Annotated in this window: 42 protein-coding genes (1 of these 42 running past the window's edge); 18 read left to right on the top strand and 24 right to left on the bottom strand. The window is 37.3% G+C overall.

Annotation, left to right across the window (positions count from 1 at the left end; translation table 11 throughout):
- The 3 genes from ELS83_RS14010 to ELS83_RS14000 all read right to left on the bottom strand — a co-directional run.
- A protein-coding gene (locus tag ELS83_RS14010) for a PepSY-associated TM helix domain-containing protein (protein ID WP_171596185.1) crosses the window boundary here: on the bottom strand, window positions 1–1,457 show its 5' portion. Its footprint begins 55 nt before the window's first position; 1,457 of the gene's 1,512 nt are visible here — the first part of the coding sequence; it begins with the start codon at window positions 1,455–1,457; its stop codon lies beyond the left edge, outside the window.
- A 183-nt stretch (window positions 1,458–1,640) separates the two neighbouring features.
- Entirely contained in the window at window positions 1,641–3,287 is a 1,647-nt protein-coding gene (gene hcp, locus ELS83_RS14005; protein WP_171596184.1) for a hydroxylamine reductase, read from the bottom strand.
- Window positions 3,288–3,520: 233 nt separating this feature from the next.
- Window positions 3,521–3,883 carry a hypothetical protein gene (locus ELS83_RS14000; protein WP_171596183.1) on the bottom strand — a complete coding sequence of 121 codons (363 nt, stop codon included), beginning with the start codon at window positions 3,881–3,883 and terminating at the stop codon, window positions 3,521–3,523.
- A gap of 319 nt (window positions 3,884–4,202) precedes the next feature.
- Between ELS83_RS14000 and ELS83_RS13995 the strand changes: the two genes are divergently transcribed.
- The 3 genes from ELS83_RS13995 to uvrB all read left to right on the top strand — a co-directional run bounded on the left by ELS83_RS13995 (window position 4,203) and on the right by uvrB (window position 7,996).
- Window positions 4,203–4,787 carry an HAD family hydrolase gene (locus ELS83_RS13995; RefSeq protein WP_171596182.1) on the top strand — a complete coding sequence of 195 codons (585 nt, stop codon included), beginning with the start codon at window positions 4,203–4,205 and terminating at the stop codon, window positions 4,785–4,787.
- Window positions 4,788–4,804: 17 nt separating this feature from the next.
- Entirely contained in the window at window positions 4,805–5,821 is a 1,017-nt protein-coding gene (locus ELS83_RS13990) for an endonuclease/exonuclease/phosphatase family protein (protein ID WP_171596181.1), read from the top strand.
- Window positions 5,822–5,980: 159 nt separating this feature from the next.
- Complete coding sequence (gene uvrB / locus ELS83_RS13985) at window positions 5,981–7,996, top strand: excinuclease ABC subunit UvrB (RefSeq protein ID WP_171596180.1); 2,016 nt, start codon at window positions 5,981–5,983, stop codon at window positions 7,994–7,996.
- A gap of 54 nt (window positions 7,997–8,050) precedes the next feature.
- On the opposite strand, the gene ELS83_RS13980 is transcribed toward uvrB, so the two are convergent.
- Complete coding sequence (locus tag ELS83_RS13980) at window positions 8,051–8,911, bottom strand: sigma-70 family RNA polymerase sigma factor (RefSeq protein ID WP_054719691.1); 861 nt, start codon at window positions 8,909–8,911, stop codon at window positions 8,051–8,053.
- Window positions 8,912–9,016: 105 nt separating this feature from the next.
- Window positions 9,017–10,465 (bottom strand): S1C family serine protease, encoded by a 1,449-nt coding sequence (locus tag ELS83_RS13975; RefSeq protein ID WP_171596179.1) that lies wholly within the window; start codon window positions 10,463–10,465, stop codon window positions 9,017–9,019.
- 275 nt (window positions 10,466–10,740) lie between these two features.
- Between ELS83_RS13975 and dapF the strand changes: the two genes are divergently transcribed.
- Together dapF and ELS83_RS13965 are read left to right on the top strand one after the other, a co-directional pair.
- The gene (gene dapF, locus ELS83_RS13970) at window positions 10,741–11,526 is read left to right on the top strand and encodes a diaminopimelate epimerase (protein ID WP_171596178.1); all 786 of its coding nucleotides are present in this window, start codon (window positions 10,741–10,743) and stop codon (window positions 11,524–11,526) included.
- Between the two features lie 18 nt (window positions 11,527–11,544).
- Window positions 11,545–14,358: a cache domain-containing protein gene (locus tag ELS83_RS13965; RefSeq protein WP_171596177.1), complete on the top strand. Its 2,814-nt coding sequence runs from the start codon at window positions 11,545–11,547 to the stop codon at window positions 14,356–14,358.
- On the opposite strand, the gene ELS83_RS13960 is transcribed toward ELS83_RS13965, so the two are convergent.
- From ELS83_RS13960 to ELS83_RS13940, 5 genes are all read right to left on the bottom strand, one after another.
- Window positions 14,355–14,921 carry an LOG family protein gene (locus tag ELS83_RS13960; RefSeq protein ID WP_171596176.1) on the bottom strand — a complete coding sequence of 189 codons (567 nt, stop codon included), beginning with the start codon at window positions 14,919–14,921 and terminating at the stop codon, window positions 14,355–14,357. The two genes, ELS83_RS13965 and ELS83_RS13960, sit on opposite strands and share 4 nt — an antisense overlap.
- Window positions 14,922–15,003: 82 nt before the next feature.
- On the bottom strand, window positions 15,004–16,965 hold the full coding sequence (gene gyrB, locus ELS83_RS13955; RefSeq protein WP_171596175.1) for a DNA topoisomerase (ATP-hydrolyzing) subunit B: 1,962 nt from the start codon (window positions 16,963–16,965) through the stop codon (window positions 15,004–15,006).
- A 362-nt stretch (window positions 16,966–17,327) separates the two neighbouring features.
- The gene (locus tag ELS83_RS13950) at window positions 17,328–17,738 is read right to left on the bottom strand and encodes a hypothetical protein (RefSeq protein ID WP_171596174.1); all 411 of its coding nucleotides are present in this window, start codon (window positions 17,736–17,738) and stop codon (window positions 17,328–17,330) included.
- 212 nt (window positions 17,739–17,950) lie between these two features.
- On the bottom strand, window positions 17,951–19,702 hold the full coding sequence (locus ELS83_RS13945; RefSeq protein ID WP_171596173.1) for a TonB-dependent receptor: 1,752 nt from the start codon (window positions 19,700–19,702) through the stop codon (window positions 17,951–17,953).
- A gap of 19 nt (window positions 19,703–19,721) precedes the next feature.
- Entirely contained in the window at window positions 19,722–22,910 is a 3,189-nt protein-coding gene (locus ELS83_RS13940; RefSeq protein WP_171596172.1) for a tetratricopeptide repeat protein, read from the bottom strand.
- 251 nt (window positions 22,911–23,161) lie between these two features.
- On the opposite strand from ELS83_RS13940, the gene ELS83_RS13935 reads away from it, so the two are divergent.
- Together ELS83_RS13935 and ELS83_RS13930 are read left to right on the top strand one after the other, a co-directional pair.
- Window positions 23,162–23,887 carry a cell division ATP-binding protein FtsE gene (locus ELS83_RS13935; RefSeq protein ID WP_171596171.1) on the top strand — a complete coding sequence of 242 codons (726 nt, stop codon included), beginning with the start codon at window positions 23,162–23,164 and terminating at the stop codon, window positions 23,885–23,887.
- Between the two features lie 5 nt (window positions 23,888–23,892).
- Window positions 23,893–24,573 (top strand): rhomboid family intramembrane serine protease, encoded by a 681-nt coding sequence (locus ELS83_RS13930; RefSeq protein WP_171596170.1) that lies wholly within the window; start codon window positions 23,893–23,895, stop codon window positions 24,571–24,573.
- 99 nt (window positions 24,574–24,672) lie between these two features.
- On the opposite strand, the gene ELS83_RS13925 is transcribed toward ELS83_RS13930, so the two are convergent.
- From ELS83_RS13925 to hypD, 4 genes are all read right to left on the bottom strand, one after another.
- Complete coding sequence (locus ELS83_RS13925) at window positions 24,673–25,479, bottom strand: M48 family metallopeptidase (protein WP_171596169.1); 807 nt, start codon at window positions 25,477–25,479, stop codon at window positions 24,673–24,675.
- 32 nt (window positions 25,480–25,511) lie between these two features.
- A complete protein-coding gene (locus ELS83_RS13920; protein WP_171596168.1) occupies window positions 25,512–27,539 on the bottom strand; it encodes a thioredoxin domain-containing protein in 2,028 nt (675 codons plus the stop codon).
- Window positions 27,540–27,747: 208 nt separating this feature from the next.
- Window positions 27,748–28,656, bottom strand: coding sequence for a glycyl-radical enzyme activating protein (locus ELS83_RS13915; RefSeq protein WP_171596167.1), 909 nt, complete (start codon window positions 28,654–28,656; stop codon window positions 27,748–27,750).
- Window positions 28,656–31,097 (bottom strand): trans-4-hydroxy-L-proline dehydratase, encoded by a 2,442-nt coding sequence (gene hypD, locus ELS83_RS13910; protein WP_249414455.1) that lies wholly within the window; start codon window positions 31,095–31,097, stop codon window positions 28,656–28,658. Before hypD ends, ELS83_RS13915 begins: the two co-directional genes overlap by 1 nt.
- 375 nt (window positions 31,098–31,472) lie before the next feature.
- On the opposite strand from hypD, the gene ELS83_RS13905 reads away from it, so the two are divergent.
- The 3 genes from ELS83_RS13905 (at window position 31,473) to ELS83_RS13895 (ending at window position 33,228) form a co-directional block, all read left to right on the top strand.
- Window positions 31,473–31,745 carry a hypothetical protein gene (locus ELS83_RS13905; protein ID WP_171596166.1) on the top strand — a complete coding sequence of 91 codons (273 nt, stop codon included), beginning with the start codon at window positions 31,473–31,475 and terminating at the stop codon, window positions 31,743–31,745.
- A gap of 214 nt (window positions 31,746–31,959) precedes the next feature.
- Window positions 31,960–32,640 (top strand): hypothetical protein, encoded by a 681-nt coding sequence (locus ELS83_RS13900; RefSeq protein WP_171596165.1) that lies wholly within the window; start codon window positions 31,960–31,962, stop codon window positions 32,638–32,640.
- Between the two features lie 84 nt (window positions 32,641–32,724).
- The gene (locus ELS83_RS13895) at window positions 32,725–33,228 is read left to right on the top strand and encodes a CIA30 family protein (RefSeq protein WP_171596164.1); all 504 of its coding nucleotides are present in this window, start codon (window positions 32,725–32,727) and stop codon (window positions 33,226–33,228) included.
- 4 nt (window positions 33,229–33,232) lie between these two features.
- On the opposite strand, the gene ELS83_RS13890 is transcribed toward ELS83_RS13895, so the two are convergent.
- Window positions 33,233–33,658 (bottom strand): BLUF domain-containing protein, encoded by a 426-nt coding sequence (locus tag ELS83_RS13890; protein WP_171596163.1) that lies wholly within the window; start codon window positions 33,656–33,658, stop codon window positions 33,233–33,235.
- Window positions 33,659–33,855: 197 nt separating this feature from the next.
- Between ELS83_RS13890 and ELS83_RS13885 the strand changes: the two genes are divergently transcribed.
- Together ELS83_RS13885 and ELS83_RS13880 are read left to right on the top strand one after the other, a co-directional pair.
- Window positions 33,856–34,542: a cupin domain-containing protein gene (locus ELS83_RS13885; protein ID WP_171596162.1), complete on the top strand. Its 687-nt coding sequence runs from the start codon at window positions 33,856–33,858 to the stop codon at window positions 34,540–34,542.
- A 70-nt stretch (window positions 34,543–34,612) separates the two neighbouring features.
- Window positions 34,613–35,497, top strand: coding sequence for a DMT family transporter (locus tag ELS83_RS13880; protein ID WP_171596161.1), 885 nt, complete (start codon window positions 34,613–34,615; stop codon window positions 35,495–35,497).
- A 25-nt stretch (window positions 35,498–35,522) separates the two neighbouring features.
- Here the strand turns inward: ELS83_RS13880 and ELS83_RS13875 are convergent, their stop codons facing one another.
- The 5 genes from ELS83_RS13875 to argS all read right to left on the bottom strand — a co-directional run bounded on the left by ELS83_RS13875 (window position 35,523) and on the right by argS (window position 41,248).
- Window positions 35,523–36,143, bottom strand: a complete 621-nt coding sequence (locus ELS83_RS13875) for a CPBP family intramembrane glutamic endopeptidase (protein ID WP_171596160.1) — start codon at window positions 36,141–36,143, stop codon at window positions 35,523–35,525.
- A gap of 259 nt (window positions 36,144–36,402) precedes the next feature.
- Window positions 36,403–36,765, bottom strand: coding sequence for a hypothetical protein (locus tag ELS83_RS13870; protein ID WP_171596159.1), 363 nt, complete (start codon window positions 36,763–36,765; stop codon window positions 36,403–36,405).
- A 116-nt stretch (window positions 36,766–36,881) separates the two neighbouring features.
- Window positions 36,882–37,763, bottom strand: a complete 882-nt coding sequence (locus tag ELS83_RS13865) for a bifunctional 5,10-methylenetetrahydrofolate dehydrogenase/5,10-methenyltetrahydrofolate cyclohydrolase (RefSeq protein WP_171596158.1) — start codon at window positions 37,761–37,763, stop codon at window positions 36,882–36,884.
- A gap of 65 nt (window positions 37,764–37,828) precedes the next feature.
- Window positions 37,829–39,160: a signal recognition particle protein gene (ffh, locus tag ELS83_RS13860; RefSeq protein WP_171596157.1), complete on the bottom strand. Its 1,332-nt coding sequence runs from the start codon at window positions 39,158–39,160 to the stop codon at window positions 37,829–37,831.
- Window positions 39,161–39,454: 294 nt separating this feature from the next.
- A complete protein-coding gene (gene argS / locus ELS83_RS13855) occupies window positions 39,455–41,248 on the bottom strand; it encodes an arginine--tRNA ligase (RefSeq protein ID WP_171596156.1) in 1,794 nt (597 codons plus the stop codon).
- Between the two features lie 362 nt (window positions 41,249–41,610).
- On the opposite strand from argS, the gene ELS83_RS13850 reads away from it, so the two are divergent.
- From ELS83_RS13850 to ELS83_RS13840, 3 genes are all read left to right on the top strand, one after another.
- Complete coding sequence (locus tag ELS83_RS13850; protein ID WP_171596155.1) at window positions 41,611–44,598, top strand: tetratricopeptide repeat-containing hybrid sensor histidine kinase/response regulator; 2,988 nt, start codon at window positions 41,611–41,613, stop codon at window positions 44,596–44,598.
- A gap of 82 nt (window positions 44,599–44,680) precedes the next feature.
- Complete coding sequence (locus ELS83_RS13845; protein WP_171596154.1) at window positions 44,681–45,673, top strand: isoaspartyl peptidase/L-asparaginase family protein; 993 nt, start codon at window positions 44,681–44,683, stop codon at window positions 45,671–45,673.
- A gap of 75 nt (window positions 45,674–45,748) precedes the next feature.
- Window positions 45,749–46,090: an avidin/streptavidin family protein gene (locus ELS83_RS13840; RefSeq protein WP_171596153.1), complete on the top strand. Its 342-nt coding sequence runs from the start codon at window positions 45,749–45,751 to the stop codon at window positions 46,088–46,090.
- Window positions 46,091–46,130: 40 nt separating this feature from the next.
- Here ELS83_RS13840 and ELS83_RS13835 read toward each other — a convergent pair whose 3' ends face one another.
- The gene (locus tag ELS83_RS13835; RefSeq protein ID WP_171596152.1) at window positions 46,131–46,424 is read right to left on the bottom strand and encodes a hypothetical protein; all 294 of its coding nucleotides are present in this window, start codon (window positions 46,422–46,424) and stop codon (window positions 46,131–46,133) included.
- Window positions 46,425–46,579: 155 nt separating this feature from the next.
- Here ELS83_RS13835 and ELS83_RS13830 point away from each other — a divergent pair, with 155 nt between their 5' ends.
- Window positions 46,580–47,401, top strand: a complete 822-nt coding sequence (locus ELS83_RS13830) for an aminotransferase class IV (protein WP_171596151.1) — start codon at window positions 46,580–46,582, stop codon at window positions 47,399–47,401.
- A 10-nt stretch (window positions 47,402–47,411) separates the two neighbouring features.
- On the opposite strand, the gene ELS83_RS13825 is transcribed toward ELS83_RS13830, so the two are convergent.
- Window positions 47,412–50,402: a sensor histidine kinase gene (locus tag ELS83_RS13825; RefSeq protein ID WP_171596150.1), complete on the bottom strand. Its 2,991-nt coding sequence runs from the start codon at window positions 50,400–50,402 to the stop codon at window positions 47,412–47,414.
- 240 nt (window positions 50,403–50,642) lie between these two features.
- Between ELS83_RS13825 and ELS83_RS13820 the strand changes: the two genes are divergently transcribed.
- Together ELS83_RS13820 and ELS83_RS13815 are read left to right on the top strand one after the other, a co-directional pair.
- Window positions 50,643–51,203 carry a hypothetical protein gene (locus ELS83_RS13820; RefSeq protein ID WP_171596149.1) on the top strand — a complete coding sequence of 187 codons (561 nt, stop codon included), beginning with the start codon at window positions 50,643–50,645 and terminating at the stop codon, window positions 51,201–51,203.
- A gap of 50 nt (window positions 51,204–51,253) precedes the next feature.
- Window positions 51,254–53,653: a cache domain-containing protein gene (locus ELS83_RS13815; protein ID WP_171596148.1), complete on the top strand. Its 2,400-nt coding sequence runs from the start codon at window positions 51,254–51,256 to the stop codon at window positions 53,651–53,653.
- On the opposite strand, the gene ELS83_RS13810 is transcribed toward ELS83_RS13815, so the two are convergent.
- Window positions 53,650–54,684, bottom strand: coding sequence for a PorP/SprF family type IX secretion system membrane protein (locus ELS83_RS13810; RefSeq protein WP_283242732.1), 1,035 nt, complete (start codon window positions 54,682–54,684; stop codon window positions 53,650–53,652). The two genes, ELS83_RS13815 and ELS83_RS13810, sit on opposite strands and share 4 nt — an antisense overlap.
- The coding region (locus ELS83_RS13805; RefSeq protein ID WP_171596146.1) for a T9SS type B sorting domain-containing protein at window positions 54,684–57,671 on the bottom strand (2,988 nt) is incomplete at its 5' end. The genes ELS83_RS13805 and ELS83_RS13810, both read right to left, overlap by 1 nt.

Genomic DNA, 57,671 nt, shown 5'->3' with positions numbered 1-57,671 from the left:
ATTGTTAATCCAGCAATGGGAATAAATAAAATGTACATTTTACCAAAAATGTATTGGTAAATGCGCCCGGTATGAACTTCCAGACAAAGATTCCATAGCGACATGCGACTTTCCTGAATATTCAAAGGCATTGGTGTAAAACCTGTATCGTCACTTAAATTTCCCGCACCCAAATTGTAATCGAAAAGTATCTCTCTCCCATCCTTGTCTTTTAAATAACCAGCAATTGGATGAGTTGCAATGGGTGGTCCCATTCTTCGAACCGGAACATGAGGGCGTTTGGTGATATAATCGAATAAGAGATTTCTCTCGGGCATCCAATAGAATATTCCGCTAAAGGATCCAACCAGGAATTGATCTTCTCCAACCTTCTCCAGCACATTCACACCCATCACCGAAACTGGTGGCTGATTATCGAAGCTTTCAGGTGCCGTTTCAAAGAAGTTATCGCTGTAATAAATGCCTTCGTTGGTTGCTAGAATTACCCGATTCGAGTGCTCGTCATACAAAACCCTTCTCAATTGATCGTACCATGGATTGGGGTTATCGAGATGGGTGAAAGGAATTTTATCGACTCTGCTGCTGGCTATGGCAATGAGCAAAGGCGGACGAAGAAACATCCCGGTAAGGGTGGTTAAAATCAGAAAAATGATTAACCAATTCCCGAAATGATTGTGCCATTTCAAATTGAATTTTAGGAAGTTGATTTTTCTTTTGGCATCTCCTCCTTTTTTCTTGATTCTCTTAATCCAGTTGGGAAAAAAGAAGTAAACCAAACCACTAAAACAAAGAAACAGGAATATCAGACCAATAAAATCAACAAAGAGCTTTCCAAACAGCCCAAAGGCTTCACCACTGTGAATTTCCCACAAGGTTTTAAACAGGCTTGTTTTTCCATCATAGTCTGTACTTGCCGGAATGGGAACAACTTCGAAAGTATTGCCACTTTTTTTTAGTAGATTGCTTCGGGTTAACAAATACAAGTCGTTATCAATCTCCATAAAATCAACCACTCGCTCTTCATCTACAGGCAATTCAAGTTTATTCCATTTCCGATTTTGGTATTGATATAGGCCAAATAAAGTTCCGGCAAACACCTCTCCTCTTTTCGTCTGAATTATTTTCTCAACCTTTCTATTGTCAATTCCTTTGGGAAATCCTGTATTGAATTCGACAAAAGATTTCAAATTATCTGAACTTTCCCAAACTCCAATATTCCCGTAGATCAATGAAGTACCATCCTGGAGGTGAATTGCCGATTTTACAGCAGCTTTGTTCCAGTTTTGATACTGGTATTCAGAACCCAGGTATTTTCGATTTACTTCGCAGGAAGAAAACAAGGAACGGTGGTTCATGATAATCCCGGAAAGGGAAAATAAAATGATAAAAAGTGTAAGCAGCAAGGATGGCCACTTGTGGTATTTTTTCAGAAACTGAATTGTCTTGCTTTTCGCCATATCGTAAAGATAACAACATAAAAAAACTGCCTGAAAGAACGGCAAGTGTTTCTATCAGACAGTTTTTTTCTTTAACCCTAAAATTAAACTAAACCATTACAGGTAAGTGAAAATTGCGCCCGGTACAAACCCACTCTCATCAAACTTCACCCTGGGCGCAATTCTATCAATTCAAACTAAATACTAGTTCAGGAACATTTTCATGTCTTCGTCTACAGTACCAATTCCACCAATTCCGAAAGTATCAACCAATACTTTTGCTACGTTTGGTGACAAGAATGCTGGCAATGTAGGTCCTAAGTGAATGTTCTTAACACCCAGGTGTAGAAGAGCTAATAATACGATTACTGCTTTTTGCTCGTACCATGCAATGTTGTATGCTATTGGAAGTTCGTTGATATCGTTCAACTCAAATACTTCTTTCAATTTCAATGCGATAACTGCCAATGAGTATGAGTCGTTACACTGACCTGCATCCAATACTCTTGGAATACCTCCGATATCACCTAATTCAAGTTTGTTGTAACGATATTTAGCACAACCTGCAGTCAAAATCACTGTATCTTGTGGTAATTTAGCAGCGAATTCTGTATAGTAATCACGACCTTTCATTCTACCGTCGCAACCAGCCATTACAAAGAACTTACGAATCGCTCCTGATTTTACAGCATCAACAACTTTATCAGCAACTTGCATTACCTGGTTGTGAGCAAATCCACCAACGATTTTACCCTTTTCGATCTCTGTTGGAGCCTGGCAAGTTTTCGCCAATTCAATAATTTCTGAGAAATCTTTCTTTCCGTTTTCATCAGCAGCAATGTGCTTGAATCCTGGGAAACCAGATGCACCAGTTGTAAATACTTTATCCTGGTAAGTTGAACTTGATTTTGGAGGAACAATACAGTTGGTAGTGAACAAGATTGGTCCGTTGAAAGTTTCGAACTCTTCGTTTTGTTTCCACCATGCATTACCATAGTTTCCTACAAAGTGTTCGTACTTTTTAAATGCTGGGTAATAGTTAGCTGGCAACATTTCAGAGTGAGTGTAAACATCAACACCAGTTCCTTCAGTTTGCTTTAACAATTCTTCCATGTCTTTCAAATCGTGACCCGAAATCAAGATACCTGGTTTGTTGCTAACGCCAATATTTACTTCTGTTACTTCAGGATTTCCGTATGCAGATGTATTTGCTTCATCCAAAGTAGCCATTGCAGTTACACCATTAGCTCCACACTTCATAACCAATCCTACTAAATCGTCAGCAGAAAGTGTATCGTCGATAGTTGCTACCAAAGCTTCTTGCATGAAAGCATACATTTCTGCTTTTTCGAAACCTAGGTTATAAGCGTGCTCAGCATAGGCTGCCAAACCTTTCAAACCGTAAGTTAACAATTCACGTAATGAACGAACATCTTCGTTTTCTGTAGCCAAAATACCAACTACGCGAGCTTTTGCATCAAAATCATTTTCTGAATCAGCAAACCATGTTGCAGAATGATGAAGATCACCGAAAGAAACACCAGCTTCTTCAGCTTGTTTTTTAATTTCTTCTTTTAGTTTTAATCCTTCGCGAATTGCTTCAACGAATTTTACTTTATCGAAGTTTGCGTTTGTGATAGTCATAAACAATCCGTTCATAATGAAATTGTTTACCTTATCATTCTCAACACCAGCTTCGCGAGCTTTTACACTGTACTGTGAAATTCCTTTCATTACGTACATAAGAAGATCCTGGATGTTTGCAACCTCATCGGTTTTACCACAAACCCCTTGAATAGTACAACCAGTTCCCTTGGCTGCTTCCTGACATTGATAACAAAACATGCTCATAATAGTATTTTTTAGTGTTATTTATTTAGTTTATTCAGTTTCAAATTCGTGTCGAATGGGAAGTTATTTCCTTTTGACATTACAAATATCCGACATTCACCACCTAAAAAGTGTAACGGATGTTACAAACACTAAAAAAATCAGATTTTTTTATCTTTTTTTCCTCTAAGCATGTTTTGGAGACAAAAAATCCCAACCGAATTTCGATTGGGATGGCTTATATATTTTATTCGTTAAAGTCTTTTAAACATTCTTTTGAGTTTTTCTTTTAACTCACATTTCGATTTTTTATAACTGGCCAATTGCGTTTCTGTTAACACCTCACTAAAATCATTCTCCTTTTGTAATAAGCTATCGCGAACTGCTTGCATACAAGGAAAACCAGCTTTCTCGGTTGTTAATCGATCTATTTCTTTTTCACATTCAAGATTCAGTTCTTTTACTTTTAGGATTTGGTCGGTGCTCAAATCTAACTTTTCAGTCATCCATTTAGTAATGACATCTGCTCTTTTCTCAGCCTCCGAAATTTTCTTAGCGCTCAAATTAACACTTAGAAACACAAATAATAGAATCAAACTTCCTTGTACCAACTTCATAAACTTCACTTTTAATTCTAAAATATACACACTTCTACAAACGTATGCTTTCGAGAAATGTTTTACAATTCGATAGAAAAATATAAAAAAAACGAGAATTCAACAAACAGATTCTCAATATTATGCACTTGCAAAATACATACCAAAGATATCGATAAAACTCTTATAAATAATAAAGTTAAGTATGCTATTTATTAAGAAATAATTAATAATTTGCGCTTTCTTTTATATCGGATCTGTACTATTATTGTTCTTAAATACAACAGTTGATATAATACATCGAAGCAATTGTGAAGTTGAATGAATTAACAGAATGAATATGAAATCGATAAATATATATGCCGATACAAAAGCTCTAATTTTTGATTTGGATGGAACCCTGGCCGATACAATGCCCTTGCATTTTGAAGCCTGGAAAAAAGCTGCTGAAATCTTGAATGTTGAATATTCATTTGAATTTTTATCAGCTTGTGCAGGAATGCCATCAGCCAAGATTATTGAGAAGCTAAATAGAGAATACAACCATTCTATTGATCCGCAGGAATTCTCCGTGATTAAAGAAGAATTTTTTGCTAAGGAGATGCATAAAATAACCGAAATTAAACCTGTAACTGACTTGGTTTACAAATACCACAAGCAACTTCCAATGGCAGTGGGCACAGGAGGTAAAAGGAATATCGCCCAGGAAACCATGGAGATTCTTGGTTTGGACAAGTACATTCCGATATTGGTGAGTGCTGACGATGTTAGCCTACACAAACCAGAACCAGAAACCTTTTTAAAGTGCGCCGATTTAATGGGAATTGATCCTAAAAATTGCCAGGTTTTTGAAGATGGATTGTTGGGTATACAGGCAGCTGAAAAAGCAGGAATGATGGTTACCGATGTCACTCCATATTACTAAATCAATAACTCTACATCATGTTTAAAAAATTACTCTTACTGATTTCTGTTGCACTTGTTCTTTTCTCGTGTAGCGAACAAAAAAAGGAGTACACACTTGCTTTTTACAATGTCGAAAATTTATTCGATACCATTAATCATCCGGTAAAATGGGACGATGATTTTACACCTGAAGGAAAGCTAAAGTACAGCACCCAACGTTATGGGGATAAACTTGAAAAACTTTCAAAAGTATTGTCGTCTATAGATACATTAAGTTTACCAACAGTAATTGGTCTATGTGAAATTGAAAATCGTTTGGTGATTGAAGATTTGTGCAAAGAAGATGCCTTAATTGCTGGAAATTATAAAATTGCACACACCGAAAGTCCTGATAAAAGAGGGATTGATTGTGCTTTAATCTATAAAAGTGACGACTTTAAATACCTAAATCACGAAGCCATTGGCATACAATTTCCCTGGGAACCAGATTATACAACAAGAGACATTCTGCATGTAGAAGGTATTTTAGGCAAGAAAGATACGGTTCATATTTTTGTAAACCACTGGCCTTCGAGAAGAGGTGGGCAAGAAAAATCGGAGAAGAACAGAGTTTTTGTTGCTGAACAGCTGAGAAAATCAGTAGATAAAATTCAGGATAAAAATCCAATGGCAAAAATCATTATTATGGGTGATTTTAATGATGAGCCTAACAACATTTCGGTAACAAAATCGCTTCAGGCAAACAATGCCAAAACAGCTGAAAATACCGAAGAATTGCACAATCTGATGTACGATTTATTCGAAGCAGGCCAAGGTTCGTACAACTACAGGGGCGACTGGAACATGCTGGATCACTTAATTGTTTCAAAATCACTAATCGGGAATAAAAATGGTTTAAGTACAACTTATGGTTCGGGTAATCTGTTTACCGAAGAGTGGATTTGCTACAAAAACAAAAATGGTGTTTTAGTGCCAAGTAGAACTTATGGCGGACCTAATTATTACGGAGGATACAGCGATCATTTTCCTGTTTACTTCAAAATTACCGAGTAAACTTCAATAAAAAATACAGGTGCCGGCCAAATCAAATGGTCGGCATTTTTTGTGCAAAAAATATTTCAGCTTCATCTGTTAATAATTATTTAAATCATGTTTGTTTCATAATGTTTCTCTATTTTTAGCATTGCTTTGTAGTAAAGAAAGAAGGGATTCATGGATTTTAAAATAGTATCGAAATTTAAGCCAACAGGCGATCAGCCGGAAGCCATAGAAGAGTTGAGTAATGGATTGAATGATGGTTCTCCGTTTCAGACCCTTTTAGGGGTAACTGGTTCGGGTAAAACCTTTACGGTGGCCAATGTAATTCAGGAAGTTCAAAGACCTACCCTGGTATTGAGCCATAATAAAACCCTGGCTGCCCAATTGTATGGCGAGTTCAAGAATTTTTTTCCAAACAATGCAGTAGAATACTTTGTTTCCTACTACGATTACTATCAGCCGGAAGCCTATTTGCCCGTAACTGATACATATATTGAAAAGGATCTTTCCATAAACGATGAAATTGAAAAACTCCGACTTAGCGCTACCTCGGCCCTTCTTTCGGGAAGAAAAGATGTAATCGTTGTTTCTTCGGTTTCCTGTCTGTACGGTATTGGTAACCCCGATGATTTTCACAACAATGTTACCGTTTTGGAAAAAGGCCAAACTATTTCACGTAACAAATTGCTTCATGCCTTTGTTGATGCGCTTTATTCAAGAAATGAGGTGGAGTTTGAGCGTGGCCATTTTAGGGTGAAAGGTGATACGGTAGATATCTATCCTGCTTACGCTGATTTTGCCTACAGAATTATTTTCTGGGATGATGAAATTGATGAAATCTACTCTTTTGATCCGATTAATGGACTCAAAATTGAAGATTATGAAAGGGCAACCATTTATCCGGCCAATATCTTTGTAACCAGTAAAGATCGTGTTCAATCGGCCATCCATCAAATTCAGGATGATATGGTTGCGCAAGTGGCTTTTCTAAAAGAGATTGGAAAACACCTGGAGGCCAAGCGACTGGAAGAAAAGGTGAGCTTCGATTTGGAAATGATTCGAGAGCTTGGACACTGTTCAGGCATCGAAAACTATTCACGATATTTCGATGGAAGACCTGCCGGAACTCGTCCATTCTGCCTGATCGATTATTTCCCGGATGATTTTCTGATGGTAATCGACGAAAGTCATGTTACCATTCCACAGATTCGCGCCATGTATGGTGGCGACCATTCCCGTAAAATTAACCTGGTAGAATATGGATTCCGCTTACCGGCTGCACTGGATAACAGACCTTTAAAATTTGAAGAATTTGAAGAAGTTACCGATCAGACCATTTATGTGAGTGCTACACCGGCCGATTATGAACTGGAAAAGTGCGAAGGTGTAGTGGTTGAACAGGTAATTCGCCCAACAGGTTTGCTTGATCCGCAAATTGATGTTCGTCCGAGTTTAAATCAGATTGATGATTTGATTGCTGAAATTAACGAGCGAACTGAAAAAGATGAACGTACACTGGTGACAACACTAACCAAACGAATGGCAGAAGAGTTATCGGAATATTTCGCAAATATGAGTATTCGCTGTCGCTACATTCACTCCGATGTTGATACGCTGGATCGTGTAAAAATAATGGAAGACCTTAGAAATGGGGAGTTCGATGTTTTGATTGGTGTAAACCTGCTTCGTGAAGGTTTGGATTTGCCGGAAGTATCGCTTGTTGCCATTCTGGATGCCGACAAGGAAGGATTTCTTCGTTCAACAAGATCACTGATTCAGACTTCGGGTAGAGCTGCACGTAATGTAAATGGTAAGGTAATCATGTATGCCGACAAGATTACCAAATCGATGAAAGAGACCATTGATTCTACAAACCACAGGCGCGAAAAGCAGTTGGCTTACAATGAAAAGCATGGAATAACGCCACAGCAAATTGTCAAATCGAAGAAAAGCATTATCAATCAGGCTCAAAAGGTAGATGAAAATGTTTATGCCGGACCTGAAACGGTTGAGATTGCTGCCGATCCGGTTGTTCAGTATATGAGTAAGGAAAGTTTGGAGAAGAGCATTGAAAAGACCAAGAAACTCATGCAAAAAGCTGCCAAGGATATGGATTTCCTTCAAGCTGCACAGTACAGGGATGAGATGTACAAACTCCAGGAACAGTTGAAGGAAAAGACCTCAAAATAGAGCAATAAAAAAGCAGTTTCTTTCGAAACTGCTTTAGTTATCTCGCGGGAAATCTTATCCCAAATATGATTTCAATAATTTGCTTCGGGAAGTATGACGCAAACGACGAATCGCTTTTTCTTTAATCTGACGAACACGCTCACGTGTCAATCCAAATTTTTCGCCAATTTCTTCCAAGGTCATTTCTTGAATTCCAATACCGAAGAATAATTTAATGATATCGCTTTCTCTCTCGGTAAGAGTAGCTAAAGCTCTATCAATTTCTCTGGTTAAGGATTCATTCAAGAGACTTCTGTCTGCGATTGGAGAATCATCATTCACCAATACGTCCAACAAACTGTTGTCCTCTCCGTCAACAAACGGAGCATCGACAGAAATGTGACGACCTGAAACACGTAGGGTATCTGCAACTTTATCTGCAGGTAACTCCAAGGACTCTGCTAATTCTTCAGGAGATGGCTTTCTTTCATGTTCTTGCTCGAATTTCGAAAATGCTTTGTTGATCTTGTTCAACGAACCAACCTGGTTCAATGGTAATCGAACGATTCGAGACTGCTCTGCCAAAGCCTGAAGGATAGACTGACGAATCCACCATACAGCGTAAGAAATGAATTTAAATCCACGAGTTTCATCAAACTTTTCTGCTGCTTTAATCAATCCCAAATTACCTTCATTGATCAAGTCAGGTAGACTCAACCCTTGATTTTGGTATTGCTTAGCTACAGAAACAACGAAACGCAAATTCGCTCTGGTTAACTTTTCCAAAGCTCTTTGGTCGCCTTTTTTGATTCGCTGCGCCAATTCAACTTCTTCCTCAACTGTAATAAGATCTTCTTTACCAATCTCTTGCAAGTACTTGTCTAAGGAAGCACTCTCACGATTGGTAATTGATTTGGTTATCTTTAATTGTCTCATAGTCCCTTTTCATCGAAAATATTTCGCAAAATTAGACTTTTTAATAAAAAAAGTCAAAATTAATTGTCATTTTATTCGAATATTTATATTTTTCTCGTTTGATTTCTATTCATCACCCTTCAAAGAAAAGGCATAATACTTCACGCTGCCGTTGGGATAGATGCCTGAAATAAATACACCTCCATCCTTAACGTCCTGCAACGCCTCTTCAATATCATTAATCTTATAAATTGGTGTGTTGTTAATTTTGTAAATTATAAACCCCTCTTTCACATTCTCCTCCTTCAACTTACCACTACGCAGATTCTTCACTTTTACTCCCCTATTAATTTGAAGTCGATACTTCTCTTTCGAGCTGATTGGTTCAAAATCGGCACCAAGGAAAGATAAGTCCCTTGATTTTAACACGTTGGTATTTCCTAACCTATTACGTAAAACAACATCAAATTGTTTCCTTTTGCCATCTCTTTTTATTAAAACTTCGATTTCATCGCCCGGACGGTACTTGCTCACCTGCTCTTGTAACTCGGCACCTGAGTTAACTTCCTTGTTATTAATTTCAAGAATAACATCACCTTCTTCTATTCCAACTTCACCAGCTGCACCACCCTCAGTGGTTTCATCAACATAAACACCTTCTATCCTTTCCAATCCTTTTTCTTCTGCCAAACCGGCATCTACAGACCTAATAACAACACCAATCATTGCTCGTTGTACTTTACCAAACTCTTTTAAATCAGCAATTACTTTCTCTACAATGGTTACGGGTATCGCAAACGAGTAGCCTGAGTAGGAACCTGTTCTGGATTCAATTGCGGTATTAATCCCCACGAGTCTTCCCTTGGTATCAACCAGGGCTCCTCCACTGTTTCCAGGATTTACAGCAGCATCGGTTTGCAGGAATGATTCAATACTCATTCTGTTATTCATGATGCCCAGGTTTCTGGCCTTGGCACTAATAATACCTGCAGTAACGGTAGAGGTAAGATTAAAGGGATTACCTACAGCCAGAACCCATTCTCCCAATTTTAACTCGTCGGAGTTTCCAAAGTTCATGAATGGTAGATCTTCTTCATCAATTTTTATCAAAGCCAAATCGGTATAAGGATCCTGTCCTATTAATTTGGCTTCGTAAGATCTTTTATCCTGTAAAACCACATTAATTAAATTCGAACCTTTCACAACATGATTGTTTGTTACGATATATCCGTCATTAGAAATAATTACTCCGGATCCAGACCCTAAACTTGGTTGCTGTTGGTATCCTCTCTCACTATTCCCAAATAGAAAATCGTAAAATGGATTCGATTGATATTCTCCCTTTGTATATAAGGTTTTAACGTGTACAACTGATTTTACAGACGATTCAGCTGCAAAAGTCAAATCGATTTGTCCGGTAACAGTTGTGGGTAAAGTCGCTAATTGAATGGCATTAGGTTCCTGAACAGTAATGATTTTCTCTTCTCTATCAACGAACAACACAAATAAAATAATGGCAATTCCACCACCGAAAACTGCAGTTAAAACTCTTCCAAAAAACAATTTAGCTTTCATAATGCAATAAAAATTTTTAAGAGTGAAACTTTGGATCAATCTTATTGGTGAAATCCACATTCTGTTTCGAACATAAAAAGTTACGAAATCAGATTCACATAGTCAACAGTTATTTCCAAGGAAGCTACTTTCATCAAAATGTTAGACTTTTCACTTTCCGAAATAGGGGGAAAACCAATAAGATTCTTACTTTTATCCTACAATTTTAACGATATAAGTTTAGAAGTGTTTTGCATTTTAACGTATTTAACACTCTTTAACAGGATTACACAGCAATGCAGATTGAATTTTGGAAATACCAGGGAACAGGAAACGATTTTGTTCTTATCGATAATCGTAATAACATCATATCTCCGGACAATAAAGAATTGGTTGAAAAACTTTGTCACAGAAGGTTTGGAATTGGGGCCGATGGTCTGATGCTGCTTGAAAATGCAGATGGCTATGATTTCAGAATGCGCTACTTTAATTCAGATGGTGGTGAAGCGAGTATGTGCGGTAACGGAGGAAGATGCATTGTTGCCTTTGCATACCACTTGGGCATTATTAAGGATAAAACTGTTTTTATTGCTGTTGATGGTGAACATGAAGCATTGGTTGAAGATAAAGGATCATATATACAGGTAAGCCTTAAAATGATTGATGTTTCGGGAATTGAGCATGAAGACCAGCATTATTATATGGATACAGGTTCGCCTCACTATGTAGAGTTTATCGAATCCCACGAAAATTTTGACACCTATTCGAAAGGCAAAGCAATACGCTACAACGATCGTTTTGCAAAAGAAGGTACAAATGTGAATTTTGTTTCATTCAACGATTCAGGCATTCAGGTAAGCACCTATGAACGCGGAGTTGAAAATGAAACCTATTCGTGTGGAACTGGTGTGGTTGCTTCGGCCATTAGTTCTGGTTTTGAAAAAGGCAAGGAACAGTTTAATATACAAACCAAAGGAGGCCTTTTGGAAGTAAGATTTGAAAAAATCGACGCTCAAAACATCAAAAATGTGTGGTTAATTGGTCCTGCAACAAAAGTATTTTCCGGAACTATAAATGTTTAATGTCCAGGTTTCGCTTGTATGAAGTTTATTTTCGCCAAACTGTTTAATAACAAAAGCATATCAAAGGTATTTTTACTTTCACTCTTGTCCATATCTATTGGCTTGATAGTGGTCTTTGGCTTGTTTATGATTCAACAGGAAAATCAAAAGTTTAAGCGGGAGTCACAACAGATACAGGAAGATTTTATAAAAAACCAGAAAAAGACCCTACAACAGGAAACTCAAACCCTTATTAATTATATAGAGAACGAAAGGCTTCAAACCCGAAATCTCTTAAAAAAAGACATCAGCAGTAGGGTGTACGAGGCACATTCCATTGCCACCAATTTATATAAAAGCTATAAAAACCAACTGTCAAAATACGAACTTCAGAGGCTAATTATTAATGCATTGCAGTCGGTTCGCTTCAACAATGGCGATGGATTCTTTTACATCAACAACCTAAATGGTACGGTGGTTATGGATCCTGAAAATCCTGATTGGGTAGGAAGAAATAAACTACAGGTTAAGGATGTGTATGGAGTACCTATCATTCAATCGGAAATTGAAACGGCAAAAAGGCTGGGAGAAGGTTATACCGACTATTCATGGCAAGCGGAAAACAGTCAAAAAATCCATCCGAAAATCTCTTTCGTGAAGTTGTTCAAAGAGTTTAACTGGTATATCGGCTGTACACAATATGTAAATCATTATAAACTTGAAGTTCAGGAAAAAGTATTAGATAAAATCACAGATTTACGATTTGATGATAATTTTACCATCGCAGTAATCAGTTTTGATGGAAGCTGCCTGGCTCATACCAACAAATCCTTAATTGGGAAGAATTTATGGCCCATGCGCGATGGCAATGGAAATAAAATTGTTCAGGAATTTATATCAAGGGGAACCGATTCGGGTGGTGGATTTATTGAGTACCTGGAACCATTTGCCAATACGGCAGACCTGCCCTTACCAAAATTAACACATGCCAAAGCTTATAAAGATTGGCAATGGGTTGTAGGTTCGGGAATACATCTTCAAGAGTTAAATCATGCCATTGAAAAAAGAAAGAGTGAATTACAAGCCAATGTAAACCGTTACATCTATAATGGAGTCATTCTTCTGGTTTTTATCGTAATCTTTATCATTATATTCTCGAGATATGTGGTTCGTGTTACAGAAAATGGCCTGATCGTGTTTACACGATTTTTCGAAAAAGCGGCTTCCGAATCGCTCAAAATCAATACTTCATCTCTTCAATTTAAGGAGTTTAAAGAGTTGGGTACGCTTGCCAATCAAATGATTACGAAGCGTGAGAGCATTGAGCAACAACTTAATATTGAAACGGCCTATTTCGAGCAATTGTTCGAAAACTCGCCTGAAGCCATTGCCATTACCGACAATGAAAGTAAGGGGATCAAAATCAATAAAAAATTCACCGAACTTTTTGGTTATACATCGCAGGATATTAAAGGAGTTGTAATTGATAATTTGCTTGCCGACAAAGACAGACAGGAGGAAGCGACCAAATTAAATTCATTAACCGCCAATGGTCAACTGGTTGAAATTGAAACCAAGAGAAAGTGCAAAACTGGTGAAATGATAGATGTTTCGATTGTGGGTAACCCAATTGTTGTCGATAAAAAACCAATTGCCATTTTCGGTATTTATCGCGATATCACGCAAAGAAAACTGTACGAGAAACACTTGACAGAAGCCAAAAACAAGGCCGAAGAGTCTGATCTGTTAAAATCTGCCTTCCTGGCCAACATGTCGCATGAAATTAGAACTCCAATGAACCACATTATTGGTTTTACCGATATCATGACATCGCAACATATCGATGAAAATGAAAGACATGAATATGGTGAGTTGATTAAACAGAGCAGCAATAACTTGTTGCAATTAATTAATGATATTATTGACCTTTCAAAAATTGAATCGAGACAAATTAAATTGAATTGGGCCAATTCGAATCTGAATGGAATCATCTCTTCTCTGTATGAGAAATATAATGCTCAGAAAAACTTTCATAGCAAAGGGCATATCAATATAAATGTTCAGAAGCCACTTTGTGATAAGGATTCGATGCTGTATACTGATGCAAAAAGATTGGAACAGTTGTTATCCAATTTAATTGAAAATGCCATAAAATTTACCGATGAAGGTTTTGTTGAGTTTGGATATCAAGTCATTGAAGAACAATCTTTAATAGAATTGTTTGTAAGAGATAGCGGCATTGGCATTGCAGAAGAAGCACAGAAAGACATATTCAAATCGTTCACGCAAATTGATGGTTCTGATACCAGGCAGCATGGCGGAACTGGCTTGGGCTTAACCATTACACATCGACTTACGGAAGTTTTAGGAGGTAAAATCAGCCTGGAATCAGTAGAAAAGGAAGGCACATGTTTCTATATTCGATTCCCCTTTAGTCTTGAAAAGGAGGATGAACTCACTCCAATCAAAGAGAATGCTTACAACTGGAGAGGCAAAAAGATTTTGATAGTAGATGATCAAAGAAACAACTTTGCCTACTTTAAAACGGCTTTAGAGCATACACATGCTGAAATTTACTGGGCTAAAAATGGTATTGAAGCCATTTCGTTGTGCGAATCGGTAAATATCGATATTGTTTTAATGGATATCCAGATGCCGGTAATGAATGGTTACGAAGCGACAAAAAAAATTAAACACCAGAATGCTGCCATTCCAATTATCGGACAAACAGCTTTTGTCGAAACCGAAAATAAAAAGAAAGCCATTGCAGCAGGTTGCGATGACTATCTTGTAAAGCCTGTTAAAACGAAAACCTTGCTGGACTCAATCAACAAACAGTTTTCGATAAACTAATCCCATTTGGTACCGCGGTTTTCTATCTTGTAATTTTCAATGTATTCTATTGCATCCTGATAATTATTGGCGAAGTAGAACAATTTACGATACTCGGCCTTGGCAAATTTCTCCTTGTACGATAGCTCAAATTGTGCTTTTAAATTCTCATAGAAATTATTGGTATTCACAAACACAATGGCCTTATTGTGATAGCCTAATTGCTTTAGGGTTATCACCTCCAATATTTCTTCCAAAGTGCCAAAACCGCCGGGAAGAGCTACGAATGCATCAGATTTATCTCGCAGTAACTTTTTGCGTTCAGCCATATCCGGAGTAATAATCAGTTCATCGAGAAAATCGGCTGAAATTCCATACTCGTTAATCAATTTCGGGATTACTCCCATTACTTTTCCACCTGAGGTTTTCACCGATTCTGCAACCTCGTTCATTAAACCAACATTGGTGCCTCCATAAACCAAGCCGAATCCTTTACTTCCAATTAAATTTCCAAGTTGTCTGGCTTCTTCGAAGTAAACAGAATCAAGCGAATTGCTTGAAGAACAAAATACACAGATATTCATTTTTACAATTGTTTGGTGGTAAAATAATGATTCAAAAAAGCCCTTGAGAAATTCCCAAGGGCTTTGCAATATGATTTAGAACTTATGCATCAATGTTTGCGTAAGTTGCATTTTTCTCGATAAATTCTCTACGTGGAGGAACCTCATCGCCCATCAACATTGAGAATACATGATCAGCTTCAGCAGCATTTTCGATGGTTACCTGGCGTAAGGTGCGGAATTCAGGATTCATTGTTGTTTCCCACAATTGCTCGGCACTCATCTCACCAAGACCTTTGTAACGCTGAATGTGCATAGAACTTTCTTTTCCTCCACCCCACTCTTCAATCAGACGAAGTCTTTGGTCTTCGTTCCAGCAATACTCTGAGTTCTTGCCTTTCTTCACCAAATACAATGGTGGAGTTGCAATATAAAGGTATCCGTTTTCGATTAATGGCTTCATGTAACGGAAGAAGAATGTCATAATCAAGGTTGCAATGTGGCTACCATCGACGTCGGCATCACACATGATTACAATCTTGTGATAACGTAACTTTTCCATATTCACAGCCTTGCTGTCTTCTTCGGTACCGAATGTGATTCCTAAAGCTGTAAAGATATTTTTGATCTCATCGCTTTCGAAAACCTTGTGCTGCATCGCTTTTTCCACATTCAAAATCTTACCTTTCAAAGGAAGAATTGCCTGGAATTTACGATCACGGCCTTGCTTGGCAGTACCACCTGCCGAATCTCCCTCGACAAGGAAAATCTCACAGTTTGCAGGATCCTTATCAGAACAGTCTGATAGTTTACCAGGAAGTCCTGAACCACCTAGAACAGTTTTTCTTTGTACAAGTTCTCTTGCTTTACGAGCTGCATGACGAGCAGTTGCTGCCATAATTACTTTCTGAACAATGGTTTTTGCATCTTTTGGATGCTCTTCCAAATAGTTAGAAAGAGAAGCGCTTACAGCCTGATCGACAGCCGATGAAACTTCCGAGTTCCCTAATTTTGTTTTGGTCTGTCCTTCGAACTGTGGCTCTGCAACCTTCACAGAAACTACTGCTGTTAAGCCTTCGCGGAAATCATCACCACTAATATCGAATTTCAGCTTAGCCAGCATACCCGACTTCTCTGCAAAATTCTTTAGGGTACGAGTCAAACCTCTACGGAATCCGGTAAGGTGAGTTCCCCCTTCAATGGTGTTAATGTTATTTACGTATGAGTGAATATTTTCTGAAAATGATGTATTGTACTGAAGAGCGATTTCTACAGGAACATCATTCTTTTCAGTAGAAACATGAATGGTATCTTCAATCAATCTCTCACGAGTATTGTCAAGATATTCAACAAATTCTTTCAAACCTTCCTCCGAGTAAAAAGAATCATGACGATACTCACCTTCTTCGTTCTGTTCACGCTTATCGGTAATATTCAAACGAATATTTTTATTCAGGAAAGCCAATTCTCTCATTCTTGCTGCAAGAATATCATACTTGTATTCTGTTGTCAAGAAAATTGATTCATCTGGTTTAAAAGAGATAATAGTACCAGTAACATTGGTTTCCCCAATTACTTTAATATCCTCTTTTGCCTTTCCCTGGCTATATTCCTGAAGGTAAATTTTACCATCACGATGAACTTCTGCTCGTAATAGAGTAGATAAGGCATTCACACAAGATACACCAACACCGTGCAAACCACCCGATACTTTGTACGAATCTTTGTTGAACTTACCACCGGCGTGAAGTACTGTCATTACAACCTCAAGAGCTGACTTGTTCTCTTTCTGGTGCATTTCAGTAGGAATACCACGACCATCATCTTTTACGGTAATAGAGTTATCCTCATTAATAAAAACCTCAATGTTATTACAATGTCCCGCTAAAGCTTCATCAATGGAGTTGTCAACCACCTCGTACACCAAATGGTGTAAACCTTTAACATTTACATCTCCAATGTACATGGAAGGGCGTTTACGAACCGCTTCCAAACCTTCTAATACCTGAATACTATCCGCGGAATATTCAGTATTTCCATTTGGTTTATTTTCTAAATCACTCATCTAATAGATCTTTAGTTTTTCGAAAAAGAACCTTACAGACAACCAAAAAGTCATTTGATTACCCAAGTAAAATTCTAATATTTTTTTGTGCATATTTCAGAATGCTTTCAGGCTCATCATTCATGAATTTTAAGTTGGAAAACCGACATCACATTTCAAAGCTAGAAAACTTTAAATATCAACAAATTACCAACTCACTGGAGCCAAAAAACAAAAGTTAAACAAAGATAATAAAAATGCTGAATCTACAGGCAGGAAAATGATGAAAAATCATGCATTTCGACAGTTTTTGACGAAGCAATTTTATGCCACGCAATTCACAATATTTTGGTATTGTTTATGTTTATTTGAAAATCAAAATCTTAAAATGTCATCGATTGACCCCGACGAGGACGTTTCATTTTAAATTTTATAATAAAATGATCTACTTTTTTTCCATTTTCGGTGACACCATATTCACGCAATTCAAAGATTGTTGTAACGGTTTTAAATCCTTTGGGCATGGCTTTCCACATTCGATAAAACACCACCTGAACATTTTCCAGGTCGGCATCGTCGAGCTTGAGTTTTAGTACCTCTTTGCCTTTTGGCATGGCAAATACACTTACGCCATGTTTTTTCCAGCTAAGTGCTTCCTCGGCAACGAAGGACATGTTAAGCGTATCTCTGGTAATATCAAACAAGTAGGTAATTTCTTTATCGTCGGATTCAAGGTCCATTAAAATCTCTAATGGCTTTTTATCATTATTCACCGATAGTTTCCATCGTTCCATATCCTGAGCTTTAGTTATGCCCGAAAAAAACAAAAGAAAAAACAGAATGGTGATTATATGACGATATCTTGAAGTTCCAATAAAATTCATGTGGTTGTGCGTGTTTATTAAATTAAAGCTAGTAAAAACAATCCAATCTACAATATATTATCGTCAGTAATAACAAAAGGGATGCCAGTTCTGACATCCCTCTTTTTTTATTTTGATTTGCTTTACAAGCTTATTTTGATTCCTAAGAGAAAGTTGAGCCCTTGTGAAGGATATCCATCCCACTGGTAATATTTATCGGCAAACAGGTTGTTAACCTGTCCAAAAGCCGAAAAGTGCTCATTGATTTGATAATTGGCACCTACATTTAGGTCGTAGACAGCATCTAATTCTCCACTTGCCATCCAGGCATTAGTGATAATTCCATTCTCGGTAGTAGAGTCTATAAAATAAAATGATCTTTTCCCAATTATATTCACTCCTGCCTGAAAGCTTAATTCTTTATTAAACTGATAGAGTGCATTCACATCTAATTCGAATTCCGGTTTGTGCCATGGCTCTTCCAACTCATCCATTTGGTAATTGTAATACCAAACCGCAGCGTTTAATTTTAGCTTATCGGTCCATGCAATGCCAATTTCTGCACCTAATTTTAGCATGGTTACATCGTCTGAAGCCACCTCAAATTTATTGGATTCAGATATTGTAAAACCCGATGGTTCAGCCGACATACCAACACTAGACCTTGTAAAGAAATACATATCCTCAACATCACTATATTCAGCTATTAAACTAAATGACGAGTTTGAAGATAAACTTCCCCTTAGCCCTCCATAAAGTTTATATTTTACATTGCTTGGTTTCACATCTAATCCTGAAAAGATAAATCTGTTTTCTTCCACAATATCCTTATAACGATTCATTTGTAAGTCTCCATTCACGCCAGCAAAGAAACTCATGATTCCATCAACCAATTCCAAATCGATTTTAACATCTGGATATAATTTCGTTTCAGAATCATCTCCCATAGCCAGAACTGCATTCACACCCAAGTGTAAATTCAAACTTCCTGTTTGCAAAAGGTAGCTTGGAGTGATACTCCATTTCATGCTTTTTCGTTCTGTTACAGGTTCGTTATCACCCCAGTCATTCAAACCTGTAGTGGCAAAATAATCGAAGTCCGAGCCCAGACTCCAAAAGGCATCTCCTCTTCTTATTTTAGCATTACCCGAAAGCAGGATGTCATTTTCTTTAACATCGATATCATCAGAGAAATGTTCATATTTTAAACCGAGTCCAAAATTTAACTTCTCCTCATCATTAAATGTAGACTGGTAGTAGGCATTAAGGCCAAAGTTATTAAGCTTTTGCTCTTCATATGGGAATAAATCACTTAAGTAATTCTCTACGTCATCCTCTTGAGGAAATCCATAATAATTAAATCCCGAATGTTTATAAAATAACTTTCCTGATATCTTTCCTTCATCCAAATAAGCTGTACCATACACTTCTGCCAATTGTTCCGTAAAATCAGGCTTCACCTTATCGTCATCTTCCAGTGTAAGCTCCCCATTTGTAGAGTAATGCCTCAGGTGAACTCCAATATCCGCAGTTTTCGAACGCTGATTGTTAAATCTGTAATCGCCGAACAAAGTGGAGTAATTTCCTCCTGCTAAGGTCAGTTCATGCGAATGCAGCTTTTTTAAGGGTTCGCCCAGCATTTTTGCTGCTGGAATTTCAGCTGGCCAAAATCCTACGCTTAAAGGTTTGGCCTGTATAAAATAGTCGAAGCTAGGCACAAAAGTGGCCGTATCCTGAATTACAGGCAGTTTGCCCAGGCGCAATGCTTTATTAATTTTAGGTTGGTAAGTGGTTTTAACCTTTACTTCTTTATTTAGCTCTCTTTGTTCCTGAGCCTGTGCAACCGAGTAGGAAAATCCGAAAACTACAATTGCCAATACTATCTTTTTCAACATTGTTTCTCTCATTATCATGCTACTCAATTTCTTTTTCTTCGTCTAACATTTCCTGCAACATCAAGCGCTCCTCATCCAATCCAAGTGAGTCACTTTTAGCTGCTTTTTCCTCAAATAGTTTTTTGTTCTGAATGCTATCGCTTCCTTCGAACTGAAGTTCCACAGCCTGATTTGCAATTTCCTGCTCTTTTTGTTTTTCAGCTTTCAGTAAAACATTCAACTTTTGCTGGGCGCGTTCCAATATTCCATCCTCTTTCGAGCCATAATTGTCTACAATACTTTGCAATGTATATTTGGCCTGGAATTCGTCATTTTTCTTTAGGAACACATCAGAAAGCAGCAAGAAACTCTCTGCCAACCAATAATGGTGAGGAGAATTCATCTCGATAAATTGATTGATTTCATTCTCTGCTTCATTGAATTTGCTTTGAGCAAAGTACACTTCTGCAATTCTAAACTTTGCTTCTGCTCCTTCAACACTCTGCACTTCATTCGATAAACTCTTCAAGTCGATCAAGGCTTCGGAATTCTTTGCCAAACTCAAGTATGATTTTGCTCTTTTATAAGTCGCTTCACGAATCATTTCTTCCTGAATTTTTGGCATTTCCAACACCTCTGTTGCAGCAGGAATTACATTCTCAAATTCATTCAGATGATACACACAACGCATGTAACCAACCTTAGCAACATTTCTATTTTCCGGTATTTCTGCCCTTTGTGTTAATCTTTGATATTGGCCTTTCGCTCTGTCATAATTCTCATTTCTGTAGTTCAATTGAGAAGCTGCCAATAGCGCTTTTTCTGTAAACAGGTTATCTGGCTGATCAACTACTTCTTCGAATCCAACAAGAGCCGTTTCGTAATCCTTCTGATTCAAAGCTGCATCGGCCTTATAATATTGAGCATTCAACCTGAACATTCCATAAGGATAGTTTGAAAGATAGCTTTCAAAGGCTGTAATTCCTTGCTCTGTTTTTCCAGACATGTATAATCTCTCGGCAGAAATATAGCTTAACGAATCTTTTTCCGATCTTCTCAAAACTGTTCCACTTCCCGCCGATTCAACAAAAGCAAAATATTCATTCACCCTGTTCAAATCAACATATACATTTTTTAAACCAATTAGTGCACCCTGTTTTTCCTGACTTTGAGGATAATCAGTAATAACGGCTTTATAATTTATAATTGCCTTTTCGTATTCTTTCAGGTTGTAATTCATCAAGCCAAGTTGAACCAAGGCTTTTGCAGCAAAACTGCTATTCGGATGATTCTTTACCAACTCATGATACAAACCTGCTGCCTCGCGTTGCTGATCCATTTTCACCTTTGCCTGGGCCAACTCAAACAATGCATCATCAGAATAATCAGATTTTGGATATTTCGATTTTACCTGCTCCAACAGTCGAGCTTTTTCGTTTGGTTGATTCAATAATCCCATACAAAATGCCTGCTGATACAGCGCATAATCGGCATCCCAACTATCAATTCTAGCCGCCTTTGCATAAAATTCTGCCGCTTTATTGTAATTTCTATCCAGGAAGAAACAATCACCTATACGATTGAATGCATCCGAAACAAATTCATCTTTTTCATTGGCCTGGTTCACATACTTTCTGAACCAGTCGGAAGCTTCGTCGTACTTATCCTGATCGAAATTGGCATAAGCGATATTGTAATATGCTTGTCCGAAATATTCCGAAGTGCCTGAACCTGGCGAAACCAGGAAGGTTTTAAACTGGCTGATTGCTTCATTCAAATTACCCAAACGATAATTGGCTTCGGCCTTCCAATACAAACGTTCTGCTGAAATATTAGAATTGTACATTCTATACTTCCAGGACAAATCGAATGCCTGTATGGCTTCTTCGTACTTCAGCTGCTTCATTAATTCCAGTCCGCGAAGGAAGGAAACTCTCTGGTATGCCTTTTCAATTTCAGGTGTTTTATTCCTGATTTTATCCATAGATGCCAATGCATCTGAATAATTTTTGGTCGTCATGTATACCTTCACCAAATAATCGTAGGCCTCATCATTTCGATCCGAATCAGGATACTTTTGCAAGTACTCATCAAAAGCCTTAATGGTTTCGTTAAAAGGAGAATAGGACAATTCATAGGTAAGCTTTGCATAATTGAAGAGCGCATCCTGCTGCATGTTTTTGTCAAAATCCATTCTTGCCGCACTGGCAAAGGCAACCTTTGCTCCATTTTTATTGCCTGATTTTAGGTAACAATCTGCCAGGCAAAAAGTAGCTACCTGAAGCATTTCATCATCTTCGCCTCCTACTCTTTCAAACTGCTGAATGGCTTGTTCAAACTTTTTCTCTTTGTACAAACAATATCCGTAAGCAAATCGATCTTCGCGAACCAAAGTTTTCTTTCCTTTTTCAAGATAAGGAATGGCTTTGGCATACTCTTTTATCTGGTAATGCGCCAAACCAATCATTTTAGCAATTTCGCCCTGTCGCTTTACACTGGCATCATCCAAATATTTGGGCGCGTAGCTTAATAGTTTCTGATACTGTTCCTGCAAGAAGTAAATCTGGCAAATATAGTAAGGTACAATGGGTGCAAAAGTTTTATTGGCTTCCAATTTTTCAAAACCACTCAATGCCGTTTGGTAATTCTTATTCAGGTAAGCAATGTGAGAATAGTAGTAGTTTGCCGGAGCATTGTAATCTCCCGAAACCTCTATAATTTCATAAAAATTCTTTCGGGCATTCTCATAATCTTTCTTTCTGAAATAGGAATAGCCCAGTTTAAATCGATACTCGCTTAAATCATCATGATGTAGCAAGTATGGATCAACCTGCTGGAACCATAGCAAAGCTGCCTTGTATTTTTTATTGCGATATTGCTGACGACCAAGTTGGAAATAAGCCGATTGAATTTTATTGCTTTCCGGATAATTGCGAATAAAAGCCTTCATTTCCTCTTCTGCGCCGGGGCGAAACAGCTCGATGGAACAAAGTGCCATATAGAACTCTGCCTGAGATTTTCTGTCAGAAAACTCTGTACTACTTCTGTTTACAAATTCTTGAAACTCTCGACGAGCGGCTCCAAAATTCTTATTTTGGAACTTTTCATTTGCCGATTGCCAGATCTGCGAATCGGAATAATGATTTAAAGATTTTTGAGCCTGCGATGGATTGCCTGTACCCAGTAGAAATACCGACAGAAATATCCACAATAAATATCTGCTTCTCATGCTTTTGTGTGTAGGTATAATTAGTTGTAATAATATCTCCAAAATGTACTATAATTGCTGCATTTCAGATTTTTTAAAACCAGCCTTAAAGGTAAAAATAATATGTTTCTTTATCCCTATTTCAAACGAAGCTTATTCACAAAAATTGCCTATTTTGTTAAGAATTATTAACAACTAAAAAAGTATTGCGAGAAATAATTTTTTAGATTTGTAAATCGACACATTTGTTATACCAACAAAAAAGAACTTACATGTCAGAATCTGCAATCATTGAATTAAAAAATGCTACAATCCGTCAAGCGGATAACATTATACTTACCGATGTAAATCTTAAAATCGAAAAAAGTGAATTTGTGTATCTAATTGGAAAAGTTGGAAGCGGAAAATCAAGTCTGCTTAAAACTCTATACGCAGATTTACCCCTTACCGATGGTGGAGGTTCTGTGGCAGGTTTCTATTTGCCAATTATCAAACGCAAACAAATTCCCTTCCTGAGAAGAAAAATTGGAATTGTATTCCAGGATTTTCAATTGTTAACCGACAGAACGGTAAAAGACAATCTTGAATTTGTTTTAAAAGCAACGGGCTGGAAAAACAAAAAGGAAATTGAAAGTAGAATTGTGGAGGTTCTGGAAAAAGTTCACATGGGCAACAAAGGTTATAAAATGCCACACGAACTTTCGGGTGGTGAACAACAGCGTGTTGTCATAGCCCGCGCTCTTTTGAATTCTCCGGATATTATTTTCGCCGATGAGCCAACAGGTAATTTAGATCCCGAAACTTCCGATGAATTGGCAGAATTGCTAATGGATATTAGTAAAAACGGGCGCACAGTAGTAATGGCGACTCATCAGCACGATTTACTTAAAAAGTTCCCAGCCAGAACGGTAGAGTGTATCGATGGCAAATTGGTTGACATTTCTTCACCGGAATTTGCACCTTCAACCAGCCATGAGGAAAGTGAAACGAAGCAATAATTCTATTGAGACCAAATCAGCCATACAACAAAGAATTTGAGCAATTAAAACTGAAGCACAGTTTAATTTTTCCTGTTGCTTTTTTGATTTTGATATGGGCGATAAAGATTTTTGAGTGGGGTTTGGGCTTAAACTTTACGCAACTTGGAATTTTCCCACTTCACGTAAAAGGATTGTTGGGCATTTTAACCAGCCCACTGATTCATGGCGATTTTAGTCATTTAATGGCAAATTCAGTTCCTTTTTTGGTACTGAGCTGGGGGATATTTTATTTTTACCGACCGCTGTCTTATCGAATTTTTATTTTGTGCTATCTAACCACAAATGTCCTGGTGTGGATTGGTGCCAGGGAAGCCTATCATATTGGTGCCAGTGGCCTGGTTTATGCTTTTGCCTCTTTCCTTTTTTTCAGTGGAATTTTTCGCAATTATTACCGATTAATTGCCATATCATTCGTGGTGGTTTTTTTGTATGGCGGTCTGTTTTGGGGAGTTTTCCCAATCCTGAAAGATGTTTCCTGGGAAGGTCATTTATTTGGTGCCATATCAGGTTTAACCTATGCTTTGGCTTACCGAAAAGAAGGCCCACAAAAACCGCAGGTTGTTCTTCCGGAAGATGACGATAGCATTCCCGAGGAAATCTGGAACTCCGAAAAATTTGAGAACAAGGAAGAACTGAGAAAATAATTATTAATGATGAATTAAGAATTGTAAAGCTGATTTCAATAAAAAAACGCAAAGAAAAAAATGGATCCTTTGCGTTTAATCATTATATCATATCTGGAATTATCTTTTCTTATAGTATTTCATTGCCTCTGGTAGAAATTCCTGCAAGTTTTTCACACGAGTAGCATCGGCTGGGTGAGTCGATAAAAACTCAGGTGGTTTTTGTCCACCACTTTCTCCCATCCTTTTCCAGAATTCAACCGCCTCAGAAGGATCATAACCTGCCATTGCCATAAAAATCAGCCCCATTTTATCTGCCTCATTTTCATGAGAACGCGAGAATGGAAGCATCACACCTACATTGGCTCCTACACCAAATGCCATCATCCAGATTTGTTGTGTTTCTTCCGGCTTTTCGTTCAAGGCAATCGCCAATCCGGTTCCCAATGCCTGAATCCCCATTTGCTGGCTCATTCTTTCGTTACCATGGCGGGCAACTGCATGGGCAATTTCGTGTCCCATTACAACGGCAAGTCCTGTTTCGGTTTGAGTATACGGCAAAATACCAGTATAAAAAACAACTTTTCCGCCCGGCATACACCATGCATTTGGTGTATCGTTGTCAATTAAATTGAATTCCCACTTAAAATTGGCTACCCTGTCACCCATTCCGTTGGCATTCATAAATTCCTCAACCGCTTTGGCAATGCGATGTCCGCATGATTTCACCATCTCCGTATTGGCCTTGTCTGTTGATAGTTTATTTTCTTTCAGAAAGGCATCATACTGGGTTAAACTTGTGGCAATCATTTCACTTTCAGGAAAAAGATTCATCTGCTTACGGCCGGTGATCGGAACGGTGGCACAGGCTGCCAAAATCATCACTAAAGCAGATAATAACAGCTTACGAACTGATTTGTTTGTCATTGTATTTGGTTTTTAGTTTTTCTATTCGCGCATTAATTCAACTCTTCCTTTAGCTGATTTAATAATTCCTCTACACTATAAACGGGAATTTTACAGCTTCTATTTTTACAAAGATAAAAAGTTGTTTGGTTTGGAACATAACGATTCTTCAACAAAGGCATATCACTTTTTGTTTCGCTACCAGCTAGTATAACATTTGGCAGAAATAGTGATTCAATTTTCTTCTTTGCCTTCATTGCATTTTCGCCTACAATTACGATTTCATAGCTTGAATTTGCCAACCAGAAAAACAACTGTCCCCAATTGGAGTGGTATGCCGGAGCTTTAACCAATCGATCTTTTACATTGGAAAGCATTTGCATTGCTCTTTCAATATAAAGTTCATTCTCGAGGTAGGTTCCCAACAAATACAAAGATTTGGCCATTGATGAGTTCGATGACGGAATCACATTGTCTATCAACTCCATTTTACGAGCGATAAGGTCTGGATCTTCATCGGAAGTGTAAAAGAACATTCCTGATTTTTCATCAGAAAAGTGCTTCATGACCTGCTTCACAAGTCGATCGGCCTTGTGCAGGTAGTCCTCTTTAAAACTTGCCTGGTACAATACAATATATGCTTCAATGGTGAATGAATAATCATCAAGGAATGCATTAATTTTTGAAACTCCATCCTTGTAATTTCGATGCAGGTGCGATTCTCCTTTGAGCGAATTTGCCTCAATAAAATGCATTGCCTTCTCAGCTCTATCCAGATATTTCTTCTGTCCTAATGCCTTGTAGGCATCAACATATCCTTTTATCATTAAGGCATTCCAGCTGGTAAGGCTCTTATCATCCAATCCTGGTCTAATTCTTCTTTCGCGATGCTCTAAAAGCAAATCAGAACAACGCTTCAATTTAGTCTCAAATTCTGGTTGCGACATTCCATACTTTGCAATCAACTCATCTTTATCGGCTGATATCATCAAAATATTACCTTCTTCCCAATTTGCCTTTTCTGTAATGCCATAAAATTCGCAAAACCATTTCGAATCCTCTTGCAACAATTCATCTATTTCCGATTTCTCCCACACATAAAACTTCCCCTCAACACCTTCGCTATCTGCATCTAAAGAAGAATAAAAACCTCCATTTGGCAGGCTCAATTCCCGATCTACAAATGCTAAAGTTTCTTCAATAATCTGTTTATATTCAGGAATTTTAGTCAAACTATAAGCCTCGGCATACAAGCTCACCAATTGAGCATTATCGTATAGCATTTTTTCGAAGTGCGGTACTTTCCAAATCGCATCGACCGAATACCTGGCAAATCCACCACCAATCTGATCGTAAATTCCGCCAGCAGCCATTTTATCAAGGGTTAACACCAGGTGATCAAGCGCTTTTTGCTCCCTACTTGCATCGTAATACCTCAGTAAAAACTGCCAGGAGTTGGGCAAAGGAAATTTGGGCGCTCGATTGTTTCCTCCCTCTACATGATCGAAATCTTTTTCCCAGTTGCTATAGCCATTTTGTAGCTCTTTAAAATCGAAAACTTTCCTTTCAGCTTTGCTCTCTATCAACTCATTGGAACGAATGCCTTCTGATATTTGTTGTGCTACATTTTCTACTTTATCCTTCTCGTTTAGCCAGGCATTTTGAATTCCTTGCAACACTCTAACCCAATCATTCGGACGAAAATAGGTTCCTCCAAAAAAAGGTTTTCCTTCAGGCGTGGCAAAACAATTGAGTGGCCAGCCACCACTACCCGTCATTAACTGCACGGCATCCATGTATATTTGGTCGATATCTGGCCGCTCCTCCCGATCTACTTTTATACAAACGAAAAACTCATTCATAATTTTCGCGATTTCTTCATTTTCGAAACTTTCACGTTCCATTACATGGCACCAGTGACAAGCTGCATATCCAATGCTTACCAATATCACCTTATTTTCGTTTTTTGCTTTTTGAAGGGCCTCTTCTCCCCATGGATACCAATCAACCGGATTATGAGCATGTTGAAGCAAATAGGGACTGTTCTCGTTCGTTAAACGATTTGTATGTTGTACTTTCATTTTATTCTTGTTAGTCTGAGAAAACAAGTCAGTTGCCAGGAGGCAAAAACATATCATAAATGCCCAAACAAATCGATTTCTCAGTATTGGATGTAACATCTATTAAAGATATAAATTATTTTTATCGATTCTAAATAAAACACAATAAGCCAAAAAAAAACAGCAACACATATATTGTGCTGCTGCTTTCCCCCATTTATAAAGTTAGTTAGCCTCCAATGCTCGCCGAAATTCCATATTCAGCAAATATTTTTTGTGCCTGCAAAAGTTGTACTTCGCTTGGTACTTCCAGGTTTTCAACCAGGTATTCCGATCCCAATTTTACATGCTTGTGTTTGCCTACATCGTGATATGGCAAGATATTCACCTCTTTGCGCTTCCACGGAATGGTAGACAGAAAATCGGCCATTTTTACAAGGGTTTCCTCATCAGCATTTACACCAGTTATGAGTGGAATTCTAATGATAAAATCCGCATCATTTTCTGCCAAAAGCTGAATGTTTTTTAAAATCAATTCATTGTTTACCCCTGTATATTTTTTGTGAACCACTGAATCGTAAGCTTTAAAATCTACCAGGAACAAATCTGTTCTTTTGGCAACTTCCAGCACCACCTCTGATTTTGCAAACAAAGTCGTATCTACAACCCTGTGGATGTCTCTTTCTTTACATTTGTCCAGAATTTCAATCAAACTCTTATGATGCATTAAGGGTTCTCCGCCAGAAAAAGTAACACCACCTTCGGAGTGATCGAAGAAAATGGTTTCTCTTTCGATGATTTTCACCAATTCATCACTGGAATATACCTTACCCGACATTTCGATGGCCTTGGTAGGGCACACCTCCGCACATTTGCCACACAAAGTGCATTTTTCAATATCAGTTACAATTCCTTTGGGCGTTAATTCCAAAGCAGATTCAGGGCAAATTTCAACACACTTTACCGAACCAATGCATTTCGATTCGGTGTACATTTTTTGCGCAAAGGGCGAGATACTCTCCGGGTTATGACACCAGACACAGGATAAGGGACAACCTTTATAAAAGATTGTCACCCTAATTCCCGGCCCATCATTGATTGCGTATCTTTTAATATCAAATATTAATGCCTGACTCATTAAAACGATTCATTTTCTGTTCTGTCGATTACTTCCTGCTGCAGGTCTCCATTCATATCATTGAAATAATCGCTATATCCTGCCATTCTCACCAATAAATCTTTATAGTCTTCCGGACATTTTTGTGCAGCCAACAAAGTTGCTGTATCAACAATATTAAATTGGATATGATGTCCTCCCAGGGAGAAATAACTTCTGATTAGTTTTGATAGTTTGGCGATGTCCTCATCTCGCTTCAACAAACTTGGAAGGAATCTTTGATTCAACAATGTTCCTCCCGATTTGGTATGGTCTATTTTTGTAAGTGAGCGAATCACAGCCGAAGGTCCGTTGGTATCGCACCCGTGAGATGGAGATGTTCCATCAGAAATGGATTTTCCCGCCAGTCTACCATTTGGAGTTGCGCCCATCACCTTTCCAAAGTATACATGACAAGTGGTCGATAGCATATTCAGGTGGAAAGTTTCTCCTTTGGTATTTGGCTTTCCATCGATAGCTGCCAATAAATCGTTATAAACCTTTACAGCGATATCATCGGCGTAATCATCATCGTTTCCAAAGAATGGTGTATTGTTCAAAATGGTTTGGCGCAGAATTTCCTCTCCTTCAAAGTTCGAAGCAACAGCTTGCAAAATATCATTCATGCTAAAACTGCAATCCTCAAATACATGCTTTTTAAGTGTCGATAAACTATCGGTTACCGTTCCAAGTCCGGTACACTGAATATAGTTTGTATTGTAGCGAGGACCTGCATTGTAATAATCTCTACCACGTGCAATACAATCGTCGGTAAGTACCGAAAGCAAAGGTGCTGGTGCGTACTTTGCAAACATTCTGTCAATGTAATTGCTTACCCTGATTTTTTGATCCACAACAAAATTGAGCTGCTTCATAAAAGCATCGTAAAGCTCACTGTATGAAGTAAATGACCTTGGATCACCAGTTTCTATACCTGCTTTTTTTCCGGTAACCGGATCGATTCCGTTATTCAGAGTAACTTCCAATATTTTAGGAACATTCAGATAGCCAGTCAACACATAGGCTTCTTTTCCGAATGCACCCACTTCAATACAACCACTACATCCACCTTCGCGAGCATCTTCAATGGTTTTACCATGTCCCAGCATCTCCATAATGTACACATCAGGATTAAAAACCGAAGGATAACCATGCCCCTGGCGAATGACATTACAACCTGCTTTTAAAAAGCGTTCAGGAGTTCGGGAGCTAACATGTATGGAGCTTCCAGGCTGTAAAATGTGCAAATCTTCAATAATGTCAAGCATGATATAGGAAACCTCACTTACACCATCCGATCCATCTTTTCTTACACCGCCAATGTTAATATTGGTAAAGTCGTTATAAGTACCACTTTCGCGTGCCGTAATTCCCACCTTTGGTGGTGCAGGCTGATTGTTCACCTTAATCCAGAAACAGGAAAGTAGCTCTTTGGCTTCATCTCTGCTTAGCTTTCCTTCGGCATTTTCCTTGTTGTAAAAAGGTTCTAAATGCTGATCGAAGTGACCAGGATTCATTGCATCCCAACCATTTAACTCTGTAATGGTTCCAAGGTGCATCCACCAATACATCTGAATGGCTTCCCAGAATGTACGTGGTGCATGAGCAGGAACCCAACGACACACCTCTGCAATTTTTAGGAGTTCAGCCTTTCTTGCCTCATCGCTTTCCTTGGCTGCCAATTCTTCAGCCATATCGGCATGACGCTCCGATAAAAGAATAGCGGCATCACATGAAATGGCCATTGCCTGCAATTCTTCCAGTTTATCTGTAGCTTCAGCATCATTCATATAATCCAGGCGATCGATATGATCCTGAATATCTTTCTTAAAATCGAGCAGTCCTTTTTGATAAATTTTACCATCTAAAGTGGTATGTCCCGGTGCACGTTGCTCCATAAACTCGGTAAACAATCCTGCTTCGTATGCTGCTTTCCACTCTTCTGGTACATGGTTAAATATTCTTTCGCGTTGGGTACGACCCTCCCAATATGTAATTACCTCTTTGGCATAGGTATCAATATCTTCCTGGGGGATGGTATAACGCTGCAATTCTCGTGTATTTAATACATTCAAATCGTCTACACTGTGGCAAGTTAATTCAGGAAAAGTAGGTACCGATTTTGGTGAAGGACCACGTTCTCCAACAATCAATTCACCCTCGCCAATGTAAATGCTTTTTTGCTTACAGATTTCGTAAAAGGTTTTTGCACGAAGTACAGGAATTGAGAATTTCCCGTAGTTTTCTTTGTAAAACTCCGTTTCTATTAAGGCACGCTCGATAGAAAGTGAAGGTTCAGTTTCAACACTTACTTTTCTTAGCTGCTTTATTCTATCGTTCATACCCGGACCTTGTCCGTTGCTTTTGTCGAAATTACTTCCCGATTTAGCTGTTCTTTGTGGAATGGTTTTATCTATTGTCATTGTATTTCAATTCTTCAGTTCTAAACAAAGTATAAAAGTACTGCATGCAATTTCTCCATTAGAAATTGAGTACTTCTCTTATAAAAATAGCTTGTAGTGGCAATATGTATCAACATATTGCATAGAAAGGACTAATTGTTTAGGAATAGATAATTAAACAACTAAAAAGTCTGCGGTAACTGTATGTTAAAGTATGGTTTAAGCACATAATAACATCTTTTGACTGAAACAAATTTACGAAATATTATCATCTGAGAAAGAAAGCCCTTAGAAAATCTTCTTATCTATAAATGATCTTAACAAATCTTAGCTCCCAGTTCAAAAAAATCATAATCTTTTTGCTACCTTACTCCTATCATAAAAAATGTTACTGATATGGGATTTGGTGGTTCGGTTCAGGGAATGATTACTTCGCTTCGAAATAATGCAAGGCCTAAAAAAGATATTTTCACGAAAGGTAAAACCGATAAGGATATCATTCATTCGGCAGGAAAACCTTTACAATACAAAGAGGTAAGTCAGCAGGAATTAAGCAAGATAAAAGATGACATTCGCTTAAAAGCAGCAAATGAAAGAAGAAGAATTGTAGGGACAGTTTTGTTTATTGTGATTGCTTTGATTCTTGTGTTTATATACTGGACAAATTAATTCTCGAGATAAGATGAAATCAAATTCCTTTGTGTTGATCAGTCTGTTTTTTTCTATTTTGTTTTTGGGATGTTCTGAACCCAAAAAGCAAGTTAAGTACGAGCAACTCCAGGTCGCCGAGCTTTTTAATCTTTTCATAAATAGCAATGACAGCATTGAAGAGCAAAAACTCATACAGTTTTTAGATGATTCCATTGTGAAGTATCCATATGGAATGTTTTATCCAAATGAATTTATTGACACAACTACAAATCAAGTCAATTTTACCTTTGGTTTTTCTTCCAACTTATATGGTGATGAAGATTGTTTTAAAATCAAGAATCGAAATATTTTCTCTGTGAATATTGGTGGAAACAACCACATGAGCTCAAGATTTATTGACACTTTATTACTGTCCTCTATAAAACAACTATTTAAGGAATTCACTCTTAATGAAAACAACAGTGAAGAGCTACCGGAAAAAAGTATCAAATTCATCCCCTTACTAGATACCTTACAAGTTAGTAAAGGAGCATTATTCATAAAAACACAATTAATCCCGGATTCAACACAAAAGAGTACTGATTGGTTTCTAATTAAAAATGTGATCAAAATTGCTCAATTATCCATTTTGGAACTGCGAAATGAGAGTGCACAACTCTACTTTAACAAATCTTATCAGGAAAGTTCTTTAAAAGAAAAGTGGGCATTAAGCCAATACCATCCCATTCAAATTTGGTTTTATCCTAATGCATATCAGCCTAAGAAACCACCTCCTCCTCCTCCTCCAATATTATCTCCAAAAGCTCTTGAACTTTTGGAGGAAATTGAGTTTGATGAAGAGCTTGAAATCGTTTATGAGATATTTGAAGAGGAGGAAGAATGCGAGGAAGAAGCGATATCAAAAACCGGCTGATTTTTACCCAAACCACTACTCTCCAAAACATTTCGGCACAATAGTTGTTTTTAGTACATGAAAACACTATTGATTTTTTTACAGATGTTAGCGAATACGGACACAACCATATTGACCGACTTTACCAACGATTCGAATTTATCGGATTGGTACATTGTAAACGATGTGGTGATGGGAGGCAGATCGGATTCAGGAATTTTCCTGAATGGTGAGAATTGTGCTGTATTTAAAGGCAATGTTTCACTGGAAAACAATGGTGGCTTTGCCATGGTGAAGCACATTTTTAATCCGATTGAAATCGAAAACCACTCAAAAATCGTAATGAAAATCAAAGGAGATGGAAAGAGATATCAGTTCAGGTTAAAATCTGAAACATCGCAATATCATTCTTATATCAATTACTTTTCTACCAACGGTGACTGGCAAATTATTGAAATGCCATTGGCTGATTTTTATGCAAGTTTTCGAGGTAGAAAATTGAACTATCCAAACTTCGATTCAAAGCAATTGTCAGAAATTGCCTTCCTGGTTGGCAACAAAAAAGCCGAAGATTTCCAATTGAAAATTAAATGGATTGCCCTGAAGTAGGGCTCTAGGTGTATTTCATAAACTTTTCGACCAAATCGATAATGGCCTTTGAACTTTGTTTTAAAGAAGTTCTCAAATCTTCCGCAGTCATTAAATCGGTATAGCCCGGTAAATCATTCGATTCTTCTTTACTCAGCTTGTGGTATCCCATGCTCCAATCTGGAAATGAGCGCTGTTTGATTTCTTCTTCGAGTATTTTTACAATATTGGTATGGCGACGGTCTTTCTCCAGCCTATCGTAAAGACTGTTTATTGTGTCCTGTTCCCCTTCAATTACTTGAATGAAAATTTCATCGTTATAGAGCAGTAAACCAGTTACTCCATTGGCAAGATTTTTTGGTCTGATCTCGGCCAGGAGTTGATCGAGCTCCAACTCGGAAAGTTTGAATCTCGAAAAACTAACATATACAATGTGAATTAAATTAGGCATAGACTAAAGTTACAAAAGAATTTTAAAGCCCAAAAAAGCTTGCCTGGATATAGCTCTATGTTTTCATATGCCTTTTCGAAGCTAGCCAAAAAATTTCACGGTATCCACTCTGCAGGAATCAAATCAATGAATTGAAAAATTCTTTACTTTTACATGTATATCTTTGTAAAAAACAAAAAGCAACTTATCACTAAACAATGACAAGATTATCTGATCAATCCGACGAAAAACTAGTTACAGATATCATTTCTGAGTCATTTAAAAACAATCCAAGTGTAATCTCATCGCTAAAGAATGATCACAAAATAAACAAGCGAATAAAAGAGTTGGCCAAATATGCCTTTCGTACTGCAAATCGGCGAAAAGGTGTATTCCTGTCATCAAATGATAAAGGTGTTGCCATTTGCTATCATTTTGGTGGCAAAAAGAATTCATTGGCCGATTATTGGGATCAAATCATGCTGCTTATAAATGCAATAGGCGTGCGTAAACTTCCCGCTATATTACAAAGAGAATCTTACATCAAGAAAATCAGGCCACAAGATGGAAATTACCTGTATTTTTGGTTTTTTGGCGTAAAGGAATCCTATCGCGGAAGCGAAGCTGCAAGGGAATTACAAACTGCCATTTTTCGTGATTCGGAAAACAAACAATTGCCCATTTATTTAGAGACATCGCTTGAAGGAAATCTACTAATGGAGGTGGAAGGATTGGAAGCATTTACAATGAACGAAGGAGACATGTACATTGTAAAAAAAGGTTTACAGCACAGAGTTTCCTCCCAGGCTGAGTGTAAAATATTACTGATTGAGAATAAATCGACAGCTCACACGGGAGAAGTAAAGTCTGATATTACAAAGGACATCAAAGATCAGTTGCAGTAAGAATTTTAATTTTTCAATCGGTAAGTAAAGCATTTACCTTTGCTCCTGATACACACAAAGCACTTAGCTAATGAAACGAGAAGGAAGTAGTTATGGCATTTTACTCATGATATTGTCGGTAATTGCCTTTGGCATTATGGCAAGTTTGGTAAGAAGCATGTCGCATGTAAGCACTTATATTACCGTATTTGTTCGCTTTGCCATTGGTGTTGGTGTAATTGGCATATTGGCCATGATGCGAAAAATTGATCTGAAATTTGTTCGCAGTCCACTCCTACTACTTCGTGGCATAACCGGAACGGCATCTGTCGCCTTGTTTTACCTTGCCATTGTAAAAATCGGAATGGGCAAAGCTTCGGTTTACTCCTACTCTTATCCGCTTTTTGCCTCCTTGCTTAGCGCAATTGTACTAAAAGAGCGAGTGCATGCCAGCAAATGGTTCATGATGTTTTTGGCACTAATTGGCATTGTATTGGTCTCTTTTCAGTTTGGTGGAAGCGAAAAAGCATGGAGTTTTGGATGGTTTGATTTTCTGGCAATGCTGAGTGCAGTTACGAATGCCATATCAATTTTAATTGTAAAGAAATTACATGGTACCGACGATTCTTATGCCATTTTCTTTGCTCAATCGATAGTAGGCTTTTGGTTGTTCTTAATTCCGGCCAATTTACCCGAACTAACCGGTCCGGTTACAAGTAGTTATGTGTTGATATTTATTGGTTTGGCTTCGGCATGCGCCCAACTGTTAAACACCGAAGGATATCGACATGTTTCCATTGCAACGGGTTCGCCATTTCACATGCTAATACCTATTGTAAATGTTATTGTGGGAGTATTTGTATTTAATGAGGTGTTTAGTACGCAGGAAATTATTGGCTCTTCCCTGGTCGTAATGGCTTGTTTGGGTATTTTACGTTTAAACAGCCGATCGGCAACACAACATAAACAAGCCTAATTCATTACCAGGAAGTACTTACAGTCTACATCGGAAGATAAAAATAGATTCCCAAGCCATTGGTGAATAAGATATTGCCATATAAGGAATGCTCTAGAAATACAGCATTAAGTGATTTGTTTCGCAAGTATGTGTAAGAGAAAATCAGACTTCCAACAAAGGTAAAGATAAGCGCTACCCAATTGCGGAAAATGATGTGAGCCATAGCAAAACAGAAAGCATTAATCAGAAGCATTACAACAGGGCTGGTAAATAAGGTTTTGTATCGGTGATAATAAAAGGCTCTGAAGATAAATTCCTGTGTGTAGGCCGACCAAATTGGATAAGAGATAATTACTGCCACCCAAATCCAGAAATTATTTCGTGGCAAATGAAAAAATACATCGGCTCGAAACACGTATACCCAAATGGATGTGATGATGAGAAGAATGGATCCTTTTAGCAAAAAATCCTGCCAGGGATAATTTCTTTTGACCCTAAATATTTCACGATCGAAGTTTTTATCTTTTATGACGATAAAAAGACAATATAAAAAGACAAGTACAAGCGGAATTGCTTTGTGGACAGGAATCATTTCAAAATAATACAGCAATGGTAATCCCACAAATAAAAATAACATTTCGGTCCACAAATACAATCTCCTCATAACACCCCAAATTTTAAAGAAACAACAAGAAATGAACGACAATAAGAAAGATTCTTCTTATTAAGACTCGTTCTATATAAGTTACAAAAAAAGGGGCAATTTTGTTTTAAAAGTGCCCCTGAAATTTAGGAATGATATGATTTTATTGACAAACGTTGATTTGTCTTAAAATAGTCATGAATTTTATGGGTGAATCGCCTTTAAATCATGATGTAAAAACATCAATCAAAGATTAATTCACATAATTATTGGATTTTACTTAGGAAGCACGTTTTTGTGCTCTTCTTGCAGCTACAATCATTAAATATCCGGCAATTACCGGACCATATCCCACGATATAATATCCTTTTACATCGAACCACTGAAAATAGGTGCCCAAAGTAATCACACCACCTATAATCATTAGTGCCCAACCAATAAGCCTTAACTCGCGTGCTTTTAGTTTGCCTGATTTTTTTACTTCTCCAGAAAGAATCTTATTGTCAATTTCTCTCACTACATTTTTTATGGTATTCTCATCGATACCTTTTTGTTTCATCTCATTTCTGATTTGAGAAAAATCCATTCCATCAATCTTTTTACTATGATAGAATTCAACTAATTCTTTAAAATCTTGTTTCATGATTGTTGATTTGTGTTGCGACAAAACTAATCAGATTGAAATAATTAAAAAAGTGTAAGCAAAAAAAAACAGGCTTCAAAAATGAGAAGCCTGTTTAAATATTGTATTTCGATGATCTATTGATAGATCTCTTTTTTACTTGCTAAAAGTGTATTTTGAAGCAATGATACAATTGTCATTGGACCAACTCCACCAGGAACAGGAGTAATAAAAGATGCTTTAGGAGCAACCTCATCGAAGTTCACATCACCTTTCAATTTCCATCCCGATTTGGTTTGATCAGACTTTACACGGTGGATTCCCACATCAATAATTACGGCTCCTTCTTTCACCATATCACCGGTAAGGAATTCCATCATACCCAAGGCTACAATTACAATATCCGCCTGACGGGTAATTTCACCAATATTTTTTGTTCTACTGTGACACAAAGTAACGGTACAATCACCATAAGCAGCTTTACGCGACATTAGTACACTCATAGGAGTACCCACAATGTTTGAACGACCAATTACAACACAGTTTTTACCTGAAGTTTCGATATTGTATCTCTTCATCAACTCAACAATTCCTGCTGGTGTTGCAGGCAGGTAAGTTGGCAAACTTGCAACCATTTTACCTACGTTCATTGGGTGGAATCCATCAACATCTTTTTCCGGACGAATGGTTTCGATCACTTTTGTTTCCGAAATGTGCTTAGGAAGTGGCAACTGAACAATCAATCCATCGATATCATCGTTATTGTTTACCTTACGGATTTCTTCCAAAAGTTGTGCTTCTGTAATGTCGTCCTCGAAACGAAATTCTGAAGATTCGAATCCTACTGCATGACAAGCTTTCACTTTCGCAGCAACATAAGTTTCGCTGGCACCATCGTGTCCAACAATCATTGCAGCAAGATGTGGCGTTTTTCCACCTGCTTTTTTAATTTGTTCAACTTCGGCAGCAATTTCCTGCTTAACCTCATTAGAAATCTTTTTTCCGTCGATTAATTCCATGGCTGTTAGCTTTGTTATTATAAAAAAATGCCTGACGCAGGGTCAAGCATTTGGGGTTTTAAGTATTATTTTCTGCGTCCCATGTTACCCATCATCCTGGACATGTTTCCGCCTTTTGACATCATTTTCATTAATTTTCTGGTCTCATCGAATTGTTTAATCAGGCGATTCACATCCTGAATGGTAGATCCACTACCGTCGGCAATTCTTTTTCTTCTCGAACCATTTATCAATTTTGGATCTTCACGTTCTGCCGGAGTCATTGAGAAGATAATCGCTTCAACACCTTTAAAGGCGTCATCATCGATATCGATATTCTTCAATGCTTTACCAACACCTGGAATCATAGAAGCTAAATCTTTCAGGTTACCCATTTTTTTGATTTGGGAAATCTGAGACAAGAAGTCGTTAAAGTTGAACTGGTTCTTGGCAATCTTCTTCTGAAGTTTCTTTGCTTCCTCGGCATCGAATTGTTCCTGGGCACGTTCTACAAGCGATACGATATCACCCATACCCAAAATACGGTCGGCCATACGTTCAGGGTGGAAAACATCAAGTGCTTCCATTTTTTCGCCTGTACCAACAAATTTAATTGGCTTGTTCACTACCGAACGAATTGATAATGCCGCACCACCTCGTGTATCACCATCTAACTTGGTAAGAACAACACCATCGAAATTCAATCTGTCGTTAAACTCTTTTGCCGTATTAACAGCATCCTGACCAGTCATCGAGTCTACAACGAAAAGAGTTTCTGTTGGATCGATAGCCTTTTTAACAGCTTCAATCTCGTTCATCATCTCCTCATCGATGGCCAAACGACCAGCAGTATCGACAATTACAAGATCGTTACCATTTGCTTTTGCTTCTTTAATTGCAGCTTTGGCAATTTTTACCGGGTTCTTATTTTCTCGATCAGAATATACTGGAACGCCAATTTGCTCTCCCAATACGTGCAACTGATCAATCGCAGCAGGACGATAAACATCACAGGCAACCAACAAAGGATTCTTAGAACGCTTTGTTTTTAACAAATTCGCTAATTTTCCTGAAAATGTGGTTTTACCAGAACCTTGCAATCCGGCAATTAATATTACGGCAGGTTTTCCCTGAGTGTTGATATCAACATGAGTTCCACCCATTAACTCAGCCAGCTCATCGTGAACAATCTTCACCATTACCTGGTTTGGTTTCAGGGCAGTAAGTACGTTTTGTCCTAATGCTTTTTCTTTTACAACATTTGTAAACGACTTGGCAATTTTGAAGTTAACATCGGCATCCAATAAAGCACGTCTTACATCCTTCAATGTTTCGGCCACATTGATTTCCGTAATTTTTCCTTGTCCTTTTAATATTTTGAACGATCGCTCAAGTCTTTCGTTAAGATTTTCAAACATTATTCTACGTATTTATATTTCCCTGCAAAAATAAAAAAATATGTGTAGAGCTAAAGAGCTAAATGAAGAAATATCAATCTTTGAGGAAGAAATTTTAATAAGTTTTTTGCCTCTGGCTATTCAAGGCTGGTTTTTATGGCGGAAACAAGCCTGTCCCAGCTAAATTTCTGATATCAAATAATATTAATATCAGGCATAAAATCAGTCTAATTTCTGATTCACAAAAAAGGCGAAATCACTCTATGTTGATTTCGCCTTTTTAAGTATCTGATTGCTGTTGCTAACAGCTTATTTTTACATTCTTTCCGGAACTCCGATTCCCAATAAGCTCATACCCGATTTAATAATTTCTCCAATTTGCTTGGAAAGTACCAAACGGAATGCTCTTAAGTCGGTATTCTCCTCTTTTGCGATTGGATGATCGTGATAGAACTGGTTGTATTCTTTCACCAAATCGTATACATAGTTTGAAATCTGAGCCGGGCTGGTTTCTTTACCTGCCTCTTTCACCACTGTTGGGTAGTTTGCTACCATCTGAATCAGGAAAGATTCCTTTTCGGAGATCTTCAAGTTCGAAACAGCTGTTTCCGGTACTTCAAATCCTGCATCAATGGCTTTTCTTACCACCGATTGAATACGAGCATAGGTATATTGAATAAATGGACCAGTATTTCCATTAAAGTCGATAGATTCCTTAGGATTAAACATCATGTTTTTCTTAGGATCAACTTTTAGGATAAAGTATTTCAAAGCACCCATTGCTACTTTTTCAAATACTTCTTCTGCTTCTTCTTCAGAATAACCTTCCAGTTTACCAAGCTCTTTTGAAGTATCGCGAGCAGTATTTACCATTTCCTGCATCAAATCATCTGCATCAACTACTGTTCCTTCACGCGATTTCATTTTACCCTCAGGCAATTCAACCATACCGTATGACAAATGCTGAATTTTATCGTGCCATTCGTAACCAAGCTTGCCCATAATTAATGACAATACCTGGAAGTGGTAGTTTTGTTCATTCCCTACCACGTAGATGTGCTCATCGATATTGAATTCATCGAAACGTTCAAATGCGGTTCCAATATCCTGAGTCATGTATACAGACGTACCATCATCGCGAAGAAGCAATTTGTGATCCAATCCATCAGCTTCAAGATTTGCCCATACCGATCCTGTATCTTTTTGATACAATACACCGTCAGCCAATCCTTTTTCAACAATGGCTTTACCTTGTTTGTATGTATTTGATTCGAAGTAAACCTTATCGAAATCAACACCCATTTTCTTGTAAGTGATATCAAATCCGGCCAACACCCAATCATTCATTTTACGCCAAAGAGCAACGGTTTCTTCATCGCCCGCTTCCCATTTGCGCAACATTTCCTGAGCCTCCAACAATAATGGAGCTTGTTTCTTAGCCTCATCGGCATCCATTCCATTGGCTACAAGAGCTTCAATTTCTTTCTTGTACTCCTGGTCGAATTTCACGTAGTATTTTCCTACAAGGTGATCTCCTTTCATTCCTGTTGATTCAGGAGTTTCGCCTTCGCCAAATCGCAACCATGCCAACATCGACTTACAGATGTGAATTCCACGGTCGTTTACCAGGTTTACTTTAATTACTTCGTAACCATTTGCTTTTAAAATCTGTGCAACAGAATATCCCAACAGGTTGTTACGAATGTGTCCAAGGTGAAGCGGCTTGTTTGTATTTGGAGATGAATATTCAATCATCACCTTTTTAGCACCTTCTGCTAATGCTGTAAAACCATAGTTTTCGGTTTTAACTGCATCATTCAGTACAGAAATCCAGTAAGAGTTATCAATTACCAAATTCAAAAATCCTTTTACCACATTAAATGCTGATACGGCTTCGATATTCTCGCTTAAAAACTGTCCCAGATCGTTCGCGGTTTCCTCTGGCGACTTTTTAGAAAAGCGCAAAAATGGAAAAACAACCACTGTTAGATCCCCTTCGAATTCGCGTCGCGTTTTCTGAATTTGAACGGTTTTTTCCTCTATACCCTGTCCGTAACAAGAACTTACGGCTTCAACTACTTTGCCTTTAATAATATTTTCAATACTCATTTGGAAATTCTGTATTTAGAATTCTACTTCAATTTCAATCTATAATTGGGTTTTTATTCAAAAGCAGAACTCTCGTTTTATGCCATTGAATTAAGTCCCTCAATCTGAATCCGCAAAGATAATAGGAATATACTGAATTGCTATCCGTAAAGTAAAAAAAGTCATTCACACCTAACATTATCCTGTCTCTCAAAAACAGAAGCTTGTTTAACATCAATCTGATAAGCATTCTTTACCTTTGAATGGTCACAATATTCAACTTATGATGTCGTTTAATAGCATGAATAAATTGAACTAAATCTCTAAAAGCCCAAAATGCTTAATTCATTTAAAAAGATCTAAACATTCTCATGCCCCAACGAATGAAGAACTTTCTCCTTTTACTTGTATGTGTTGCTTTTGCGACCTACGGTTTCTCGTCACCTGATTCAGCACCTTTAGAAAGAAAGATTAATATTACGGATCTCAACAAATTGCATGTTGAAGCGGAATCTTATTACTACAAAAATAACCCAAAAGCTTTAAGCACAGCAAAACTGCTTGCAGATCAATCTTTGGAAGCGGAACAAATGGATAAGTTTGCTTTTGCAAACGAATTGATGGGTCGAATTTATCTTTTCCAGGGCGAAATAAAGGAAGCTGAGAAATGCTTTGTTAGCTCGTTTGATTATTGGGAAAGTGTAAGAGATACTAGCAGAATGAGCTATTTGTACAGTTACTTTGGGGAGTTGAACTTTGTTCAATGTAACTATTCTACGGCTGATGGATTCTACAAAAAAAGTCTGGAACTCAAAAAGACAATTCGCGATACTTTATCATATGCATATAGTTATAATGCACTTGGAAATGTGCAGTTTGAAACATGCCATTATACCGAAGCTTTAACCTTTTACCTGAAAGCACTCAATCTGAACCGAAAATACAATAATATTTCAGGCATCTGCTACTCTTTAAATGCCCTTGGCACCACCTATAAAGAAATAAACAATACCGATTTAGCTATAGAGTATTTTAATAAAGCCTTAAAACTGGGTGAAGAGAATCAACTTATTAAAAACATTGCCTACAGTTTAAACCAATTGGCATCGTTACAGAATAACCTGGGAAACAGAAACACATCAATAGAACTGTATACCAAATCGTTGAACCTTAGTTATGAGTTGGGATCGAAAAATGGCATTGCAAGTTCTTATATGGGTATGGGAGAAGTGTTTCAATCTATGGCTCAAAACGACAAAGCGATTGAATTTCAGCACAAGGCACTTAAACTTTTTGAAGAATTAGATTCAAAAAAGAAAATTGCCAAGTGTTATGAAAACTTAGGATTAATTTCCTACTCGATGCGTGACTATAAACTTGCCATTGAAAAATTTGAGCAAGCCATTGCCTTAAACAACCAAATTAGCTACGTAAAAGGAAGCGCGAATGTACTGCGTAAACTTGGTAACGCACATTTACATGAAGGAAGGCTCGATTTAGCACTGTTCAATTATGAGAAATCGCTTCAAATCCAAAAATCGATTGATAACCTAAAAGGCATTGCCTCTTGCTATACAAATATTGGACTGATTTACGTAAAGCAAAATAATTTTGAAAAAGCAGAAGAGTATTTTAACCTCTCGGTAGATATTAATAAAAATACAGGAAACCTTGGCGGATTGGGATCTGTTTATAACAATTTAGCTGCGCTTTATGATGTTAAAAATGACTCAAAAAAAGCCATTCATTATTTAAAAAACAGTTTAAATCTGGCCACAAAAATTAATCGTAAAACTTTAATGGCCGAGAACTATAGAAACCTGTCGGACATCTACCTGAAAAAGGAAAATTACAAGCTTTCATTACAATACTATAAAGATTACGTTAGCATATACAATCAACTTTACAATGCACAAGCTGAGAACAGAATTGGTTGGATTCAAATGCAAAACGAAAAAGAAAAAAGGGAAAACCTTGTTCGCCTGCATGCCAAAGAACAATTTCTAAAAGAGGAAAAACTTCAAAAAGAAAGACTTACTAATACTTTTTTGATTCTTATTGTTGGATTAATTATTCTTTTCTCGGGAATAGTTTACCGATTCTTCCTGGTGGTTAAAAAATCAAATAAAAATTTAAATAACGAGATCGAGGAGCGTAAAAAAGCTGAAGCCTTGCTTGCCGATCATCAAAGAAACCTGGAAAGTCTGGTTAAAATACGAACATTGGAATTGTTAAAAGCAAAGGAAAAAGCAGAACAGGCCGATCGATTAAAAACTTCTTTCCTGGCCAACATGTCGCATGAAATCAGGACACCAATGAATGCCATTATTGGTTTCTCAAAATTAATGGCCTTTACCAACTCCAAAGAAAAGCACGAATATTATACAAATATTATTAATGATAACGGTCACATTCTACTAACATTGGTGAACGATATTATCGATATTTCGATGATTGAATCGAAGCAGTTGAAAATTAAAAAATCAAATTTTTACATCTATCCTGTACTGGAAGAACTTCGACAAGTATTTGAAGAACAAAAACACAAGGCAGAAAAATCTGATTTAGAGATCAACCTGTATATTCCAGAAGAAATTGAGAATATATCGATGCATTCTGACCAAATTCGATTGAAGCAAATTTTGATCAACCTGCTTAGAAATGCAATGAAGTTCACCGATTCAGGAAAAATTGATTTTGGAATTGAACTGATTGAAGGACATATTCGATTTTTCGTAAAAGATACTGGTATTGGAATTCCATATAAAGATCAGGCATTGATTTATGACCGATTCAGACAAGCCAGTAATAATGGCGTACAACATGGAGGCACTGGTTTAGGCCTAACCATATCGAAAAGTTTGGCGGAACTCCTAAATGGTAAAATTTGGTTTACCTCAGATCCCGATAAAGGAAGTGAGTTCTATGTTGAATTTTTAATTGATGATGATACAATTGTACAGACTAAATCGGTAAGAAAAGAGAACAACCCTTTAGATTTTTCAGGTAAAAACATATTAGTAGCTGAAGATGTTGAATCGAACTTCCTATACATTAACGAAGTACTAAAGAAAGTGAATGCCAATGTTACCTGGTCGCAAGATGGTGTAGAAGCCGTCGAAAAATTTCAGGATGATCATTTCGATCTTGTTTTAATGGACATTCAATTGCCAAGAATTAATGGCTACCAGGCTACCAGAGAAATCAAGAAGCAGAATCCTTCGGTTCCTGTTGTTGCCCAATCGGCTTATGCTTTTAGAGACGAAAGCAATAAGATGACCGAAGCTGGTTGCGATGCCTTTATTGCCAAGCCATATACCGAAGAAGAGCTACTGGCTATTATTCAGAAAAACATGCATCAAAAAAATTAAGTTTATACAATAATTACCCACAAAAAACTAATTTAGTGTCAAACCTATTTTGACACTATTTTTTTACCCAAAATTTAGCCATATGAAAAACTTCAACATCCTCTTATCTGTCATCATTGCAATTGCTGTGATATCCTGTAAGTCTACTGAACAAAACCCAGAACAACTTGAATATGCTCTTTGTATTCATGGCGGTGCCGGAACCATTCTGAAGAAAAACATGACGCCGGAAAAAGAAAAAGCATATTTCGACAAGCTTGATGAAGCCTTGAGTGTTGGTGATTCAGTCTTAAAAAATGGAGGCTCGGCTTTGGATGCGGTAGAGTTAACCATTCATGTTCTTGAAAATTCTCCTCTTTTTAATGCTGGTAAAGGAGCTGTATTTACTCATTCAGGTAAAAATGAGTTGGACGCATCTATCATGTGGGGGAAAGATTTAAATGCCGGAGCTGTAGCTGGTGTTGGTGATATCAAAAATCCGATTAGTGCTGCACGTAAGGTGATGGAGAATTCTGAACATGTGATGCTGAGTGGAAAAGGAGCATCTGAATTTGCAGTTCAGGAAGGCTTGGAGATGGTTGACAGTTCTTTCTTTTTCACTGAAAAAAGATGGAATTACCTTCAGAAAATCTTAAAAAAAGAACGTGAAATGACACAGACAGATCGCCATGGTACAGTGGGTTGTGTAGCTCTGGATAAAAATGGAAATTTGGCTGCCGGAACCTCTACGGGTGGAATGACCAATAAAAAGTTTGGTCGAATTGGCGATTCTCCAATCATTGGCGCAGGAACCTATGCAAACAATCATACATGTGCAGTATCCTGTACCGGGCATGGTGAGTTTTTTATCAGGCTAGGTGTTGCCCAGGATATTGCTGCAATGATGGAATATCAGAAACTAAGCCTGGATAAAGCCACTGATGCTATGATTGAAAAGTTAAATCAGATTCAAGGAACCGGAGGTTTTGTTGCCCTGGATAAATATGGAAATCCAGCCATGAAGATGAACACTTCGGGAATGTATAGAGGATATGTCAACTCAAAAGGAAGCAGAGAAAAATTCATTTATAAATAGATTGAATATTTTGTTGATTCATAATTTCCGACTAACTTAAGATTACGAAAGTATTACCTTTAAACCTTAAACAACATGACAATAAATTTAAACGGTAAATGGAGAAACCAATACAACTCCGAAATGGATCTGGCAGTTGTTGAAAACAGAGTTAGCGGCACATTCCAAACTGCCATTGGGCAGCCTAAATTTGAAGAAAAATTTGAGATCACTGGTAAAATCAATAATAATGTAATTGCTTTTATGGTTGATTTTGGAAAGTATGGCTCGATGGCCTGCTGGACAGGACGTTTTGAACTGGATGAAATTGGTCCGGTGATACACACCATGTGGCATTTGTCCCAAAGCGAAGGAAGCGATGAAGAGCAAATGGCCAAAGCTATATTAACAGGTGTAGGAACATTTAGAAAACCTTAAATAAAAAAGGAGTTTGACAAATTCAAACTCCTTTTTTATATCATTTTACTGTAATATCCAGTCCATCAATTTCCTCCAATAAATTGTGAGTTGATTTCAACAAATCATCATATATCAATTTAAAGTGAGCCTTCACTTCCTTTGCATTCTTCCCAGACAAACGATCATTAATTCTCGAAATATAGTCGTTTCGTGACTCAACTGCTTTATTCATAATTTCAAAAATCTGTTCTGAATTTTTTTCACCAAAAAACTCAAGGTGAATCATTCCTCTCATCACAATCTCGTTGGTTAGAAAGTTCACATCTTTTTTGAATTCTTTTTTACTTGCCATATTCTTATTTTTTTTTGATATATGCTAAAATACAAATTAAACTGTATAATACAGCAGCTTCACTTACTTGATTAAATCATCTGCTCAAAATTGGATAAACTGGCTAAATACACTTTATTTGTAATATTACTTATCCGATTTGAGGCGTTACGATTATGAGTGAGTGTTTTCAATATCTTTTCTTGCATAATGATAAACTTAAAGCATCCGAAAGCTTTAAGGACAGCTATTTGTTGAACGGAACATCTTTGTATGAAGTGGTACGCGTAATAAATGGCAAAGCAATATTTCTGTCTGAGCATTACTCACGCTTGACAAAATCAGCTCAGAAAATAGGTGTGAAAATCACGCACGACTTTTCTCAGCTTGTTAAATGCATAGAAATACTGGTTGAAAAAAACGATTGTAAAGATGGAAACATTAAGCTTGTTTTTAGTTTTAAGGACAAAGAGCGCAATTTTTACGCCTATTTTGTTCGCCACTCCTATCCCACAGCTTTTCAATACGAAAACGGTGTAAGAACTATTATTCACCAGGCAGAAAGGCCAACACCAACTGCAAAAGTTTACAACCATAAATTAAGGTCCAAAACCAATAATCTGATTGCTGAAGCTGAAATTTTTGAAGTTATTCTTTTAAACAAGCTCGGGAATGTAACCGAAGGTAGTCGCTCCAATCTTTTCTTTATCAGGAATAATGAGTTGTACACCTCTCCTGACCATGAGGTTCTGAATGGAATTGTTCGTGGTAAAGTGATCCAAATTGCCAAAGAACTATCTATCCCCATTCATTTTAAATCGATACCATACGAAGAGCTTCCTCTTTACGATGCAGTATTTCTGACTGGCACATCACCAATGATTCTTCCTGTAAAAAGAATCAACTCTTTAAGTTTTACAGCTGATCACCAATTGTTATCAGCCATTATGGATGCGTATTGTAAATTGGTAAACGAAAATTTGGCAGAAACTGTATAATTTCTTTTTGTTACAATTTTGGGAATCCTATTTCGGTAATTACTCCTGAGAAATTGGTTTTCGAATCGATAAACTCATTAATCTTATAAGAATAAGTTCTTCCATTGCTAAGCACCTTATTTAGAAGTTTCATTCGATCGCAAGTAGTTTGCAAAGAATTTCCCGCAATAAAGTCCGATTCGGTATTTTTAATGTCGACTTTTCTGTTTCCTTTTCCATTATCGGTAATCACGCACCTTAAATATCCATCTTCTTCTAAAACGAAACGGATAATTAGTTTGCCGGTTGCTTCCAGTTTGCCAATGCCATATCTTATGGCATGCTCTAAAAATGGCTGTATAATCATGGGTGGAATTTGAATGTCTCGCGGATTTATGTTTTCATCTACATTAATCTGGAAACTAAACTTCTCTTCAAATCGCATTTGTTCAAGTTTCAGATACAATTTCAAATAGGCCAACTCCTCATGCAAGCCAATCATATTTTTATTGGCATTATCGATATTGTTGCGCAGAACCATTGAAAAATCTGACAAATATTCCAAGGCTTTATCTTCTTCTTCATCAAGAATATAACTTTGTATCGAGTTTAATGAATTAAAGATAAAGTGTGGATCGAGCTGATATTGTAAGGCTTTAATTTTTAATCCGATTACCCGGTTAAATTGTTTGGTTCTTTGCTTTTCTTCGAAGCGTATTCTCGACTTGTAATACTTAATTCCGTAATAAATGGCAACAGTCAGAATACACAGTACAATCACCCAAAACCAGATGGTTTTCCACCATGCTGTATCCAAAATAACATCTATCGCATAAGTTGAAACCTGGTCGGAACTTAATTTTCGGGCTTCCAATTGAAATTTATAGTCACCACCTTTTAAATTTGAATAGACCACCTCGTTTGTGGTTTTCCATTCCGACCAATCATCGTCTAAACCAAGCAGGCGATATCGGTATTTTATATTCTCCAGGTTATCGCAATAGAGCATCCCAAAAGTAAAACTCACATAGTTCTCCCTATGGTTTAGGTGAATTGGATTTTTGGGAATACTTGTCCATTTGTTGACTTCTGATTTTTTAGATTTCCAATGATTTTGCTTTATTTTCACACCAAGCAATGAGGGTTGATAGGAGGTGTTATCCACATCATAATCATCGGCATTAATTTTCATTAAAGTATGGTTGGAATTTACCCAAATATTCCCGTACCTGTCAATTAAGGATTCTTTGCCACGGAATTCAACATCTTTGCTTGCATTCCAAAAACGATATCGCAATACAGAATCGGGATGCCATGTACTGTAATCAAACCTGTGAACACCCAAATTGGTTCCACACCAAATAGAACCATCCGAAAGGTATTGAAAGCCATGAACCGATATTCCTTCCAGTCCATCACTATTATCAATTGAATCCTTTATAATAAGTTTATTTCCCTGGCTTTTTAACTTGTAAAGAATGCCATTATTTCCACCTGCAATAATGCTTGAATCCGGTAAAATAAGCATATCATTTACCACATTGTGAATGCCACAATTTTTCCTGCCATATTCATAAACACTATCTTCATCAAATCTATAAATCCCCTGGTTTTCGGTTGACACCCATACCTTAGAATCAAACTCAATCATTTTTGTAATTTCAAGCTCATCTCTTTCGGTATGTTTCATATGAATTTTAGTCTTGCCAGAATTCATACCTGTGGTTACAAATCGGCTCCCATCGTAATAAAACAATCGATTGTTGGACAGAACAATAAACTTAATGGCTTTTGAAATTCCTTTATATTCAAGTCGGAAAGTGTTACCATCTAATGTGAAAAAACCATGATTTGTGGCAATCCACAGTACGTCACCATTCTTTTCAATATCATTAAATATGATATCGCGGTCTTTACTATTTTTGGGAAGCAAGTTCTGAAATTGCTGGATTGGAATCATTTCCTGAACCCTTCCATCTACTACTTTACCTATCCCATTTCCTGCTAAAAATACTGAGCCATCGAGCAGAGAAACAAAATCGACCACATTGCCAATTTCCGGGAGTAAATCTTCGAGTTTGTATAAAGTGAATATAGATTGTTTCAAGCGAATTAAACCATGATTTTTTGTCCCCAACCATACATCTTTTGTAAGTTTATGCTTAAAAAGTGATTGTACAAACACATCATGTAAATTGTTTTCTTCCAAATAATCAACACAAAGCTCATCCTTTATTGAAATTAGTTTTCTGTGTTCTTGATTATTTTTGAAATATCGCAACAAGACAAACAATTCATTTTTGTTGGTCAGCCGATTGATTACATCGCAAATGATATTTTCCCCATCACCTTTTAGGATCACTTGCTCTCCGACTAAGATATTTTGACGAAATTTAGTATTCAATTGTAAGACCTTGCGCTTATGATGTTTTGTACTTACAATTTGTTCGGATTGATATTTTGAACTGCCCAATTTAAATTTCGGAAATACAATTAAATTGTCATCTTGAACCATTGTTGACGATACATTCAAATTTTCAGAACCGCTTAACTGTAAAAATTTAACTGCATGTTTGGCTGTATCTCGTACAAAAACGCCATTTGAAGCTCCAATAAATATCGAATTATTATGCTTTGATACAGAACGTATCTCTATGGGAGTATTTTCTATTAAATTCGTTAATACCTCAAGTTTCTCTCCATCGAATTCACACACTCCAACGCCCGAAGCTGTAATAATAAGATTGCCCTTTGCATCTTCGGCCAGACTGGTTACTTTTTCACCTTGTAAGCGATTCAATTCTTTTCTAAATCCAACTTCATAACCATTAAACTCGCATAAACCCGCATCGGTAGCAAGCCAAATTAGTCCACGCGAATCTTCAAAGATGTGATTTACACAATTGCAAGGCAATCCATCTACTTGTGTAAAACCATCGGTTTGACTAAATCCGGCAAAAAGATTGAATGCTGGAAATAGCAGGAGTAAAAATATAATTTGTTGCTTGATTTTAAGGTTCATAATGCAATTATACTAATTATACTATGAAAATTAAGCTGTCAAATGTGTCAAGTTGATTCAATTGCATAATCTATACATAAACGCATCGTTAAAATCTTTATAAATCAATAAATCTGTAAACAAAACCGAAACATATACGTAGAAAGAAATAATTTTCATTTGCAAAAACTGATCGAATTCGAACAGAAGATTTATACATTAAATTAACTTTGCAAAATTGATAACCTCAAGAATTAAAATATGCTGTTTAAATTAGAGAAAGCAAGCATTGAAAAGGCAAGTGAAGTTTTTGCACACAATCAGAATTTCACTTTTACCGTTTTGCCAAGATTAAAAGCCATTTATGCCATAAAGAAGGAATTTAAACACCTTCATGAGTTAGAATGGCAATTTGAATACGATCATGTTAATGTAAATCAAAACAGACTTTTGATTGAGTACAAGCAAAACAAAAGCAATGATTTTTCATTTTTTTATGAAGTTCCTTTGTCGAGTAATTTTGAGTTTCGTGTGTATTTTGCAAAGTCTTCGATACATTTTCTGGATATTTACAATTTTTTATTGTCAAACGAAATCATTAGCGAAAATCAGTTTCGATTGAAGGCAGAATATCATACCATTCCACATTTTATTATTAATCAGAAAGTAAAAAGATACAATACAGGCATCCTCAATAAAATTCAAACGATGGATGATTTTGACGGACTACCTATAGACGACAATATAAAGAATGAATTTGATCATGGATTTCAAATATTTAATCCTATTTTTAATCAAGTACTAAGTCAATTCCAAATTTGATTTCGTAAAACAGCATGAACTCAACCCCTAGCAAGTCAATCAAAACCAAAATGAGCATAAGTAGAGCCTACTTTTTGCTATTTTTAGTTCTGACTATAACATTTTTAGTCGGTTTTGGAGGCATATGGATTTATACCAAGTTTAACGAATTCAATACAGAATCGAATAACCTTAAGAAAGATTATATTGAAGAGCAAAAAAATGTATTGGTTCATAAGGCCAATGAGTGCATCGACTTTATCAACTACCAGAATACACGCGCCGAATCCCGCTTAAAAGACCGACTGGAAAACTTTGTGAATCAAGCTCATGCAATCGCAACACATATTTACAATGAAAACAGAGGATCCTTATCCGACCGCGAGATTAAAAAGCGAATCAAAGAAGCATTGTCTCCTTTAAGAGTTCATCATGACAGGGGGTATATTTTTATTAACAATCTGAGTGGCACAGGCATACTCTATCCATTCTCAAAGCAAAACGAAAACAAGAGCTTAATTAATTTCAAAGATATCAATGGAAATTATATCGTTAAGAATGAGGTTGAATTAATGAAATACAAGGATAGTGCTTTTACCAAATACGAGAACACCAAGCAGGTAAAGAACAAATTTAATGCTTACACCAAAATTTCTTATATCAGGAAATTTGCACCTTACAATTGGTATTTTGGAAGTTTTGCTTTTTTAGACGATTTACAACCCGAAATCCAAAAAGAAACTTTGATTCGGATTAGTCAAATTAATGCCAGTCAGGACAATTATTTCTTTGTTTATAAAAAGGATGGAACTTGTTTGTTGCATGTAGATTCGACAAGTATTGGAAAAAATTACAAAGACTATACGAGCAAAGTTCGCAGAGACAATGTGGAGCAATTGATTAAGGCTGCCGAACTGGAAGAATCTGGTTTTGTAAATTATCAGAATCCACATTCGCAAATAGATGGGAAGGTGACCTATATTAAGTTGGTTAAGGATTGGGATTGGATTATTGGTGCAGGTTTACTTACCAGCGAAATTGATGAGAATATTGCAATTGCCAGGGCAGAATTAAGGAGTAATGTTAGAAAATACATTCTTCAGATTATTCTTTTAATTGCTGTTGCCATTATTGTGATTTACATTACTTCGAAGACCATTTCTGTAAAAATGAAACAGAATTTTATCTCGTTCAATAATTTTTTCAGAATGGCTTCCACTCAGTCATACCAGGTAGATATTAACGAACTTCATTTCTCCGAATTCCAGGATCTTGGCACCACAATCAATCGGATGATTGATATCAGAAGTCAAAAAGAAAAAGAGCTTCAGGTTGCAAGGGAAAAAGCGGAAGAATCGGATCGATTAAAATCCTCTTTCCTGGCCAATATGTCGCACGAAATTCGTACACCAATGAATGCAATTATTGGCTTTTCTGAGTTACTGCAGGAAGATGATTTGCCTTTTGAAACAAGACAACAGTTTTTTACTCATATCAGAAATAGTGGCAATTCACTATTGAATTTGATTAATGACATTATTGATTTTTCAAAAATTGAATCTGGCAAGTTGAAGATTTCCAAAACGTATTACAGCCTGAATCAATTGTTTGATGAATTGTATCATACATTCCAAAAAATCAAAACAAGCAAAGGAAAAGATCATATCGATTTAAAATTTACCAAAGGCTTGGAAGAGTCTGAATCGGTTATCTACACCGATCCTTTGCGATTAAAGCAGATCATAACCAACTTGATTGAAAATGCCCTAAAATTTACTGAAACAGGCAGCATTCATGTATCTTATCAGTTAAACGAGAGTAATTTGATTTTTGCGGTAGAAGATACTGGCATAGGAATTTCACCCGAAAAACAGAAAATCATTTTCAGTCGTTTCCGTCAGGCGGATGATTCTCATGCAAGAAGGTATGGAGGAACTGGTTTAGGTTTATCCATTTCTAAAAAGTTAGCTGAGTTACTTAATGGTGATATGTGGGTTGAATCGACAGAGGATGTTGGAAGTAGCTTCTTTGTGAGTATACCATACCTTATTGATGACAAATCGACTACTGCTCCTGTTAAAAAAGCACAGAAGAATGGATTCAATAAGGATTTGACTGGTAAGAAAATTCTTATTGTGGACGATTACACGGTTAATATTACACTAATTAAGCAAATGCTTCAATCAACCGGCGTTACACTGTCTTCTGCTGATAACGGAAGATCTGCCGTTGAAGAGTGTGGCGAATCGCATTTTGATTTGGTGCTTTTAGATTTGCAAATGCCTGAACTAAATGGCTACGACACTTTAAAGCTGATTAAAAAAGATAATCCTGAAATTAAAATTGTGGCTCAAACTGCTTATGCCCTGGCCAATGAAAAAGAGCAAATTATGGATTCGGGCTTCGATGGTTACATTGCTAAACCTATTATTAAGAAGAACCTGCTGAGTATCATCAACGAAATGATTTAGAAGTGAGGGCACTTAATTCGTCCTACTTTTCTTCTTCTTCTAAGCGCAATTTCCTGACAACTGTTTTTGTTTCTCTTGCTGTTCTTAAATCGCATCAAGAATGAAATTTCGTGGGCTCCGGTATTGGTGTGAATCAATTTGGAAACTGTTTTGTCGTAACTGTAAGCCACCTGCCACCAATCGCGCATCACACCCAGTTGTAGAATCACAGCATCATATTCCAGTTCCAGGTTATCTCGATACCACATTCCAACAATAAACGAACCTTTGGATAGGTACAGTCCGTAATTTAACTGTTTATTGGTTCCTTGTTGCTGGTACAAAAAGTTGGGAGCCAATCCAATATCAGACTGATGCAAACCTCTTCTAAAAACAGGCACATTTACACCACAATGCAAGGTGTATTTTCTCGGCAATTTAGAATAATCACTCTCTTCCTTATAGGCTTCGTCAGGTTCTGTTAAGTGATGTGCTGCAAATCCAATAAACCAATTCTTATAGGATGCAATCAGGCCAGTAGAAAAGTCAATATAATTGCGACTTAAATGATCAATTGCACTTTCTCCTGTAAATGGACTGATTAAACCATTAATGTAAAATTCATCGGTCTGATCAGGAAAAGTAAAGTTAGAATCATTTAGCTTTCGCTGAATAAAGGAGGTTTGAAAACCAGCTTTAATGGCCAAATCTCTCGAAACTCTTAATGTGTAAGCATACATTCCACTTATTGTTGTGGTGCTAATGGTACCATCTCCCTGTTCATCTTGCATTACCTGCAATCCAACTCCCCCGCCCAGCAGGTTTACATACTGATCGTAGGCTACACTATAAGTTACATAAGCAGAACTAATTTCAGGCCATTGATTTCTATAGTTCATAGAAATACGGGCGTCAAAATCAGAACCTGCAAAGGCCGGATTTAAATACACCTTATTTGCATAGAACTGAGAAAACTCGACATCCTGTGAATACAGATTGAAAGTACTCATTATTAAAAATAATATGCCTGCTATAAGCCCTCTTCTATTCATTATCTAAACAATGTAACCGTTCCGTGAGCACGTTCTTTTCCACCATAAAATATAATCCAAACATAAACACCTATTTCGGCATCTTTACCCTTGTAGGTTCCATTCCAACCTTCATGCTTTAATTCGTTGTTGGCAACCATATCCTTTTCAAGTTTGAATACCTGCTCACCCCAACGAGTATAGATATACATTTCAAAATCGTTTACAATACCCTTAAACACCGGGTAAAATATTTCGTTTGGTCCTTTACCGTTAGGTGTAAATACATTAGGAACTACCATTTTTGGTTCCAGCAACTTCACTGCTATTGATGCCTGGGCAACACATCCATATTCATTTTCAACCTGAACGCTGTAATCTCCCGCATCATCTACTTCGATACTTCTCCAGTCTGATCCTGTGCTCCAATAATATGATGAGTAACCTGATCCTGCATCCAGGGTTATGGTTTGTCCCTTGTACATGCTTAAGGTGTCAGCTGCCAATTCTACTTCTGGTGAAGGATATACCTCAACACTTATTGTATCAGTACCCATAATTCCATACATATCCCACACTTGTACGGTATAATCGCCAGAATTGTTCACTATAATTGTTCTGGTGGTATCTCCGGTGCTCCATAAGTACTGCTCCCAGTTCCCTGCATCCAACATTAAGGAAGTTCCTTCGCAAATTCCAGCGCTTCCACCAAGGTTAATTGAAGGTCTTGGATTAACAGCCACCTTCACTTTACCATTCCCTCTACATCCGTTAACATCTACTACGCTTACCGAATACTCTCCATCTTTTTCAACTTTCAGATATTGAGAATCTTCCTGATTACTCCATTCATATTCTACATAACCACTACCGGCATCCAGAAGGATTGAACTTCCTTCGGCAATAACAGTATCCCTTCCTAAATAAACATCAGGGTTTTCATGAACGAAAATGTTGATATCATCCTCGCCTGTACATCCATATTCATCTGTAGTTCTAAGGGTAAAACTACCTTCTTCATAAACATAGATTGCTCGTGTTTCTCCACCAGGAATCCACTCTGTATAGTATCCCTCAGGAGCTTCCAGAATTAACTCTTCTCCTTCACATATGTACAAGTCAGGTCCAAGGTCAACAATAGGAAGATCGTGTACAATAACCTCTACAGAATCATGTCCAATACAACCATTTATATCCTGAACTCTAACATGATAAACTCCTGCCTCACTTACCATCCTGGTTTGAGTTGTGATACCATCGCTCCATAAGAATTCCTCACCTTCACCAATATCAAGCTTAACAGATTCACCATAGCACATTTCCACTTGATCTGGCAATGGAGAATTAGGCAATTGAATGATTTCCACTGCTACTTCATCTTCAGCACTACAACCATCTGCATTCATAATTTCCAATGAATAGATTCCTGACTCACCAATTGTAATTGAGTATGAATTTTCATTGATGATATCATTGCCATCTTTTTTCCATTGATAGGTGTATCCTGCCACATTTGGCCCTTCAATGTATGTTGAATCGCCATGACAAACCAAATTGGTTGTATAAATCAAATCAAAATCGAAGGCTGGTAAAATGCTTACATTCACATCATCACTAGCTGAACATCCATTTGCATCAGTTACGACAACTGAGTAATTGCCTGATATCGAAACTTCAATAGTTTGAGTTGTCGCTCCATTTGACCATAAATATGCAGCCCCAGAATTGCTTGCATCCAATAAGATTGGGTTATTATCACATGACTGTTGATCAGGACCCAAATCAACTGTTGGATTTGGATGAACTGTAACATTCACATCATCGCTTGCAGAACAACCATTTGCATCAGTTACCACAACTGAATAGTTGCCAGATGTTGAAACTGTGATCGTTTGTGTTGTTGCTCCGTTTGACCACAAGTATGTAGCTCCTGCATTGCCTGCATCTAAACCAATCGTGCCACCTGCACATGTTTCCTGGTCTGCGCCAAGATTCACAACAGGATTTGGATGAACTGTAACATTTACATCATCAGAAGCAGAACAACCATTTGCATCAGTTACGACAACTGAATAGTTGCCTGATGTTGAAACTGTGATCGTTTGAGTTGTTGCTCCGTTTGACCACAAATATGTTGCTCCTGCATTGCCTGCATCTAAACCAATCGTTCCTCCTGCACATGTTTCCTGGTCTGGACCAAGGTTCACAACAGGATTTGGATGAACTGTAACATTTACATCATCGCTTGCAGAACAACCATTTGCATCAGTTACGACAACTGAGTAGTTGCCAGATGTTGAAACCGTGATGGTCTGGCTTGTCGCTCCATTTGACCACAAATATGTTGAACCTGCATTGCCTGCATCTAAAGTAATCGTGCCACCTGCACATGTTTCCTGATCTGCGCCAAGATTCACAACAGGATTTGGATGAACCGTTACGTTCACATCATCAGAAGCTGAACAGCCATTGGCATCAGTCACCACAACTGAATAGTTGCCTGAACTTGAAACTGTGATCGTTTGAGTTGTTGCTCCGTTTGACCACAAGTATGTTGATCCTGCATTGCCTGCACCTAAAGTAATCGTGCCACCTGCACATGTTTCCTGGTCTGCGCCAAGATTCACAACAGGATTTGGATGAACAGTAACATTTACATCATCGCTTGCAGAACAACCATTTGCATCAGTTACCACAACTGAGTAGTTGCCAGATGTTGAAACTGTGATCGTTTGTGTTGTTGCTCCATTTGACCACAAGTATGTAGCTCCTGCATTACCTGCATCTAATGTAATCGTTCCGCCTACACATGTTTCCTGGTCTGGGCCAAGGTTCACAACAGGATTTGGATGAACAGTTACGTTCACATCATCAGAAGCCGAACAGCCATTCGCATCAGTTTCCACAACTGAGTAGTTGCCAGATGTTGAAACTGTGATGGCTTGAGTCGTTGCGCCATTTGACCACAAATATGTAGCTCCTGCATTGCCTGCATCTAAACTAATCGT

This window comes from Marinifilum caeruleilacunae, assembly GCF_013141825.1.
GTDB classification, from domain to species: domain Bacteria; phylum Bacteroidota; class Bacteroidia; order Bacteroidales; family Marinifilaceae; genus Marinifilum; species Marinifilum caeruleilacunae.
The sequence above is the reverse complement of the archived record's forward strand: the minus strand, read 5'-3'. Positions and strand labels throughout refer to the sequence as shown.

Excerpts from the sequence above, each read along its gene's own strand:
- ELS83_RS13920 (WP_171596168.1), bottom strand. The coding sequence starts at position 27,539 with ATGAAAGTACAACATACAAATCGTTTAACGAACGAGAACAGTCCCTAT.
- ELS83_RS13950 (WP_171596174.1), bottom strand. The coding sequence starts at position 17,738 with ATGGAACGATGGAAACTATCGGTGAATAATGATAAAAAGCCATTAGAG.
- ELS83_RS13980 (WP_054719691.1), bottom strand. The coding sequence starts at position 8,911 with ATGAGACAATTAAAGATAACCAAATCAATTACCAATCGTGAGAGTGCT.
- ELS83_RS13995 (WP_171596182.1), top strand. The coding sequence starts at position 4,203 with ATGAAATCGATAAATATATATGCCGATACAAAAGCTCTAATTTTTGAT.
- ffh (WP_171596157.1), bottom strand. The coding sequence starts at position 39,160 with ATGTTTGAAAATCTTAACGAAAGACTTGAGCGATCGTTCAAAATATTA.
- ELS83_RS13835 (WP_171596152.1), bottom strand. The coding sequence starts at position 46,424 with ATGGCAAGTAAAAAAGAATTCAAAAAAGATGTGAACTTTCTAACCAAC.
- ELS83_RS13890 (WP_171596163.1), bottom strand. The coding sequence starts at position 33,658 with ATGCCTAATTTAATTCACATTGTATATGTTAGTTTTTCGAGATTCAAA.
- ELS83_RS13895 (WP_171596164.1), top strand. The coding sequence starts at position 32,725 with ATGTTAGCGAATACGGACACAACCATATTGACCGACTTTACCAACGAT.
- ELS83_RS13830 (WP_171596151.1), top strand. The coding sequence starts at position 46,580 with ATGAGTGAGTGTTTTCAATATCTTTTCTTGCATAATGATAAACTTAAA.
- ELS83_RS13900 (WP_171596165.1), top strand. The coding sequence starts at position 31,960 with ATGTTTTATCCAAATGAATTTATTGACACAACTACAAATCAAGTCAAT.
- ELS83_RS13925 (WP_171596169.1), bottom strand. The coding sequence starts at position 25,479 with ATGACAAACAAATCAGTTCGTAAGCTGTTATTATCTGCTTTAGTGATG.
- ELS83_RS13885 (WP_171596162.1), top strand. The coding sequence starts at position 33,856 with ATGACAAGATTATCTGATCAATCCGACGAAAAACTAGTTACAGATATC.
- ELS83_RS13880 (WP_171596161.1), top strand. The coding sequence starts at position 34,613 with ATGAAACGAGAAGGAAGTAGTTATGGCATTTTACTCATGATATTGTCG.
- ELS83_RS14000 (WP_171596183.1), bottom strand. The coding sequence starts at position 3,883 with ATGAAGTTGGTACAAGGAAGTTTGATTCTATTATTTGTGTTTCTAAGT.
- dapF (WP_171596178.1), top strand. The coding sequence starts at position 10,741 with ATGCAGATTGAATTTTGGAAATACCAGGGAACAGGAAACGATTTTGTT.
- ELS83_RS13845 (WP_171596154.1), top strand. The coding sequence starts at position 44,681 with ATGAAAAACTTCAACATCCTCTTATCTGTCATCATTGCAATTGCTGTG.
- ELS83_RS13905 (WP_171596166.1), top strand. The coding sequence starts at position 31,473 with ATGGGATTTGGTGGTTCGGTTCAGGGAATGATTACTTCGCTTCGAAAT.
- uvrB (WP_171596180.1), top strand. The coding sequence starts at position 5,981 with ATGGATTTTAAAATAGTATCGAAATTTAAGCCAACAGGCGATCAGCCG.
- argS (WP_171596156.1), bottom strand. The coding sequence starts at position 41,248 with ATGAGTATTGAAAATATTATTAAAGGCAAAGTAGTTGAAGCCGTAAGT.
- ELS83_RS13870 (WP_171596159.1), bottom strand. The coding sequence starts at position 36,765 with ATGAAACAAGATTTTAAAGAATTAGTTGAATTCTATCATAGTAAAAAG.
- ELS83_RS13935 (WP_171596171.1), top strand. The coding sequence starts at position 23,162 with ATGTCAGAATCTGCAATCATTGAATTAAAAAATGCTACAATCCGTCAA.
- ELS83_RS13820 (WP_171596149.1), top strand. The coding sequence starts at position 50,643 with ATGCTGTTTAAATTAGAGAAAGCAAGCATTGAAAAGGCAAGTGAAGTT.
- ELS83_RS13850 (WP_171596155.1), top strand. The coding sequence starts at position 41,611 with ATGAAGAACTTTCTCCTTTTACTTGTATGTGTTGCTTTTGCGACCTAC.
- ELS83_RS13865 (WP_171596158.1), bottom strand. The coding sequence starts at position 37,763 with ATGGAATTAATCGACGGAAAAAAGATTTCTAATGAGGTTAAGCAGGAA.
- ELS83_RS13810 (WP_283242732.1), bottom strand. The coding sequence starts at position 54,684 with ATGAATAGAAGAGGGCTTATAGCAGGCATATTATTTTTAATAATGAGT.
- ELS83_RS13975 (WP_171596179.1), bottom strand. The coding sequence starts at position 10,465 with ATGAAAGCTAAATTGTTTTTTGGAAGAGTTTTAACTGCAGTTTTCGGT.
- ELS83_RS13965 (WP_171596177.1), top strand. The coding sequence starts at position 11,545 with ATGAAGTTTATTTTCGCCAAACTGTTTAATAACAAAAGCATATCAAAG.
- ELS83_RS13960 (WP_171596176.1), bottom strand. The coding sequence starts at position 14,921 with ATGAATATCTGTGTATTTTGTTCTTCAAGCAATTCGCTTGATTCTGTT.
- hypD (WP_249414455.1), bottom strand. The coding sequence starts at position 31,097 with ATGACAATAGATAAAACCATTCCACAAAGAACAGCTAAATCGGGAAGT.
- ELS83_RS13825 (WP_171596150.1), bottom strand. The coding sequence starts at position 50,402 with ATGAACCTTAAAATCAAGCAACAAATTATATTTTTACTCCTGCTATTT.
- ELS83_RS13875 (WP_171596160.1), bottom strand. The coding sequence starts at position 36,143 with ATGAGGAGATTGTATTTGTGGACCGAAATGTTATTTTTATTTGTGGGA.
- ELS83_RS13940 (WP_171596172.1), bottom strand. The coding sequence starts at position 22,910 with ATGAGAAGCAGATATTTATTGTGGATATTTCTGTCGGTATTTCTACTG.
- gyrB (WP_171596175.1), bottom strand. The coding sequence starts at position 16,965 with ATGAGTGATTTAGAAAATAAACCAAATGGAAATACTGAATATTCCGCG.
- ELS83_RS13945 (WP_171596173.1), bottom strand. The coding sequence starts at position 19,702 with ATGTTGAAAAAGATAGTATTGGCAATTGTAGTTTTCGGATTTTCCTAC.
- ELS83_RS13815 (WP_171596148.1), top strand. The coding sequence starts at position 51,254 with ATGAGCATAAGTAGAGCCTACTTTTTGCTATTTTTAGTTCTGACTATA.
- hcp (WP_171596184.1), bottom strand. The coding sequence starts at position 3,287 with ATGAGCATGTTTTGTTATCAATGTCAGGAAGCAGCCAAGGGAACTGGT.
- ELS83_RS13915 (WP_171596167.1), bottom strand. The coding sequence starts at position 28,656 with ATGAGTCAGGCATTAATATTTGATATTAAAAGATACGCAATCAATGAT.
- ELS83_RS13990 (WP_171596181.1), top strand. The coding sequence starts at position 4,805 with ATGTTTAAAAAATTACTCTTACTGATTTCTGTTGCACTTGTTCTTTTC.
- ELS83_RS13840 (WP_171596153.1), top strand. The coding sequence starts at position 45,749 with ATGACAATAAATTTAAACGGTAAATGGAGAAACCAATACAACTCCGAA.